The organism is Chthoniobacterales bacterium, from assembly GCA_036569045.1.
Taxonomy (GTDB): domain Bacteria; phylum Verrucomicrobiota; class Verrucomicrobiia; order Chthoniobacterales; family JAATET01; genus JAATET01.
The window spans coordinates 1-56,758 of the sequence record DATCRI010000087.1 but is presented as its reverse complement, the minus strand read 5'-3'; the positions used below and the strand labels follow the sequence as shown (position 1 = coordinate 56,758).

The window sequence follows — 56,758 nt, the reverse complement described above, 5'->3', positions numbered from 1 at the left end:
CCGAAGCGCGGATAGGGCTCGTCGAGATTCACGCGGACGAGGAGGAAGCGTTTGTCGTCGCGAAAGCTGACGTTGTATTTCGGCCGGAACTCCTTGATGAGCCGGCCTTCGTAGAGCACGGCCTCGGCCTCGCTTTTTACGACATGCCATTCGAAATCCCAGATGCTGTCGATGAGGGCGCGTGTCTTGGGATCCGCCGTCATCTTCTTCGACGGCATGAAGTAATTGCCCACGCGCTTGCGGAGGTCGCGGGCCTTCCCAACGTAGATCACTTTCTTCAGGCGATCCCGCATCACGTAGACGCCCGGCTTGTGCGGGACGTCGCGCAGCTTCACGGCAAAGTCGGTTCTCTCGGTGGGCATGAGCGAAAAATTTACCACAGAGGTCGCGGAGGGCACGGAGAGGATGACAGAAAAATTTGAGATTATCTCCGTGTCCTCCGCGGGCGGTGTGGTTGAAACGTATTTGTGTCGCCGTCCTATCCACGCGGAGCGTTCAACTCGCATTGGTTCAATCTGTTCAACGCCATCGCGTTCCAGGTGATGATGGGGGCGCCGATCGTGCTGTTCGGCAAATCGCTTGGCGCCTCGTCGACGGTGATCGGCATCATTGCCGCGTTTACGCCGCTGATGACGGTGATGCAGCTGCCGGCGGCGCGATTTCTGGATCGCTATTCGTATCGCCAGTTCGTGCTGAGTGGCTGGGGACTGCGAACGGTGTTCATTTATCTGGTGGCGGTGATTCCGCTGCTCGGCTTCCTCGACAATACCTCGAGGCTCGCGCTGCTCCTCGCCGCGCTCTTCATTTTCAACCTGCTGCGCGGGATTTCCTCGGCGGGCTGGATGCCGTGGATCGCGGCGATCATTCCCGAGCCGGTGCGAGGGCGCTTCCTCGCACGCGACCAGCTTTTTACCTACGCCGGCAGCCTGCTCTCGCTCGTGGCGTGCGCATGGGTGATGCGCGGGCGCGTCGATCCGTGGGAATTTTCCGTCGTGTTCCTCATCAGTGCGGTGGGCGGGTCGGCGAGCCTGTGGTTCATCAAACGCATCCCGGACGCGCCGACGGGCGAGGCGATGACGCGTTCCGCGCATCCGGTGCCGTGGTTGGCCATGCTGCGGCATTCGCCGTTCCTGCGGCTGCTGGGGTTCAACCTGCTGTTCATGCTTGTGATCGGGAGCCTGAGCGTCTTCACGGTCGAGTTCCTCCGGGAGTTCCAACACTTCGAGGCGGACATGATCCTGATGCTCTCGGGCGTGGCTTTCGTGGGGCCGATTCTCTCGCTGATGATCACGGCGCGCGTGATCGATGGCGTGGGGAGCAAGCCCGTGCTGCGCGTGGCGCTGGCGATCTTCGCCCTCGTGCTGATCGGCTGGCTGCTCATCGCGGGCGGCGTGTGGCCGTGCACGGTGCCGATCGTGACGGCGCTCAATTTCTTCACCGGCCTCGCGGCGGCGAATTTCAACGTGGCGAACACGCGCATCGCGATGGCGACGATGCCGGAAATGGGCCGGAACCATTTCTTTGCGCTGTTCACGGTGATCACCAGCCTCGGGCTGGGCGCGGCGCCGGTGATGTGGGGGGTGACGCTCGATGCGATCGGCGGCTACGAAATGGCGACGGGCTGGGGCGAATTCGCCTGGCGGCGGCACAGCATTTATTTCGCCGTGTTGCTGCTGGCGGACGTCGCGGCCTTCGCGGCGGTGACGTGGCTGGTGGAGGCCGCGAGCACGCCGCGGGGCGATGGCAACGTGATCGCGGGGCGCCTGCGGCGGCTGTCGCGGATCTGGATGCGGTAGTCAGCTCTGCCGCGGGATTATGCTGAGATCCTGGCGGAGTTTGGCGATGCTGTGATCCGGCAGGACGCCGCGCCATTGCGTGCCGGGGTAGATGATGCAGCTACGGCCGATAATCGAGCCGGGGCTAAGCACCGCGTTGCAGCCGATTTCGCTGCGGTCGCCGACCACGGCGCCGAATTTGCGCAGGCCGGTATCGATGGGGCCGTCGGGAGCGGCGACGGAGACCGACTGTCGGTCGAGGCGGACGTTCGAGAGAATCACCCCCGCGCCGAGGTGGGCCTTGTGCCCGAGGATGGAGTCGCCGACGTAGTTGTAGTGCGGGATCTCGGCGTCGTTGAAGACGAGGCAGTTCTTGAACTCGCTGGAGTTTCCGGCGACGACGCCATCGCCCAGGATGACGTTCTCGCGGATGTAAGCGCCATTGCGGATCTCGCAATTTTCGCCGATCCAGGCCGGACCTTTGATCATCGCTCCGTGTTCAATGATCGTGCCCTTGCCGATGTAGACTTTGTCGCTGATGAAGGGTTTGCCGACGACCTTGCCGAGGATGGCGGGCTTCAGCCGGAACTTCAGGTAGGCGGCGATCTTCGGAAGGGCCTGCCAGACGTGCTCGACGTCTTCGAACAGCAAGCCGTGTTCGGTTTCCGAGAGATCGAGGAATTTATCGGGCGCGAACATGATGAGAGACCACGGATAACACGGATGGCTCTGATGGTGGCATCAGGAAATGAGCCTGGGATTGAGAACTCGTTTCCACTCTAGGCGGGTTGTGCGGAAATTGAGCAGCAAGGCGAGATCGAGGCCGGTGATCGAAAGATAACCAAGCATCTGAGCGAGGTGTTCGTCGTGAAAAGCAGTTACGACCTTGGGATCGACGATGACGGCATCCTCTACGATCAGATCGGGGATGAGGGTTCCGATGAGCTGATTTCGGTAATGGACCGGAAACCGGCGCTGCTGGTCGGTTCGGAGGCCCTCGGCCTGGAGTTCGAGCCGGAGGGCATTTTCGTAGAGTTTTTCGTCGAGACCGGGCTTCAACTCGTTCAATACGCGCATTGCAGCGCCGATAATTTTTCGGCTCAAGTCGCCGTGAACGAGCGTCCCTTCATCCCTCATATCCGTGGAATCTGTGCGATCCGTGGTTTTTTTAGCTCTTTGACACCTTCTGGCCTTCTTTCGTGTCCTTCACCGTCCAGCCGAGGGCGGCGATGGCGTCGCGGAGGCGGTCGCTTTCGGCGAAATTCTTTGCGGTGCGGGCGGCGGCGCGCTCGGCGAGCAGGGCCTCGACCTCGGGCGGGATGGCGGCGACCTTGGGCTCGAGGGCGAGGACGGTCTGCACCTGGTCGCGCCAGTTTGCTAGCGTGCGAGCCTGGCCGGGGGTGAGCGTGCCGGCGTCAAGGCGCTTGTTCGTTTCGCGGATGATTTCGAAGACGGCGCCGAGGGCGGCGGAGATGTTCAGGTCGTCGTCAAGGGCGGTGCCGAAGGCCTCGAGGTCGAGGTCGACCGGCTCGGCGCTGGGACCGGCGGCCTCGTCGAGGCGGCGGCTCCATTCGTCGAGGCGCGCGAGGGCGCTGCGGGCGGCGTCGAGGCCTTCGAAGGTGAAGTTGAGCGGCTCGCGGTATTTGACGGAGAGCAGGGCGTAGCGGACCTCGCGCCCGGTGCGGCCTTTCTCGAGGAGGTCGCGGAGCGTGTAGAAATTGCCGGCGCTCTTGGACATCTTCTGATTGTCCACGAGGAGATGCTTGCAGTGCATCCAGAGGCGGACGAAAGGCTCGCCGGTGACGCATTCCGTCTGCGCGATCTCGGCCTCGTGGTGCGGGAAGATGTTGTCCTCTCCGCCGCAATGGATGTCGATCTGCGGGCCAAGGATGCCAGTGGCCATGGCGCTGCATTCGATGTGCCAGCCGGGCCGGCCGCGGCCCCATGGACTGTCCCAGGCGACGTCGCCGTCGGCTTCGTCCCAGGCCTTCCAGAGCGCGAAGTCGCCGATGTTCTCCTTCTCGTATTCGTCGGCGGCGACGCGAGCGCCGGGGCGGAGTTCGTCGAGATTGAGGTGCGCGAGCCGCCCGTAGGCGGGGAAGCTGGCGATGCGGAAATAGACGCTGCCGTCCTCGGCGCGGTAGGCGTGGCCGCGCTCGATGAGCGTGCCGATCATCGCGATCATGCGCGCGATGTGATTCGCAGCGGTGGCCTCGGGGAAGTGGTGGGCCTTCCTGATGCGCAGCGTTTCGAGGTCGGCGAAGAAGGCCTGCTTGAATGGCTGCGTGAACTCGGCGAGCGGGACGGCGGCGGCGCGGCAGCCGCGGATCGTCTTGTCGTCCACGTCGGTGAGGTTCATCACGCGGGTGACGGCATAGCCGCGGAACTCGAGGTGGCGCTGGAGGAGATCCTCGAAGGCGTAGGCGCGGAAATTCCCGATGTGGGCGTAGTTGTAGACGGTCGGGCCGCAGGTGTAGAGCGAGACGCGCCCTTCCTCGCGCGGGGCGAAGGGCTCGACCTGGCGGGTGAGCGTGTTGAAGAACTGCAGCGCCATTTACGGACGGTTGACGCTGGCCACGGCCATGGCGGCGATGCCCTCGCCGCGACCGAGGAAGCCCATGCCTTCGTTGGTGGTGGCCTTGATGCCGATGCGCTCGGGCGCGAGGAGGAGGGCCTCGGAGAGCGCGGCCTTCATGCCGGCGAGATGCGGGGCGATCTTGGGCTCCTCGGCGATGACGGTGGCGTCGATATTGATGATTTCGACGGATTTGCCGGCGAGGGTCTCGCGCACGCGGCGAAGGATTTCCAGGCTGCTGATGCCGCGGATGGATTCGTCGGTGTTCGGGAAAAAGTGACCGATGTCGAGCTCGCCGGCCGCGCCGAGGATGGCGTCGGCGATGGCGTGGGAGAGGACATCAGCGTCGGAATGGCCATCGAGTCCGCGATCGTGAGGGATCTCGATGCCGCCGAGGACGAGAGGGCGATATTCCGCGAAGCGATGGACGTCGTAGCCGATGCCAACAGTATTCATAGGTCTTATATGTCCTACAGGTCGCGGAGGACCTATCAAACTCCGAAGTCGATGCGGCCGCTGGTGGCGACGATCGCGTATTTCTCCGGCAACGTGGCGTGGGGCTTCAGGTCGACCTTGCCGCCCGCAGCCTCGACGAGGAGCAGGCCGGCGGCGATGTCCCAGAGGCTGATCTGGCCTTCGATGTAGGCATCGAGACGGCCGCAGGCGACGTAGGCGACGTCGAGCGAGGCGGAGCCCATCATGCGGCACTTTTTGGCCTCGCGGACCATGCGGGTGAAGATCGGGAGGCTGGCGTTCACGGACTCGAGCGTCTTGGAAACGCCGACGGAGACGATGGCTTCCCCGAGTGCGGTGCGGTCGCTGACGGCGATGGGCAGGCCGTTGAGCGTGGCGGGCTGTCCGGCTTCGACGGCCCAGAGTTCGTCGCGGATGGGATCGTAGATGACGCCGACGATGATCTTGCCGGCGTGGCGCAGGGCAATCGAGACGGCGAAGTGGGCGACGCCGTAGAAGAAGTTCACGGTGCCGTCGATGGGATCGATGATCCACTGGTATTCGCTGTCCTGGTCGCCGCGAATGCCTTCTTCGCCGTAGATGGCGTGGTCGGGATAGCGGGCGAGCAGGAGCGACTCGATGAGCGTCTGAGAACGCTTGTCGAGCTCGAGCTTGATGTCGTGGGCGAGGTTTTCGTCGACGGTGAGCTTGCGACCGAAGTTGGCGCGGAGCAGGCCGCCAGCGGCCTGGGCGGCTTCCACCGCGGAGTGAAGATAGTCGGACATGTGGCGAAAGGCTGGACGCTGGAGGCGAAAGGCTAAAGCAAAATGCGGTTACGGGGTCGTTGCCGGAGAGGGGGATGGAGATGGCGGGATGGTCGGCGAGGGCGACGCGCTCGGCGACGGGGTCGCGCTGGGTGAGGAGTCTGGAGACGGGCTGGCGGTCGGGCTCGGCGAGGGAGACGGCGTGGGTGTGGGAGTTGGCGTCGGGGTCGGCCAAGGCTGGATGAGGCTTTCCCAGGAGTGGATCTGACTCGGCTGGAGTCCGAGATCCTTGAAGAGCTCCTCGCAGCGGGCGCGCCATTTGGCGAGATCCGGGGGTCCGGCCGCGGCTTCCTTCGTGCCAGGGAAGACGAGGTAGGTGACTTTGAGGCTGCTTACCGGGCGCGAGTTGGCGGTGGAGCGGGGGTTGATCTGCTGGCAGAGCCGGATGGCGGCCTCGCCGAATTTGAAGGAGGGGCCGACATCGCCAAGAATGGCGGGGTAGACGATGCCGCCATGCACGACGGCAGCGTAGTCGCCGATGGCCGGGGCGAAGGGGCCGGTGGCATTGCGGACCATGAAGCCGGGGAGCACAATGTAGGGGTCGTTGCCCGCGATGAGGAAGCTGTAGCGCTGCAGCTCGTAGATGATGGCGGTGTCGCGCTCGATGGCGTCGCGGAGGACGGCGCGGCGGGCGGGGGCGGGATTTTTGGCGAGTTCGGCGCGGTTGATTGCGAGCCTTGCCTGGGTGGGAGCGAGAAAGGGGTTGGGCCGGTCGGTCTGGCGCTTCCAGCGGTAGCTGGTCTGGGGCTGGAAGAAAACGGAGCCGGGCTCGACGGGGAAATTGCGGTCGCCGTCGGAGCCATCGGTATTCACGTCCATGTCGCCCTGGAGGAAGAGCGCGCGGCGGCCGGTGGCGGGATTGCGGAGTTCGAGGATGGTCTCGCAATCGTAGAAGTTGTGGCGGTCGAGCAGGGTGTCGAGCCGCGAGAGGCGGGCTTTGAGATAGTCGAGCTTGAGGGCGTAGAGCTGCTCGAAGGCGGCGGAGGTTTTTGCGTCGGAGAGCAGGGCCGCGAGGCCGGGCAGGGCCGCGGGCAGCGTGGCGTCGTTGCGGGTGATCTGCTCGAGCGTGTGGCTGGGGGCGGGGACGTCGACCTTGAGGGTGAGGTGAAGGCCGTAGCTGCCGGGCTGGGTGCGGTCCTGCGAAGCGGTTTCCGGGCTGCGGACGGCGTCGATTTCGCTGACGACCTGGATGTCGTTGAACAGCTCGGAGACGCTCAGCCGCTTGCGGTCGATCACGGGAACCGGCGTCGCGGTGGGGGAGGGTCGCGGCGTCGCGGTGGGACGCGGAGTGACCGAGGGGGCGGGCGTCGGCGTCGGTGGGGGCGGCGGCACCGGCTTTTCGCAGCCGGCGAGGGCCAGCGATACGCCGGCGAGGCCGATGAGGAGGGCGCGATCGCGGGGGAATTTCCGCCGGGCCGTCATCGATCGATCAGGCGTGCACAATGAAGGCCGCATGGACATCGGGCGGGATGTCGAGCATGTGGTAATCGGTCGAGGAAACGAAGAGCAGACTTTGCTGGCCCTTGCCGAGAAGTTGCTCGTGCGAGTCGTAGATTTCGTGGGCGAGCGTGACGAACTTCCGGTTGAAGCCGGCGATCTTGATTTTCACCTTCACGGTCTCGAACTCGCGGGTCTCGCGGACGAACTTGTGCTCGAAGGACCGCGTGAGGATGTAGAACGGCGTGTCCTTGAGGTTGAACTTCGGCATGACCTTGTTGAAGAACAGCTCGCGCGTCTTGCCGACCCACATGGCATACATGCCGAAGTAGACGTTGCCGACGGAGTTGGTGTCCGCGTAGGTCGCGACGAACGAATGGACGAACCACTTGTCCTCGAAGTGTCCGGTGAGGTCGTGAATGCCGAGCGCGGCGGCGGCGGCGGCGACGGGATGTTGCACGGCAGAGGAGATCGCGGCGGGGAGGGACGTGGCCACGGGCGCGGCGGGAGCGGAGGCGGGAAGCACGGCGCCGGATTGCGAGGGAGACTCGAGCTCCTCGGTGTTCGACACAAATTCCTCGGCCGAGGTCGGTTTGATGAGGAGCCAGAAGACGTAGCCGAGCGGGAGCAGCGAGCCGATGATCTGGAGCCCGGGCAGCGACTGGAGATAGCCGAAGGCGAAGATGACGACGGCCACCGAGCCGATGCAGAACATCTTGATCTGTGGGATCGCGTTCGCCGGGCTGTAGACGTAGCAGCGGGCGACGCCGAGCACCTCGTAGCCGACGAGGAACGTTGCGAAGAAGATCATGAAATACTCGAGGTCGAGCCCGACGACGGTGCAGACGAGCGCGATGACGCCGCAGAGCAGGAGAGCGGGGATCGGCGAGGTGATGAGTTTCGCCGGAATGAGCGAGAGGATGGCGGCGTTGCTGGTGTTCACGTTCGACTGGAGGAACCAGCGGATGGCGATATAGCCGCTGTCGAGCGTGGTGAGGATGCAGATGGCGATGAAAACGCAGTAGGCCGAGAAGACGACGGGATGGACGTCGATGCTGGCATAGAAAAACTTGAGCAGCATGTCGTGGCCGTAGGTGAAGCCCTCGACGCCGGTGTGGAAGAGCTCCTTGCCGCCGAGCCCGAGCGCCCAGAGCGTGAGGCCGCCGTGCACGAGGAGGAGCGCGAAGAATTGCAGGCTGCCGAAGACGTAGCCCCAGCCGACCGAGACGCGCTCGCGGTGCATCTGGATGGCGCGCTGCCATTGCTGGAGATCGAGCCACGGGCCCACGAGGAAGCCGATGAAGATCGGCACGAAGTAGCCCCAGAAGCTCCAGCTGCCCGTGGGCTGCGGGGTCCATTCCACCGTGGAGACGGCGCCGAATTTTCCGAGTGAGCTGAAGATGATGCCAAGCGCGGCGAGGAGCACGAGGAAGAGCGCGCCGTGGCTGAACTTGATGCGTTTGATGTTGAACTCCTCACCGAAGAGGACGGCCGCGGCGAGGATGACGAGAAGGGCGAGCGGGAGGTAGAGGAACGCAAGCGGGAGCTGCAGCGGCATCACGACGTAGCGCATGATCGCGAAGATCGTGAGCGAGAGGGCGAGGATCTGGTAGAGGAAGAAAACCAGCCGGAACGGTCGCGACCAGGCGACGAAGAACTGCGCGAGAGCCTCGGATCCCTTGTTTTTCTGGCGGTTGGCGATTTGCTGGGTGACGAGGCCGAAGGCCATGAGGCCGATGAAGTTCGGAATCGCGAAGGCAAGGAGGCCGAAAAGGCCGAACTGCGTGGTGAACTGGACCGAGAAGAACAGTCCAAGGCCCCACATCCAGGAGAGAGCGACGGAATTTCCCCAGAGAATCGTGGAGAGCCAGCGGGGCAGGGGATTGGAAGAACCCATGAAAACGGTGATTGGTATCTGAAACTAGGAACGAAGGGATTCGGCCGTGGTGGCGTTCAAGAGTGCGTCTTTCGCGGTTTCTTCACAAGCCGCCAGTCACGACTTTCACGCGGGCGCCGACGCCGACGGTGTCGAACAGGGCGATGACGTCGCGCGAGCGCATGCGAATGCAGCCGAAGCTGGCCGGAATGCCGATGTTACGCTCCTCGGGAGTGCCGTGGATGTAGATGTGGCGGGAGTAGGCGTTTCGATTCCCGGGCTCGAGGCCGTCGAGCCAGAGGATGCGCGTGACGATGGGGTCGCGACCGGGCGCGTCGACGGCCACGATATCGCCGGTGGGTCGGCGGTCCTTGAACTTCATGCCCGACGGGGCGTCGGCGCCGATTTTTTTGCGAATCTTGAAGGTGCCGAGGGGGGTGCAGTTGCTGCCGGGGCGGTCGCCGACGCCGAATTTCGAGGTGGAGACCGGGTAGGTGGCGATGGGGCGGCCTTCGTCGAGCACGGTCATCTGCTGGGCAGGGACATTGATGATGATGACGTGGCGCTTGTCCTCCGCGCAGCCGCCGAGAAGGAGGAGGGCGGCGAGCAGAGGCAGGGCGATCCGAAAATTCATGGGGAGGAACGATAGCGCAGCGGTCCGGCGGCGCGAATCAATCAGTGAACTTTTTCGAAAATCTGGACGGAGCCGTTGCCGAAGCTGGCGACGGGCTGCCAGGCGGGATCTGCCTGCAGGGTGGCAAGGGGAAGGCCGGTGAGGTCGGCGTATTTCTCGTCCCAGAGGACGATTGTGCCGCCGGGGAGCTGCGGGGGCGGGGTGTTGTCGAGCTGCCGGCGAGCGGGCGTCTCGATCCAGTCTTCGCGCCAGGCGGCGTAGATGTGGTGGCAGACGACCGTGGCGTGGGGACGGTTCTGCTTTTGCCAGGTGAAGGCTTCATCGATGGCGTGAACGATCGGATCGCGGATAACGGTGAGGTGCGGCCGGCCGTCGCGCCAGAGATGAACGAGGAGCAGGCCCTGGACGACGGCGCCGACGAGAAGGCCGATTGCGACGCGGCGAGATTTTCGATCGGGGCGGTCGAGGAGGGCGTTTGCGCCGAAGAGAGCGCCGACGGCAAGGCCGGGCGCCATGGGCATGAGGAAGTGGTAGTAACCGCCGGATGCGAAGAGGCCCTGCCAGTAGATGAGGGTGTGGAGGCCGAAGTAGGCGGGGAAAAAGAGGAGCGTCCAGGTGGCGCGCCATTGGCGCAGAAGGGCGGGCGTTCCAACCGCGAGCAGGGCGAGGGTGAAGACGCCGGCGGGAAGGATGGAGATGGGGATGAAGTGCCAGAGGGGGCCGTGGCCGTAGATTTCGGTGGGCTTGGCGGAGAGAAGGAGGCGTGAGGGCAATTCGCCGAGGGCGAGCCAGGCGGCGAGATTGTAGGCGGCCATGGGCGCGGTCGAGAAGACGACGGCAGCGAGGGGGCGGAGGAAGGCGCGAGGCGAAACGAGCAGCGTGCGGCCGGCGACGAGGACGCCCCAGAGCGCGGTGAGGGCGATGCCTTCGTGACGGACGAGCGGAAGCGCCCCGAAACAGAGACCGGAGAGGATGAGGCGGTTCGCGGAAAGCCCGAGCACGCCGCCAATGAGCAGAAGCAGGAACGGGAGCTGGGTGAGGACGCCCCAAGAGAGCTCGACGAACCACGGCTGGAAACAGAGAAGGAGCGGGATGAGCCAGGTGCGGGGAGCCTCGAGCCGGGCGGCGAGCCGGGTGGTCAACAGGACCGAGAGTGCGGCGAAGGCGAGGGTCCAGAGACGCGTGGCGGTGAGGCCGAAGGGCGCGGGGAGAACATGGAAGAGGTTGCGGCCGATCCGCGTCCACGCATCGAAGATGAGGGCGGGATTTTCCCAGACGCTGCGGGAGCGCAGGTAGTGGGAGAGTTCGTCATCGAGGCTCCACCCGGCCGAGAGGAGCAGCGCGAAGACATTCCACGCGATCCCGGCCGCGAACAGTCCCCAGAAAAAGAGCCGCTCGCGCGGCGTCCAACGGGCGTCCACCTAGGCGGTGGCCGGGGTGGCGGAGGGCGGGGCGAACGAGGGCAGCCAGGCGATGGCGGATTTGCCAGCGACGTAGGAAAAGCCCACGAAGAAGAGGAGCAGGAACGGCACGGAGGTGAATTCCCCGGCGAGCAGGGCCTTCGAGGTGCAGTAGGCAAAATAGAGGGCGAAGAGCATCTCGATGATCGGAAGGAGGGATTTCATCGGAAGGTAGGCGCGGCGTTTCGTGGCGCGCGGGGTGACGGTGGAACCGTATTTCGGAGTGCGGGTGAAGCCGGTCTGGTGATTGATGAGGGCTTCGAGCACGGCCTTGGCGTTGTTCACCGACATGCCGATCGCGAGCGAGAGGAGCATCGGGAGGTAGAGCATGTCGCGCATCCAGCCCTTTGGATTCAGGTGCCGCTGGGCGCAGATGTAGAACGTGGCGATCGAGACGGTGGTGGCGAAGAAGATCGGCAGATCGATCAGCCAGGTGCGCCACATGCCGCTGCTGTGATGGTTCGACATCGTCTGCGGGAGCATGAGCACGCAGAGGAGCGCGAGGAGCAGGTAGCCGAAGTTCGACGTGAGGTGCATCGTGGCCTCGACCTTGAGGATGAACGGAATCTTTGCCGCCCAGATCGTGCTGAGCATCTTCTTGCAGGTCTGGATGGAGCCCTTCGTCCAGCGGTGCTGCTGGCTCTTGAAGCCGTTCATGTCCGGCGGCAACTCGGCCGGGATGATGATGTTCGGCAGGAATTCGAATTTCCAGCCGGCGAGCTGCGAGCGGTAGCTGAGATCGAGATCCTCGGTGAGCGTGTCGTGGTGCCAGCCGCCAGCGTCGTCGATGGCCTGGCGGCGCCAGATGCCGGCGGTGCCGTTGAAATTGAAGAAGCGGCCGCTGCGGCAGCGGGCGGTTTGCTCCAGAAGCAGGTGGCCGTCGAGGAACATGGCCTGGATGCGGGTGAGGAGCGAATCGTTGCGATTGATGTGGCCCCAGCGCATCTGCACCATGCCGATCTTCTCGTCGGTGAAGTAGTGGATGGACTGCTTGAGCACGTCCGGTTGCGGGACGAAATCCGCGTCGAGAATGAAAATGAAGTCGCCCTTGGCGGTGATGAGGCCGTTTTCGAGGGCGCCGGCCTTGAAACCGGTGCGGTCCGTCCGGTGGATGTGGACGATGTCGAGGCCGGTGGCGCGGAGACGATCGCACTCGGCTTCCGCGACAGCGCGGGTTTCGTCCGTCGAATCGTCAAGGACCTGAATCTGGAGCTTGTCGTGGGGGTAATCGAGCTTCGCCACGGCGTTGAGCAACCGCCGGATAACGTAATATTCGTTGTAGAGGGGGAGCTGGACGGTGACCGTCGGCAGATCGTCGAAATGCCCGGCGGGCTGCACGTCCTTGCGGATGTGCTTGAGGAATAGATGGATGATCGACCAGCGGTGAATTCCGTAAGCCGACAAACCGATCAACACCAGCAAATAGCTGACGCTCCAGACGTAGTTGTTAAAAACCGCTTCCATCGAACCGGTCAGAATTTCCCCTCATTCAAAACGCGGCGAAACAATCCAAAACCCCTGTTGAGGTCAAGCGCAAAACCCGACTGCGGAGCCTCCAACCCGCGCCGGTTCAGCGAGTTCCGGCAACTGGCCAGCAACTGTCGCCCGCTGGCTGGCATTCCCTTTGGCCACGTGATAGTTTTGGGCATGGGTCATCCGACATTGCAGGAATTGCGCCAAAAAGACCGCGACCATCACATTCACCCATTTACAAATCATGCGGATATGCATCGCGAGGGGACGCGGTGGATCAAGCGGGGGGACGGCTGTTATCTGGTCGATGAGGAGGACCGTCGGTTGCTCGATGGCCTTGCGGGACTGTGGTGCGTGAATGTCGGTTACAATTGCGCCGCGATCGTCCAGGCCGTGCATGCGCAAATGGAGGCGCTGCCCTATTACCCGTCGTTTTTCAATTCCACGACCGAGCCGCCCGTCCTCCTCGCCGAATGGCTGGCGAAACACGCGCCTGCGCGGCTGAACCGCGTGATTTATTCGAACTCGGGCTCCGAGTCGAACGAGACGGCGCTCAAGATCATCCGCGGGTATTGGAAGCTCCGGAGTAAGCCGACAAAACGCAAGATTCTCTCCCGCGAGTTCGCCTACCATGGCGTGACGCTGGCGGCGACGAGTCTGACCGGGCTGCCGAGCTGCGTGGATCCCTTCGATCTGCCGCTGGAGAATTTCGTGAAAATCCCGGCGCCGTATGGGTGGAACGACCGCGCGGAGGCCACGGAGGCGTATGGCGCGGACGTCGTGGCGCGCACGGCGGAGATTATCGACCGCGAGGGCGCGGACACGATCGCGGCGATGTTCGTCGAGCCGATCCAGGGCGCGGGCGGCGTGATCGTGCCGCCGCCGGGCTATCTCCAGGCGCTCCGGCAGCTTTGCCGCGAGCGGGACATTCTCTTCGTGGCGGACGAGGTGATCACGGCGTTTGGCCGGCTCGGATGCTGGTTTGCCAGCGAGCGCGAGGGACTCGAGCCCGATCTGCTGAACGTCGCGAAGGGCCTGACGAGCGGTTATCTTCCGCTCGGCGCGACGCTCGTGAGCGACGAGATTGCCGAGGTCATCAACACCGGCGGCTATTTCGCGCACGGCTACACCTACACCGGCCACCCGACCTGCGCGGCGGCGGGGCTCGCAAACGTGCGGGTGATCGAGGATCTCGGCCTGGTCGAACGGGTGCGCGATGATGTCGGCCCCTACTTCCAGCAAAAGCTCGCGGAGCTCGCGACGCATCCAGCTGTCGGCGAAGTGCGAGGCGACCACTTGATCGGCGCGGCGGAGCTTTTGCCCCGCGAGGGGCGCGAGGCGATCGGCGCCGGACTGGGATTGGGAATCAAGGCCGCGGACCTTGTTCGCGCCGAGGGGGCGATCGTTCGCGGCATCCGCGACCTCGTGGCTTTCGCGCCGCCGCTCATCATTACGCGGGCGGAGATTGACGAATTGTTCGATTGCACGCGCCGGGGGCTGGACAGGCTCTGGAATTAGGCTGTATTGCCAAGGCAACCCAAGGCGCGCGCCCATGAATGCCCTCAATGCCATGCTCGACCGTCCGGCGAGCCGCTCCATTCCCGCCGTGCGCGAGGAGGCGCCGCCGCGACGGAGTTACTTCCGGCTGACGGACGGGCGTCCCGTTGCCTGCAACGAAGGCGACGCGCAGATCATTGCCTACAATAATCCCGGCCCGGCCGAGGAGGCGGAGCTGCTCGAGCGGTTCAACATCGACAGCCACACGCTGCAATCTGCGCTCGATCCGGAGGAACTCTCCCGTCTGGAATTCGAGCCCGACCATGCGGCGGTGATCTTCAAGCGACCGAAAAGCTACTGCGCCGACGACAATTTTTTGCTGAAGGTCACGTCGACCGGCGCGTTCCTTTACGCGGACCTGCTGGTCGTCATCATGCCCGACGACGCCCCACTTTTCGAGGGGCGCGCGGCCTTCCCGGTGCATTCGCTGCAGGACGTCATCCTGCGCATGCTCTACCAGTCCATCTCTCATTTCGAAGGGCACCTGAAGGCGATCAACATGCTCTCCGACTCGCTCGAGAAGCGCCTCGCGAAGTCGATGGAGAACAAATACCTCCTCAACATGTTCGCGCTGGAGAAGAGCCTCGTTTACATCCTGAACTCGCTCAGCTCGAACAGCACGCTGTGCCAGAAGCTGCGGCTGAGCGCGTCGCGTCTCGGTTTCGACGGCGACCAGATCGGCGTGCTCGAAGACATCCTGATCGAGAACAAGCAATGTTTCCGCCGGGCGCAGATTTACTCGGAGGTGCTCGGCGGGCTGATGGATTCGCGCGCGTCGATCGTCAGCAACAATCTCAACCACCTCATCAAGAAGTTCACGATCATCACGATCGCGATCATGCTCGCGAACCTGATCGTGAGCATCTTCTCGATGAACGTGCACATTCCCGGTGAAAGCCTGGACGGCTATCTGCCGTTCCTGGGAATCAACCTGCTGGCGGCGGCGTGCGGCTTTGCCGTGCTGTGGCTCTGGCGGGTGCGGAAGTGGTGAACGGCTAGTTCAGGCTCGGGTCGTCGGGCATGTCGGCGAGCAGGTGGTAGATCGGGCCGAGCTGGTGCATGAGGTCGCGCCAGGCGGTGCCGGAGTTGCGCATTTCGATGAGTTGCCGCGACGGCGGCAGGACGAGCCACGATTTTTCGGCGATCTCGGCTTCGAGCTGGCCGCGGCTCCATCCCGAGTAGCCGAGAAAGGCGCGCAGGCCGGGGTGGAATTCCGGCGGGATGATGGGCTCCTCGCTGGCGTTGCCAAAACCGCGGAAGGCGATCGCGTTCGCCGGGGAGTCGTGCCACTGCATGCTGGCGAGCAGGATCTCCTCGGTGCCGACGGGGCCGCCGTAAAAGACGGGCACGCGGCCGAGGGCGGCGTCGTCGTGGGTGTGGCGAGGGAATTCGCCCATCGTTTTCTTGAGCGGCCGGTTGAGGACGAGGCCGATGGCGCCATCCTCGGCGTTGTGGTGTGAGAGAAAGAGGATGGTGCGGCGAAAATGAGGGTCGCGCAGATTCGGATGCGCCACGAGGAGCGATCCCGTCATGTTTCCGGCGGAGGGCTGGTCCCGCATGGCGCTACTTTACCGGCGCGGCGCAAGCCTTCAAGGCGCGTTCGCGGCCGGCGGGAAGTCGGCCGCCGCATTGGGTGGCCAGCGTCTGCTGGGGATCGTGGCGACCGGCGGCATCCTCGATGCCGAGGGCGCGAGTGAGTTCGGCTTCGAAATGGGTGATGGCGCGGGGCGTGGCTCGCTCCCGGCGCAGATAGCCAACGGCGCGGCGCAGGAGGTCGAAGACTTCCTCGGCCTGGCCGGCGGGCTCGGTGACGCGGTCGATGAGCTCCGCGAAGTAGGCGGCGACGGTGAGGTTCGCGTAATGAGGGCCTTTGCCGTCGAAGGGCTGGAGGAGGGCGACTTCGCGAAGGGAGTGGACGTCGCCGCTGCGGCTGCGGGCAAAGCCGATATCGGCCTCGTAGAAGAGATCGAGCTTGCCGGCGAAGGCGCCGCCGGGCCGCAGGGCGCCCCGGGCGGAGGTCTTGAGCTTCGCGTGGGTGCGGGTGAGCCAGACGCAGATGAGGCTGGTTTCGGAAAACCGGATGCGCCGGATCAGGATGGCGTGGGCTTTTTCCATGACGCCGGTTCGAGCAGAGAGGCGGTCCTCAATCCATCTGCTCGATCAGGCATTGCTGCATGAAGGCGTAGAGATTGATGCGAAAGGCGACGAGGCCGCGCTCGCTGGCGAGGTCGGGAGCTTCCGGGGAGCCGAGCAGCTTTTCGTCGAAGCCGATCTCCGCGGCGAGGGCGAGGCGGGCCTGGTTCAGGACATTCAGCCAGGCGTCGGCGTGCTTGGCCGGGATGGTGAGTTCGAAATTGTCCTTCTTCGCGGTGAGGCTTTTGAGATCGGCGGCGACGATATCGCGGGAGGACCGGAAGTGCTCCTGCAGACCGGGTTCGACGAAGGCTTTCCAGTCCGAGCGGAGATCGTCGAGATCCTCGCCCTGCGCGGGTTCCGGATAAAAGCGGTGGGCGGCGGCATCCGAAAGGGCGTCGGCGGCGATGATGTCGGGCAGGGTGCGGACGAGCTCGGCGAGCAGCGGATGAATGTGGCGAAAGCCGTATCGCGACTTCCCGGAAAGGTAGAACTCCATGGAATTACGAAATCAGAAAAACAGGAAACTTCACCCGAGGGCAACCCGGGAGAAAGCGGCCGGCCGGGACAAACCCCGGTGGGGCGTCAGTTTCCGGCGCGTTCGAGGGTGGCGAGCAGGAGGTAGCCGTGGAGCTGCTGGACGTAAAATTCCGCCTTCTCGCGCTCGCCGGTCCAGAGCACGGAGCGACCGCGCTCGTGAACTTCGAGCATGTGTTTCTGGGCACGCTCGGCGGGGAAGCCGAAGACGCGCCGGAAGACCATGGCGACGTAGCTCATGAGGTTCACGGGATCGTTGTGCACGATCACGTTCCAGGGTTGCGTGAGCGCGGTCTCGGATTCGGTCGAGGGATTCGCGGTGGTCTCCGTGGCCATGGGCGGGAATTCAGGCGGCGCGCAGTTCGAGGGAGGCGCCGAGGGGTTCGAGGCAGCGGGCGACGAAGTCGCAGACGTCGGCGACCGAGACGTGAGGAGCGCCGGCGCCCATTTCCTGAAAAAGGTAGGCGCCGATCGCGACACGGTCGGGCAGCGAGAATGCGCCGCAGCGGGCGGCAAAGACGGTCGCGAGATGGCCGGGGGCGGCGCCGTCGGCGACATTTGCGGCGAGGCGGGGAAGGAGGCGGTCGCCGCGAAGCGTGCTGCCGAGAGCGGCGAGCCGGTGGCCGGCCCGCGTGCTGGCGGTGAGGGTATTTTCCGGAAGCTGGGTGGACAGGCGTTGGTCGAGGGCAATGATCTCGCGAGCCTCCCCGCGGCGAGCGTGAGCAAGGGAGGCGCGCAGGGCGGGAAGAAGGACCGGGGCGAAGACCGCCTCGTGCCACGCGGACGACGAAATCGTGAAAACCGCGCCGCAGCGGAAGGTGACGGGACTGCAGAGCGCGAAGTCGGGATTGGCGACCCGGGTGGCGGCCCAGATGGGGCCGAGGCCGTGGCGGATTTCACCGGGGTTTTCGACTTCGGAAATGGAATTCATGCAGTTCTTGGGAATCTAGACGGTCTTGCGAGCGGCGTTCAAAATCTTTGCCTGTCGGGCTCGCATGTGCCGTGCCGCGCCGGCCTCCAAATCGTCGAATCCGTTGAGATGGAGCAATCCGTGAATGATGTAGAGGGCGACCTCGTCGTCAAGGGAGTTGCCGTAACGAGGGCAGTTTTCGGCGGCGATGGCGGCGCAAACGAGGATCTCGCCGTAGGGGAAGGTGATGACGTCTGTGGGGCCCTCGATGGCGAGAAAATCGACATGCACGCGGCTCATCGCGTCGGGACCGACAATGCTGATGGCGATCTCGGGCAGCTCGGCGAGGCGCTGGGGAAGCGGGCCCGCCTCCGCGAGGCACAGCGGCAGGGCGCGGGCGACGAGGCCGCGAATCCGGCGGAGGTCGAGGGGGAGCTTGCGCTGGCGGTTCGCGATGGCGACCGCGGGAAGGTTTTCCGCCGGGTCAGGCGGCGCTTTGCTCGGAGCGTTTCGCCGGGGCATCCTTGAGGGATCGGGTTTCTTTCTTGGGATCGCGGCGGGCGGCGGCCGGGTAGGCCACGCGGGAATGCATCATGCTCGAGAGCGTCGAGCGGAAGCTCTCGGCGATGCGGCGAATCTCGTCCAAGGTGAGCGGAGATTCGTCGAGCTGGTGATCGGCGATGCGGGTGTCGATGAGGTCGTTGACGAGATCCTCGATGCGCTGGGCGGTGGGGCGTTCGATCGAGCGGGAGGCGCTTTCGATCGTGTCGGCGAGGCTGACGATGGCGCTTTCCTTGGTCTGCGGCTTCGGGCCGGGGTAGCGGAAGCTTTCCTCGTGGACTTCGGGAATGTCGTCGTCGCGGAGGTTCATGATCTTGCCGCCGAGGCGGGCGTCCTGCTGCTGCTGGAGGGCGCGCTGGTAAAAGTAGCCGACGAGCGAGGTGCCGTGGTGCTGGTTGATGACGTCGACGAGCAGGGGATTGAGCTTGTTCTTGAGGGCGAGGTCCACGCCTTCCTTGACGTGCGCGATGATGATGAGCGCGCTCATCGTCGGCGTGAGCTCGTCGTGCGGGTTGTGGCCCGGCGGCATGTTTTCGGAGAAATACTCGGGCTTCACGAGTTTCCCGATGTCGTGGAAATACGCGCAGACGCGGCAGATGGTGGGGTTGGCATCCACGGCCTCGGCGGCTGCTTCGGCGAGATTCGCGACGGCGAGGCTGTGGTGGTAGGTGCCGGGCGCCTCCATCGAAAGGCGGCGGAGCAGCGGGTGATTCATGTCCGCCATTTCCAGCCAGGAGATGTCGGTCGTGATGTTGAAGGTGGTCTCGAAAGCGGGAAGGATGCCGCTGACGACGATGGCGGTGGCGAGGCCCATGCCGACCGCGAACAGGCTTTGCCAGCCGATCATGCGCCAGTCGGTGCCTTCGAGCTGAATGGGGCTGATGAGGCCGAAGGTGGCGGCGATCACCCAGGTCGCGATGCCGACGTAGAGGCCGGCGCGGATGAGACGGCTGCGACGACGAACCTGCAGGGTGACAAAGACGGCGATGAAGCCGGTGATGAGCGAGAGAACGATGAAGACGGGCTTGATCGTCGGGAGCAGGAACATGCCCCAGAGGCTGCAAAACAGGGCGGCGTAGAGGCCGTGGTGCCGTCCGATGAGCACCGAGAGCATCAGTGGCGCAAAGGCGTAGGGGAAGAGAAGCGGGGCGAAGTCGGGATTCACCGCATTCGCAAGGATGAGGCGCACGCCGACGAGCTGGAGGAAGCAGACGGAGAGAATCAGCAGCAGCCGGGTGTTGCTGGCGAAGCTCTTCGGGTAGTTGATCCACAGCGACGTCATTGCCGTGCCGAAGACGAGCAGGCAGATGATGAAGTGTTTGACGGGCTCGGTTTGCTCGCCGGAGAAGATGAGAATTCCGAGGCCGATATTGAAGAGCACCATGATGGCGATCTTCGCGGGCCATTGGCACTCGAGCGCCTCGAAGATCGGGTTCTCGACCTGTTTGCGCCGGGTTTTCCGGCTGCTAAGGCCCTGACTGATCAACCGGCGGCGTTGGAAAATCTTCCACATGCGCGTTGGGATTTGGCGGCTGATAGCTTACAGAAGCGAATCCTGCAAGCCGCGATGCTTCCGGTAGGCGCGGAGAATGCGCTGGACGAGGGGGTGGCGCACGACGTCGGACTCCTGAAAAACGTGGAAGCCGATGCCATCCACATGGCGAAGGGCCTCGACGGCCTCGATGAGGCCGCTGCGTTTGTTGCGCGGAAGATCGATCTGGGTGCGATCGCCGGTGACGACGCACTGGGAGTCGGCGCCGAGGCGGGTGAGGAACATGAACATCTGCTCGGTCGTCGTGTTCTGGGCTTCGTCAAGAATGATGAACGCGTTGCTGAGCGTGCGGCCGCGCATGTAGGCGAGCGGGGCGATTTCGATGACGCCGCGATCCATCAGGCGCTGGAGTTCCTCGACTTCGAGCATGTCGTGGAGGGCGTCGTAGAGCGGGCGCAGGTAGGGGAGGAGCTTCTCCTGAAGATCGCCGGGGAGGAAGCCGAGGGCCTCGCCAGCCTCGACCGCCGGGCGGGTGAGAATGATGCGGCTGACCTTTTCCTGCTTGAGCGCCGAGACGGCGAGCGCCATGGCGAGGTAGGTCTTGCCGGTGCCGGCGGGGCCGATGCCGAAGGTGATGTCGTGGGAACGAATCGTGGTGACGTATTCGCACTGTCCCTCGGTCTTGGGGACGATCGGCGGCTTCCGCGACGAGCAGAGGATTTTCTGGTCGAGCAGGCGGCTGAGATTTTTTTTCGGGGCGGCGTCCTTGTCGGCGCCGAGCACCGTGCGCAGGGCGTAGCGGAATTCGTGGCCGCGGATGGTGAGACCGCGCTGGCGGGCTTCCTCGAGTTCGGCGAAGAGCCGGCGCACGATGTCCACCTTGGCGGCATCGCCGTCGATGCGGAGGACGTTGTCGCGGGCGACGATGCGAATCCCGAGCTCGCTTTCGAGTTCCTTGAGGAGCTTTTCGTCGTTCGCGTAGAGCGACTGGAGAGCGCGGGCGTTTTCGAACTCGATCGTGGCGGCGTCAGCCGAGGAAATGGGCATAGGTCAACGGTAGCCGTAAACGAGCGCCCAGGTCGTGCGTTCCTGCGGCGATTTCTTGACTTCGACGATGGCGTAGAAGGTGCCCGTCTGTCTCGGGGTCACCATCACGCCGGCGAAGCGACCTTTTTGCCAGGCCTTGGTGCCGGCAATCTTGCCGTTGGAATCGTAGACATTCACGGTGACGGTCGCGCCGTCGGTGTCCGTGCCGAGGCAGAACCAATACTCGTTGCCTTTGAAAAGCTGGGCCGTGACGGCTTTCTGGTCGCCGAGGCCGAGGTCGCCACCCCATGCGTCCTCGCGGAAGGTGTAGCCTTCCTTGACGTAGGGAGTCGCGGCCTCGTAGGCGAACGACAGGGCGTCGTCGACGGTGGCGTGCAGGCTCGCGGGGAGGACCAGAAGGGCCAGGGCCGCTAGAAGGAGGCGGTTTTTCACAAGGATGTTCAGGCGTCGGACGAGGTGATCGTGACAACCATCTGGCTGGTCACGGAATGAATGCGCTCAACACTTTCAGGGCTGATTTTGCGGCCTTCGCCCTCGAGGATGAGCGGACGGATTTCCTTGAGCATGGTCTTGAGCTGGCTGACGAGCTCGCTCTTGCGGAGGCGAGGGCTCATGTCGTCGAGCCGGCGATCGAAGTAGTTGAGCAGCTCGGGCTGGTGGAGGAGCTCGGCGCGGGAGGGCTTGTAATCCTTCTGCACGATCGAGGTGAGCACCTCGGTGCCGCGGACCCATCCGCCCAGGCTGACGAGCTGGGCGAGGTCCTCGTCGTTGAGTTCCTGCATCGCCCCGCGAACGTCCTGAAGGGCGCCGTCGAGTTCCTGGCGGGCGCCGGCCCAGTCGCGGGCGTCGGCTTTGTCGACGATGGCCTTGCTGCGGGAGACGACGGCCTTTTCCACGCCGACGGCGCGGGAGAGATCGAGAACGTCGCGGCCGATCTGCTTCACCTTTTCGCTGTCCTCGGCCTCGACGGCGATGAAGCCCTCGGCGATGACCGTGCCGAGGAGCAGGGCGACCTGGGCCCGGTTGCCGGATTGCTTGCCGAGGGAATCGCGGAGCTCGCCCTTCCAGTTCGGGGAGCCGAGTTTGTCGAGGACGTTGAAGACTTCGCTCGGCACGGGGACGACGACGTCCTGCACGGCGGCGGCCGGAAATTTCGAAAGGTCGATTTGCTCGGGGGCGGATTCGGCCCGGCTGGTCGCCAGGGCGGCGATTTGAATCGCGACGGCAACCGTGGGGGCCGCGATCCCGAAAATGGAGATTCTCATGATGGACGAGTTCTATTTAGTGTCCGGCGGTCTCGAACCATTCGATCGCCTCCGGTATCCTTAATGAATCGCAACAGAATACACAATATCCTTAGCGCCGCATCCGCCAAGCGGATCCTGGTGATTGGGGACGTCATGCTCGATGAATTCGTATGGGGAAAGGTCTCCCGAATATCGCCCGAGGCGCCCGTTCCGGTCGTAGAAGTTTCCAAGGAATCGAGCTACCCCGGCGGCGCCGCCAACGTCGGCCGCAACCTCGCGGAATTTACGAAGGGCGTGCGCGTGCTCGGCGCGATCGGGCACGACGCTTTCGGCGGCCAGCTCCGCGGGCTGCTCGAGGAGCAGGGGATCCAGACGGATTGCCTCGTCGAGGTTCCGGATTTTCCGACGATCGTGAAGACGCGGATCATCGCCCGCCAGCAGCAGGTCGTGCGGGTGGATCGCGAGAAACGCGCCCCGCTTTCGCCCGAATCCTTCGCGGCGATCCTCGCGCAGGTCGAGCGGGTGCTGCCCGAGACGGACGCGATCATTTTCGAGGACTACGGCAAGGGCCTGATCGGCCAGGCGCTCAAGGACGCCGTCTGCGCGATGGTGGCGCCGCGGGACATCGTGGTGACGGTGGACCCGAATCCGTCGAACCCGCTGGACTGGTCCGGCACGACGGCGATCAAGCCGAACCGCTCCGAGGCCTTTGCCGCCGCCGGTGTGCCCAATGGCGAACCCGCCGACAATCCGCTCGAGGACGCCCCGCTGCTCGAGGTGGGCCGGCGTTTGCTCGAGCGCTGGCACGTGAAGCAGCTCCTCATCACGCTCAGCGAGCACGGCATGATTCTTTTCGATGAAGGGCAGCCGCCCTACCACACGCCGACGCGCGCGCAGGAGGTCTTCGACGTCTCGGGCGCCGGCGACACGGCGATCTCGCTCTACACGCTTGCCCTTGCGGCAGGAGCGTCGGCGCGGGAAGCGGCCGAAGTCGCGAACCACGCCTCGGGCATCGTCGTCGGCAAGCTCGGCACCGCGACCGTGAGCGCCGAGGAGCTCATCGCCAGCTTCCCCGAATAGAAATCCCCATGAAGACCCGGCTCGGCATCGCCTCGCTCCTCGGGCTGACCCTGCTGCTGGCCGGTTGCGGCGGCGGCGACTACCGCGGCTACAAGTGGCGGCCCTACACGGTGCGAGGGCAATATTACGTGCCGATCGCTCCGCGCGACGCGGTCGGCTACACCGAGGAGGGCATTGCCTCGCATTACAGCGAGGGCTGGTTCCTCTTCCCCGGAAAGACCGCGCTCGGCGAGAGCATGTATGGCTGGACGACCGGCGGCGCCCACAAGACGCTGCCGCTGCCGTGCCGCGTGCGCGTGACGAATCTCCGCAACGGCCGCAGCGCGGTCATTCGCCTGAACGATCGCGGGCCTTACGTCGAAGGCCGCATCCTCGACGTCACCGCCCCGGTCGCGAAGAAGCTTCGCTTTTACGAACGTGGCACCGCGCCCGTGCGCATCACCGTGCTGAGCGTCGGCGACGGGCGGTATCGGCTCCGCTGATCAGGCCTTCGGCAGGGCGGCGAGCATTTCCAACGCCGCGTCGATCTTCTCGCGCACGCCGGGCAGAAAGCCGCGCTCGCGATGCACGACGACCATGCGGTAATCGCCGCGATGGAGCAGCGAGATCGGGCCCGACTCCGCATAGAGCGTGAGCGTGGGCAGGAAGCGCAGGCCGTGGGCGTGGCCGGCCTTCGGCAGGAGATCGAGCGCCGTGTCGGCCAGCGCCGGCACGTCGATGCCGGCCGGGAAATTCTCGGAGCGCACGTGCTCCGCGCCGTGCGTGAGCGCGCAGCCCTGGATCGAGGGCAGGCTGCCGGCGAGATCGACGAGACGGGCGACGGGCAGGGCGTCCTCGGTGAGGAAGATGTGCTGCAGGCGCTTCTCCTCCTCCGCGGGGAACTTGCGCTCGCTCAGCGGAATGGGCTTTGGTGGCGGGACCGGGGCGAGTTCGGGCTTCGGGATCTTCTTCCAGCCCGGCCGGCGCTTCTCCTCGGCAGCGGGCTCGGGGGCAGGTTCCGGAGCGGGTTCTTCGCCCGGCTCCAGGATCTTTTCCCGTCGCGATTCGGGATGGTAGGCGAGCACGACGCGGTCGGCGGGCAGGGCGATCCAGTCCGGCGCGCCCTCGACGCGCAGGCAGCCGGGCAGGAGGTCGGCCAGGCGCGAGAGGCGAATGCGGGGAAAATTCTTCTCGAGAATCTCGGTGGTCGGGAGCGTGACCTCGCGCTTTTTGTCGGCCTCGGTGCCGATCCAGACGCCGTCGGGGAGCAGGGTGGTGAGGTCGTCGACGGTGAGGCGCACGGTCGCGGGCGGGACGGTGAAATGGCGATACCGGACGGGCGGCGGGGTATCGGTGGCGGGGACTTCGGCGCTCATGGACCGGCAATTTTCCACAACTTCGGAGATTTTCACAGTTTAGTTCCGCGGAAAACGGCGCAATCCGTGGATTGACTTCGGTCGGCTCCGGGCGGGATGGTGGCGCATGGAATTTGATTTCAAGTTTACGGCGGACGGCCTCATCCCCGCCATCGTGCAGGAGGCGGTGCCCGGTGCGGAGGCGCCGACCGGCAGGATCCTGATGTTCGCGTGGCTCAACCGCGAGTCGCTCGAGAAGACGCTGGAGACGGGGATGATGCACTATTGGAGCCGGTCCCGCGGCAAGCTCTGGCTGAAGGGCGAGACGAGCGGGCACACGCAGCGTGTGGTGCGGTGGTTCCAGGATTGCGACCGCGATGTGCTGCTTTTCGAGGTGGAACAGGCCGGCGGCGCGTGCCACACGGGCTACCGGAGCTGCTTTTTCCAGGAACTCGATCGCGAGGCGAAGGAGTTGCCGATCCGCGAGGAGAAATCCTTCGACGACGGCGCGGTGTATTCCGCCTGAGACGGTCGCTCGCTTTCGTAAGGCCGCAAAGCGACCCCCGGAGCGCCGTTTACAGAGAAACGTGGCGCGGAAAAGGGTCACAAAACGGTTTTGTCACCCGACAAAGCCGTTTCTTCAGTCAACAAAACGGCTTCTTCAGTCGACGAAGTGGCTTCGTCAGTCAGCAAAACAGCTTCGTCGGTCAACAAAGCGACTTTGTTGGGTGACAAAGGGGCTTTGTCAGCCGACAAAACGGCGTCGTAGGCCGGCAAAGGCGCTTCTTCAGCAGATAAAACGCGGCGGTTGCCTAGCGGAGCGGCTCGGCGACGAGATCGTAGACCTGGGTGCCGGTGACTTTGGCGTCCACGAACTGCCCGACGGGGGCGTCTTTCGTGAGGATGACCTTGCAGTCGACCTCGGGGGCGTCGTGCATGGTGCGGCCGACGCGAGGCTGCTCGACGAGCACGCGGAGGGTGCTGCCGACCTGGGCGGCGGCGAGCTCTCCGGCGATCTTTTGCTGGAGCTTCATGGCGCGGCGGTGGCGGCGGTTTTTGACGGCGGTGGGGATCTGGCCCTCCATCTTGGCGGCGCGGGAGCCTTCCTCGCGGGAGTAGGCGAAGACGCCGAGGCGCTCGAAGCGGACGCGCTCGATGAACTCGAGCAGGCTCTCGAATTGCTCGTCGGTCTCGCCGGGGAAGCCGACGATGAAGGTGGTGCGGATGGCGAGATTCGGAATGCCGGCGCGCAGGCGGAGGATGAGGTCCTCGATGTGCTGGCGGGTGGTCTGGCGCTTCATCGTGCCGAGCATGCCCTCGTGGATGTGCTGGAGGGGCATGTCGATGTAGGGGACGACGCGGGGATTCCGCGCGATGGCGGCGATGAGCTCGTCGCTCCAGTGGGCGGGGTGCGTGTAAAGCAGGCGGATCCAGAATTCGTCGCTGGGTTTGCCGAGCTGGCCGAGCTCGTCGAGCAGGGTGACGAGCGTGGGGCCGCGGGAGCTGTCGATCGGCTGGGTGGGGGAGGCCTTTTGCTCCCAGAGGTCCATGCCGTAGTAGGTGGTGTCCTGCGAGATGAGGTTGATCTCGCGCACGCCGGCGGCGAGGCGCTCGCGGGTCTCGCGGACGACGGAGTCGATGGTGCGGCTGCGGTGTTTGCCGCGCATCTGGGGGATGACGCAGAAGCTGCAGGGGTGGTTGCAGCCCTCGGCGATCTTGACGTAGGCGGTGTGCGCCGGGGTGAGCTGGAACTTCGGCGTGGTGTAGTCGGGAATGTAGCGGGAGCCGCGGGTGACGAGATTCACCGCGCTCTCGGCGTGGTCGTCGTCGAACAGGGAGTCGAAGATGGCGCCGGATTGCGCGACCTGGTCGAGGCCGATGAAGGCGTGGACCTCGGGGAGCTCGTTGCGGAGTTCGCCGGAGTAGCGCTGGGAGAGGCAGCCGCTCACGACGAGTTTCTGGCCCTCGCGGAGCTTCGCGCCGGCGTCGAGGATGGCGTCGATGGATTCCTGCTTGGCGGAGTCGATGAAGCCGCAGGTGTTCACGACGATCACGTCGGCGTCGTCGGCGTTTGCGGTGACTTCGTAGCCGCGGGTGGCGGCGTCGCCGAGCATCACCTCGGCATCGACGAGATTCTTGGCGCAGCCGAGGCTGATCATCCCCACCTTGCGGGGAGCGGCTTTATCGAGGACGGCGGACATGGAAACGAGACGGGCTGGCGGCGGCGCGGGGCCGCCGGGAATTTAGTCGACGGGAGCGTCGGCCGGCGAGGTGGCCGGCGAAGCGGTCGGCGCCGGGCTCGCGCTGGCGGCGGGCGGGGCGGACTCGGAGTTGAGAAGGAAGGCGCGGTCTTCCTCCGTCGCCGGGCTGGCGGTGGGGACGGAGGTCTGCAGGTCGGTGGCCGTGGCGGGCGGGTGATCGCTGATGACGACGATGGGGGTCGGCTTCGGCGGCGCGGCGATCTGCGCGGTCTCGGTGAAGACGGGCGGCGTGCTGGCCGCGGCGGGAGCGAGCGCGGGGTTGACCCGGGTGGGATCGATCGGGTCGATGGGTTTGGGCTCGGCCGGGGGCAGGTTGGTGATGTTCGGCTCGGTGATGACGATGGTCTTGGTGACCACCTCGGTGGCGGGCGACGAGGGGGCTCCTTCCGGCGCGGCGGCCTCCTTGGGGTCCGCCGAGGCCGTGAGTCGCGGAAGATTGATCACGATGATCGCTACGGCGATGACCGCGGCGACGACGAGGCTGAGAATCGAGACGACGAGAATGGTGGGCAGCCACGTGCGGCGTAGCGGGCGGGAGACGAGGTCGCGACGCAGGGAGGGCAGCTCGTCGGGCGTGGAGTTGATGTATTGGTAGCCTTCCGTGCCAGGCTCGCCGCGGTCGGGCAGATGCTCGTGGATCGTCTGCATCGGGATGTCCAGATACTTCGCGTAGGCGATGATGAACATCCGGGCGTAGCTGGGATTCGTGAAATGCGAGAGGTCGTCGGCCTCCATGTCGCGGATGCGCTGCGGGCGCATGCGCGTCTCCTTGGCGGCCTTCTCCACGGGGATGCCACGCTTTTCGCGCTCGGCTGCCAGAAGGGCGCCGATCGAGAGCATCAGCTGTTGCTGCGCGGGTTTCATGAAATGGAATTGAGGTCGATGAGGATTTCGCGGTCTTTGGCGCCGTCCTTCGGGCCCAGCACGCCACGCACTTCCAGAATGTCCACCACCCGGGCCGCGCGCGTGTATCCGAGGCGGAGTCGGCGCTGGAGCATCGAGGTCGATGCCTTGCCCTCCTGCTTAATGATTTCGAGGCACTTTTCAACCAGTTCCTCGTCTTCCTCACTGATTTCCTCCTCATCCTGCGACGGGCGGGAGAGTTTGCTGTGAATCGTGGGCTCGAACTGTGGGGGACCGTTGGCCGAGACGAACTCGACGACGCGGCGGATCTCGTCGTCGGTGACGAGCACGCCCTGCGAGCGGACGAGCTTCGAGGTGCCGGGCGGGAGGTAGAGCATGTCGCCCTGGCCGAGGAGCTTTTCGGCGCCGTTTTCGTCGAGGATGACGCGGGAGTCGATCTTGCTCGCGACCTGGAAGGCAATGCGGCTCGGGATGTTTGCCTTGATGATGCCGGTGACGACGTCGGCGCGGGGTGTCTGCGTGGCGACGATGAGGTGAATGCCGGCGGCGCGGGCCTTCTGCGCGATGCGGGCGATGGCGCTTTCCATGTCGGCCGGCGCGGTCTGCATGAGGTCCGCGAGCTCGTCGATGATGACGACGATGTAGGGCATGTGCTCGGGAATGATGAGCTCGTCCGCATCGCGGGGGACGCTGATCTTCGGGGGCTCGTTCACAGCCTCGTCGGGATCCATGTCCGGCGCGTCGGGATGCTCGTCCACGGGCGGCGGCTCGGCAATGAACTCCAATGGGCCGTCGTCCTCGGCGGCGGGGTTGGCCGCGGCCTTCTCGGCCGCTTCGGCGTCGAGCTCGGCCTGGGATTTCGGTTTCGGCCGGGCGTTGAAGGCGGCGATGTTGCGCACGCCGACCTTCGCGATGATGCGGTAGCGCAGCTCCATCTCGTCGACGACCCAGCGCAGCGCGAGGAGCACCTTTTTCGGGTCGGTCACGACGGGCGTCACGAGATGCGGCAGCGTGTTATACATCTGCATCTCGACGACCTTGGGATCGATCATGATGAAGCGCAGCTCCTCGGGCGTGAACCGGAAGAGGAGGCTGGCGATGATGGCGTTGATGCACACGCTCTTGCCCGAGCCGGTGGTGCCGGCGACGAGGCAATGCGGCATACCCGCGAGGTCCGCGATGATCGTGTTGCCATAGACATCCTTGCCCAGCGCGAGGGGCAGGCGGGCCTTGGAGTTCACCCATGCGTCGCTTTCGAACAGCTCGCGCAGCGTGACCTTCACCTTGTTCGCGTTGGCGATCTCGATGCCGACGGTATCCTTGCCGGGAATCGGCGCGAGAATGTTGATCCGCTCGGCGCGGGTGGCGCGGGCGATGTCGCGCTCGAGGGCGACGATGCGATCCACGCGCACTCCCTTTGCGGGATAGAGCTCGTAGCGGGTAATGGTCGGGCCCTTCGTGATGTCACCGGGGCTCGCCGAGATCGCGAACTGCGCGAGCGTGTCGAGAATGATGTTTTGCGTCGCCTGGAGCTCGGCGGGGTCGGTGGCGACGTGATCCGCGGCGTCGGGCTGGTCGATGAGGTCGAGCGACGGCAGGGAGTAGTTTTCGACGTGCACGCCCTTCAGGCCGGGAGGAAGCGCGTCGCTTTTCCTCGCCTTGCTGGCCTTGAGTTCCTCGAGGGTCGGCTTGCGCGCCGGGGGCGGGACGGAGGCGTCGATGATCTTCGGCGGCGGAAACGAGGGAGCGGGTTCCTCGACGGGTGCGGGAGGTTCCGGCTCCGCCGCGGGCGCGGGACGACGGCGCATTTTTTTCTCGAGCTGGCGGGCGCCCTTTTCGATTTCCCGCTGGTTCTCGGCAAAAAGCGCGTCCGCATCGAGCTTGGCGCGGCGGCGTTCGCGGCGCTCGGCAATGGTCGTCGTGATGTGCTTCGCGCAGAGCTGAACGAAGCGGATCGGATGGAAGCCGGTGACGAGAATGAGGCTGGCGATGTAGATGGCTAGCAGCACGATGGCCGAGCCGACGGTGCCCATCGTGGTCTCGAAAGCCTTCTCGCCGATCCATTTCCCGAACCAGCCGCCGGGGCCCTCCACGTGGAAGATCGCTTTCCAGCTCTGGAGGAACCACGGCTGGATGTGCAGCAGGCTCGCGCCGCAGAGCAGGAACAGAATGACCCACGGCGCGCGGCTGGCGAAGCGCACCTTCGGGAAGAACAGTTTTCCGGCGCCGAAGCCCAGCAGCACGACGGCGAGGAGATACGCGGCCGCACCGATGAGGAAATAGAGAAGGCCGGCCACCAGCACGCCCACGAGACCGATGAAATTCGTGATTTTCGGGTTTGGCGGGACGATGTGGCTGAAAAAGACCCAGGACGGCACGTCGGCCGGATCGTAGGAGACGAGAGCGAGGAGCAGGAGAATGCCCGCGCCGAGCAGGAGGACGCCGAGAGCCTCGCTGAGAGTGGTGTTGGCGGCTTTTGGCATTAGAAGGAAAGGCGGAAACCGGCCCGGATCTTCACGGACGCGGGAGTTCCTTGAAAGGATTGAAAACTTTGATTCCCGGGCGGCGGAAATGCCGATCGTTCCCGGTGACGACGGTGAGATTGTAGCGGCGGGCCGTGGCCGCAATGTAGCTGTCTTCGAGCGGCATGGGTTGGCCGGCGGTTTCGAGCGTGATCTGTTGGTCCGCCCAGGCATGGGCGACCGAGACGTTGAAACCATGAATTCGGCCGCGCATGGCATCGACCAAAGTGGTGAGCCAGGCTTGAAGCGCCGTGCGTTGAGCGCCATCCTTGCTGCGCACCCAATAGGCGAGCTGGGCGATGACGATGGAACTGGTGAAGCAATCGTCCTTGTTCTCCCGCAGCCACGCGACGACGGCGGGATCGCCGTGCTTGCGCGCGGGCTGGCTCAAAACATCCGTATCCAGCAACCAGCTCAAAGCTTCGATTGGAAATATTCTTCGCGGCGGGTCGGGAGATCGTCCATGGGCTCGGGGCACGCCGCCACCACGTCGAGCCAATCCGGTTCCGTGGCGATCCGGCGATAGACGATGGCATCCTCCTCCGCGTCGAAATCCACCTGAAAATGCTCGCCCGGAACGGTTTGCGCAAGGGCGGCTGGCACCGTGAGGCGGCGCTTCGAATCGAGGGTGACGATCACGGTGGGATTGTCCCACGTCGCCGGAAAGGAGTCAATCCCGGCGCGGCCTACCGCCCGCTCGACTTCGTGTTTTGGCGCAGAGCCTGATTTATGGAGACTCCGCTTTTTGCTTCGCGAGGGCGGCGAGCAGGGAAAGCGCCTTCGCCTTCGCGCCTTCCCAATCTCCGGCACCGATGAACTCGATCTTCCCGTCGGGGTCGATCACCACATAGGTGGGGACGCCCTCGATGGGATAGCGATTAGAGGTCGGGCATCCTTCTTTTTCAATCGCGATGGGGAAGCGAACGTTTGGCCGTGCGGCGAGAAATTCGCGAATCTCCTGTTCGTTCCAGGCGGGGTGGAGAGCAATCATTTCCAGCCCTTCGCGCCGGTGCGCTTCCCAGAATTCCTGCTGCCTGGGCAGGTTCGCAATGCAGGGGCCGCAGAAGATGTTCCAGAAATCGAGGATGCGCACCGTGCCTTGATTCTGCGGCGGAAGTGGCGCGGAGGTGAGCCACACGGCAACCTCGGCCGCCGGGGCCGGGTCTCCGACGCCGACGAGCCTGGCGGGTGGCGTGGGTGGATTTGCCGTCGCAGCGATCGGAGGCGCGGGCAGCACGAGGAGACTTTCCTCGCTGCCAGCCTTGCCGCGGAGGGCGATGGCGGTTTTGGAATGCCTGTCGGGCATGACTTTTACGGTCAACCATCCCGGGAAGACGCCGGGCAGTCGGAACGTCCCATCCTTCGCGGTGATGGCTGAGATGTCGCCGGGCTGGTCGTGATCGTTTGTCACGACCATCGCGCCGGCGATGGGTTGCTTTGCGGAGTTTACAAGCCGGCCGTGCAAGGTGGCGTCCGCGCGCTTGATGGTCAGCTTGATTTGTCGGTCGCCAGCTTCGGCCTTGGCGCGGGCGACATCCACATAGCGTTCCCCGAATTTCTGCCGGGCACGCAGAAAGATTTTTCCTTCGAGGAGTCCCGAGACCAGAAAATGGCCCTCCGAGTCGCTCTTGGCCGAAACCATCGGTTGATCGCTGCCGCCTGATACACTTAACAAGACGGAAGCGGGCTTTCCGTCTGGATCAACGACAACGCCTTCCAATACCCGATCGGCCTTCTTGAGCACGAGATTCCCGAGGTCGAGTTTTTTGCCTCGGGTCGTGGTCACTTTTTTGTGGGCATACCCGAAGCCTTCGGCCTCGCCATACACGTTGAATGCGACATCGCTCCAGATATCCGCCAGCTCGAATCTGCCCGTGGCATCGGTGGAGAGCGCGTGCTGCCAGTCCACGGCATCATCCGCGAGCTGGAAATGGACGGTGGCGCCGGGGATCGGCTTGCCCTGTTCATCGACGACGCAGCCGCGGATCGAGGTGAGATCCTTGTCGCCCAGTTGGAGGGTGATCGGCTTGCCCACAGCGACCTTTTGGATCGGTGATCGCCTCGGGCCGTCCGTCGCAAAGATCGGGATCGCCTCCTTGATATTCCTCGGAATCTCGATGGAGAAATTCCCGGTCGAATCCACCGTGTCGGATGATGACTCGTAGCCATTCGTGAGGAAGACGTGCACGGCGGCTCCCGCGGCGGGTTTGCCGTCAGTTCCGATCACGCGGCCCGTGACTTGGAACGGCTTGCCTTTCGGCTTGAGCGCGAAATCCACGGTGACTTCCTCGCCGTCCCTGGCGTTGACGCGCGTTGGTTCTTCCTCACCGCGCTCGAAGCCTTTGGCCGAACTGGCGAAATAGACGCGATGCGGGACCGCAGGTATCCGTGTGCGGTAGCGCCCCTCGGAGGTTTCGGCCCAAAGCTGGCCGAGGGGCGATGTCTCGTCTGCAGGGACGAGCCCGATGGTCAGCGCCTGGTCGGCAATAAGCTTGCCCGTCTCGGAGTTCGTGATTTTGCCGGTGACCAGCACGCCCTTGGTCAGCCGGATGTCCTGATTCGCGGCGTTCTCCGCAAGGCGCAGTCTGACGCCCGGACGAACCGCCGCCGCCCACTCCTCGGCTTGCTTGGGAGTAAGCCTTGCCATGACGTCGTAAGTTGCCGGGCGTAGACCTCCGATGGTAAAGCGCCCCTCCGCATCCGTGCGGGTCTTGCCACTGCCGCCGCCAGCGTCTTCATAATGATACTGCTCTAGGACCTCCACGGGCACGTCCCTGACGGGTGTCCCATCAGGGAACGTGACCTGGCCTGAAATGCTGCCGGCCGGGATCAATTTTACGGACTGCGGCCTGCCCGCAGCGAGCCATTGGGGGGTGGAATTGTGGCCCATCAACTGCGCGTAGCGCGCGTCATCCATTTCCAGATAAAACCGGTAGTGGACCGGCAGGCCGTGCAGGATCAATTGGCCGTTGGAATCCGTCGTGGCATCCCAGGTGCCTGTCGGGAGACGCGGCACGTCCAAAAGGAATTCATCTGTGGTGTCGTAAACCTGCGTCACGCGGCCGTGCAGCCCGCTGGCAGGCTTGCCATCGGGAGTCGTGAAGGTCACGACGAGATCCGCCCACGGCCCCCAGGCTTTCAGCACGACAGGCTCCGCCTTGTTGATCTGAAGATTTGCCGCAAAATGTCCGTTCCCCGGAATCTCAGCGAAGAAAAAAGGCGGGGAGAATTTTTCGACATCGCTCTGTTCAACCGGGTAGGAGAACTCGCCGTTCTTTCCGGTTTTTCCGGACGCGAGTTCGACACAATCCGATGCCTTCCGGGAATATGTGAAAACGTGAAACGGCGCATCCGCCACGGGAGAGCCATCGGCGGATTGCAGGACGCCTGTCTTGCGGGCCGGTTCCTCGGCCCGGCAGGGAAAGCCGAGCATGGCGACGAGCAGGATTCCCCAGCGCAATGTCAGACCACGCGATTTGCCCAACGTCGTGTTGGCTTTCTTCATCGGCTGCCTGACTTCATGCAACAGGCGGCGTAGCTCTACAAGCCTCTACCAGCGCTCGACTTCGCGCTTCTCGATGAAGATCGGCAGGCCTTCGCGGGAGAAATCGTTCATCAGCGCCTCGGGGTCGAGATGCTCGGGCATCATCACGCCGCGCTCGGGGATCTTGCCCGTGGCGAGCAGTCGCGCGGTGAGCGCGGGGGGGATGCCGGTCTGCACGAGCGTGAGCGAGTAGCCGTATTTCTCGTAGGTGTCGCGGTGGCTATCCATCGAGTAGACGAAATATTCGACGCGCTTGCGGTCCTTCGTGCCGCGCACCTCGGTGCCGACGCAGGAATAGCCGTCCACCGTGGCGCCGAGTTGAGCGGGCTTCGGCAGGCTGGCGCTCGCCACGCGCACGGGCGCGACCTCCACGCCGTCGACGCGAATCTTTTTCCACGAGTCGAGATTGAGGAGCGCGAGCGACTTCGAGATGTTCACGACCTTCTCGGGGATGGAGTATTTGAAGACGGAATAGCGCACGCCTTTTTCGACGAATGGCGGATAGATGCCGAGGCTCACGCCCTCCTCGTGAGCGACGGCGTAGGTCTTTTGCAGGCCGATGGGATCGGGAAAGCGCACCCATTCGACCTCCGTCTCGAGGGGCTTCCCGCTGGTGACGCGGCCGTCCTTCACGAAATACGGCACGGCGCCGAGCTCCTCGAAGAACGTCTCCGGCGAGAACAGGACGGCGAAGCGGTAGCCGCGCACCTCGGCATTGTCAGCGTCCAGCACGCGGATGGAACTGGCGGTGTCCAGGCGATCCATGGCCCATCGGGCGAAGATGTTCACGGCGCCGGGGTCCATGCCCATGCAGAGGATGCCGGCGAGGTCTGCGTCGAGGAAACGCTGGTTGAACTTCTCGATCTCGGCCTCGAAGGAATTCTTGCCGGGGCGCTTCACGCCGGGCGGGGAATAGATATCCGCGGCCATGTCGATGTAATGCGAGCCCGAGCGCACGCAGGCCTCGAGCACGGAGTGATTCGTCTGGCAGGTGCAGGCGTTGCAGGTGACCTTCACCTCGGATTCCTTCATCAGCGCCGCGAGGCGCTCGGTCTGCATGGCATTGGCCTGCACGACGACGAAGCGATTCCGCGGCGTGCGGGCCGCGAGCTGATTCGCAAACGTCGTGTCCATGTCCGCGAGCACGATGCGGTCGAAGCAGTCGTATTCGTGCAGCCGCTGTCCGATCACGGAGCCCACTCCGCCGATCCCGATTACCATTGCGTTTGCCATAAAAACCATTCGCCGGGCCCGACCCGGCACTCCTCGAGGGGAAGGTAGCCCAGCCTTCCCGCCCCGGCAAGGCGCCCCGCCCCGGGGGAGATTCCTCTTTGCGTTGGACGCAAGGGCGCGGCATTGTGCCGCCCTCGACCTCGTGAAAAAGCCGTTCAGCCTGTTCCTTGCCCTGCGCTACCTGAAACCGAAGCGCACGTTCGTGTCCGTCATTACGATCATCTCGATCCTCGGCGTCACGCTCGGCATCACGGTGCTGATCCTCGTGATTTCGGTGATGAGCGGCTTCGAGCTCGAGCTTCAGAAGAAGGTGATCGGGTTCGACGCGCACATCACCGTCCAGAGCGACGGCATCGTCGAGAACTGGAAGGAAATTGCGAGGGAAGTGCAGGCCGTGCCGGGCGTCGTGCCAGATGGGGTCGCGCCCTACACCATGGGTCGCGTGATGGCCGAGGCGGACCACCGCTGGCTTGCGCCGATCGTCCGCGGCATCGACCCCGTGAAGGAGGCGCACATCACCGACATCGGCAAATACCTCATCGCGTCCTCGAAGATGGACGCCGATGGCCGCCCGCAGCTCGATCTCGACGGCGAAAAATGCGTCGTCGGCGCCGATTTTGCCCGCCAGCTCGGGCTGAGCATCGGCAGCACGCTCAACGTCACTTCGCCCAAGAATGCCCAGGAAATCATGGTGCAAATCGACAAGGCGCAGAAGGAAGGGAACAAGGATCCGCAGGTCTTCGAGAACATCAAGTCGCTCGTCCTGCCGACGGCGCTCACCGTCACCGGCATCTTCGAGAGCGGGCGCTACCTCTACGACAGCGATTTTGTGCTCGTGCCGCTTTTCATCGGCCAGGAGATGTATGAGCTCGATCCCGACAGCGTGCACGGGCTTTCGGTCAAGACGACGGATCCCTTCACATCGGGCGTCACGCGAGACGGCATCATGCAGCGCATCGGGCCGCCGAATATCGCCCGCACGTGGGTCGAGCAGAACAAGGAACTCTTCGACGCGATTCGCATGGAGCGCGGGGTGATGTTCTTCCTGCTGATGTTCATCGTGCTCGTGGCGGCATTCGGCATCATGAACACGCTCATCACCGTCACGGTGCAGAAGACGCGCGAGATCGGCATTCTCAAGGCGCTCGGCGCCCGCACGGGGCAGATCGTCGGCATTTTTGTCGCGCAGGGCATGGTCGTCGGGTTCTTCGGCACGCTCACCGGCCTCGGGCTCGGCATGACGCTTATCCGCTTCCGCAACGAAACCCGCGACTTCCTCGCCGACGTGCTGGGCATCTCCGTCTTCCCGCAGTCGGTCTACCAGTTCAGTGAAATTCCCGCGAAGGTCGTGCCCTCCGACGTCGCGATCATTTGCGTGAGCGCGTTCGTGATCTGCTCGGTCGCGGCGCTCATTCCGGCCTACTTCGCGGCCCGCCTCGATCCGGTCAAGGCGCTGCGCTACGAGTAACGGCAAGCATCTCGTCCGCCGTGCGCGAGCAGCCGCGGGGCAGGGCGGCGGGGTCGCGGCCGATGAGTTCGAAATTCTCGCCGCGGCGGATCGCGAGATCCCGCGTCTGCACGGCGCAGACGGACCAGAGATTCGCCGCGTCGAAGAGCCGCAACACGCCGGTTTCTCCCTCGGCCACCTCGGCGCCGGTGCCGGGATCGACCACGAGGCCGCGCGCCCACGGCGGCGCGATGTGCGGGGTGCCGACGCCGCGGGCGTAGAACTGCGAGGACAGCTCCGTCATGCCGTATTCGTTGACGACGCTCGGACCAGCCAGGCCAAGCCGGGCGGTGAATTGCGCGTAGAGGTCCGCTTTCGGCAACTCGCGGCGGGTGCCCTTGTAGCCACCGGTTTCCACCGCCAGACTGCGGGGCGGCAGGGCGATCGTCTGGTCGCCGAGCGTCTCGAACCAGTCGAGGAAGGCGAGGGCGGTGCCGAAAAGGACGACGGATTCCTCGGTCGCCGTCAGATTTGCGGAAAGTTCCTCCCATTTGCCGCGACCGTTGCGCATGAAAAATGCTTTTTCGTCCGGACACAGCCACGAAGCCATCTGACTCAGCGAGGAATGGGGGGCATCGGCGGATGGCGGCAGCAGGGCCAGCACCCGGCGACCGTCCAGCCCCGCGCGACTCCACCCGTGGGTCGCCGCCGCTTCGTAAAGACGTAGAGACCGAAAATGATGTTCCCCGTAGCCTTCGCCTGTTGTTCCGCTCGTGCGAAACGTGCGGCTGGTTTCTGCCGAGGGGAAGGAGCGCAGCGCCGTTTCCTTGAAAAGCCGCTGCGGGAGGGCCGGAATGTCCTGCCAGCGACGCGGCGCGGGAAACTGCGCGCAATATGCCCCGTAGGCGGAGTTTGCCGTCCGCTGAAAGGCGTGGACCTCGAGCAGGACGTCGCCGAGGGCGGCGCTTTCCGGGCATTCGATCCAGGCGAGCAGGCGGGATTCCAGCGATTCGGAATTCATCCCTTCCAAGATGCGGGCTGTGGCAAAATTGTCACCGGTGTTTTGCGCGCGAAAGAGGTAGCACGGAGCGGAAGATGAGAGCCGGTTTCTGGATTCGGGTCGGCGGCACGCTGGCGGCCGCCTGGATGGCGACCGCCGCCTGGGCGGCCCCGGGGGCCGGCGACATGACGGCCGAGGAGCGCTATCTCGCGGCGATCAACGCCTACAACGCCGGCAAATTCGCGGAAGCCGTGGTGGGCTTCCAGCGCTTCGAGCAGGATTTCAGCAAGACCGAGGCCGGGCAGAAGGCGATGGCGAACCTGCGTTACCCCTACGCCATGAGCCTCCTGCATACGCAGAAATTTCCGGCCGCGCTCGAGGTGATTCAGGCCACGCTGGCCGCCACCCCGCCACCGATTGCCGAGCAGCGGGAGGACCTCGTTTTTTACAAGGGCGTCTGCGAGATGCAGGACCAGGAATACGCGGCTGCGCGGAAGTCCTTCGACACGTTCGTGAAGGAGTTTCCGCGCTCGAAGCAGGCTGCCGAAGCGATGCTGCTCTACGGCACGACGTGGGTGCTCGAGGAGAAGTGGGCCGAAGCGGCGAAGCAGTTCGCCGCGATCCGGCCGCTGGTGGATCCCGTCGATCGCGGGCGCGCGACGGTGCTCGAGCTCTATGCGCTGATGCAGGAGGAAAAATTCGACGACGCGCTCGCGCTGGTCGTCGAGGAATTCCCCCGGTTGAACCAGATGCTGCAGATCGCGACCTTCCAGACGCTGGCATTGCAGCTCGGCTCCGAGTTCCTCGACAAGGGAGAGAATCGCAAGGCCATCACCGCGCTCCAGCGCGTGTGGAATCGCGATCGCCTGCTGAAATACCAGGCCCAGCGCCTGGGGGAACTCGAGGACGCCGTCGCCGCTGCCGAGGCCCAGCCGAAGAGTGACCCGTATCGCACGTTCCGCCTCAGGCAGATGATCGCCAAGGTCAAGCGCGAGGTCGCGAACATCGAAAAGATTGCGAACTTCGACTCGGCCCTGCGTCTGCGCCTCGCCACCGCCTACCTCGCGATGGAGCGCTACCGCGAGGCGGCGCTCATCATGGAGGACATGCTGGTCACGATGCCGCCGGATGCCGTCGTCGAGTCCGCGTCGCTGAACCTGATTCAGTGTTGGTCTGCGATCGAGCGCTGGCCGAAGGCGGTCGAGGCCGCGCAGACCTTCGCGAAGAAATTTCCGGAGTCGAAGCAGCTCCCGATGGCGCTGTATCTGGAAGGGATCGCGCAGCAGCGGATGAACGACCAGCCGGCGGCCATTGCGACGTTCGAGGGGATTCGCCGGCAGTTCCCGCAGTCCGACTTCGCCGCGCGGGCGCTGTTCATGAAGGGCTTCAGCCAGCTGCTCTCCGACCAGAACAAGCCCGCCATCGCGACCTTCGAGGAATTCGCGAAGACGGATCCGAAGAGCGATCTCGCGGAGTCGGCCGCCTACTGGCGCGGCATGGGATTCTCTTTCGACAAGCAATTCCCGCAAACGCGAGAGGTGATGGATGAATACCTCGGCCAATACAAGGACGGCGCCTTCCGCGGCGCGGCGACTTTCCAGAAGGCCTACGCTGCCCAGTCGATGCACGCCACCGCCACCGCCATTCGCGAGCTGCGGGCCTATTTGAAGGCGTATCCCGGCCACGAGTCGAACTCCGAGGCGCTCGTGCTGCTCGGCGATGCCCTGATGGAGCAGGGCGACATCGAGGAGGGCATCGCGGCGTTGAAGCAGATCCCTTCCAACGACTCGAAATTCTTCGAAGAGGGCTGGTTCAAGATCGGCAAGGCCTACCGGCTGCTCGAGGAGCCGAAGAAATTGCGCCCGCATTTCGAGCAGTTCGTAAAGGAGCATCCTCGCAGCCCGCGCGTGGCCGAGGCAATCTACTGGATCGGATGGACATATCTGCAGGAGGGCGATCCCTCCAGGGCGCGCGAGGCGTATTGGCAGGCGATCAATCGATACGGCAACGACGCAACCATCCGATCGGTGGAGGATCTCTTCCCCGCGCTGCAAAAACTCTACGCGTCCGGCGACGACTCCGCGAGTTACCTTGCGCGTCTGCGTGAGCTGCACGCGGGGGCCGACACCGACAAGAAGACGATTCTCGCAATGCGCGCGCTCTGGGCCGAGGCGCTTGTCTATCGGAAGAAGGATCCCGATCGCTCCCGCAATCTCCTGCTCGACGCGGCCACGCGCGTGAATCCCTCGACGACGAACCCGCTCATCATGGCCGATTGCTCCGTCGCTCTGGAACAGGCCGGCCGCGCCGACGACGCCGAGCGCATGTGGCGCGATCTGGTGAAATGGAATCCGCGCGCCCCGCAGAAGGACGATGCCTTTGCCGCGCTAGGGATGATCGAAGCCAAACGGGGGAATCGGGCCGCCGCCGTCGCGTATTTCGATCGTTTCGAGAAGGAGACGCTCGGCTCGATGCTGTTCGGCAAGGTGATGATCGAGAAGTCGCAGCTGCTCGCCGAGGACGGAAATTCCGAGGGCGCGCGCAAGGCGCTCGAGGCCCTGCTCGCGAACAACGCGTCGCGCGGACCGGAGAAGGCCGAGGCGCTCTACCGTATCGGCGACCTCTATATGAAGGAGAAGAAATACGCGCTGGCCGTGCCGTATTTCCAACGCATCTACATCATGCACGGCCGCTGGCACGACTGGGTCGCCAAGGCCTATCTCAGCAGTGGCGAGGCCTTCGAGGAACTCGACGACAAGACCGCCGCGCGAAAGACCTACGAGGAAATGACGAAGATCGAGGACCTTCAGGGAATGCCGGAATCGACCGAGGCGAAGAAGCGCCTCCAGGCTTTGGGAGGGCCGACGCAATCATGAACGCACTGCGCCTTGGCGTCGTGTGTCTCGCGATCTGCGGCGGCCTGTCCGCGCAGGCCGAGGTGGTCGACACCTTGTTCATGAACGATGCCGCCAATTCGCGCCGGGTCGGCCGGGTGGTCGGAATCGACGCGACTTCGTTCAAGGTGGAGGTTCCGCTGGCTGTCGGCGGAGCTGCAGGAGCGAAGGCCACCGTGAACGTGCCCCGGGCCCGGGTGAGTCGCGTGGAGTTCGCGCCGAACGAGAATCGCGACAAGCTGATCGCCAATCCCATTTCCGCCAACCTGACGGCGCTGAACGTCGAGTGGCTGCGCTGGCAGGCCTTCCTTGGCGTGCCGAAGTCGCCGGCTGCCGCGCTGGGCAATGCCTACGGAGTCGCCCTCGTCGTTTCGAACGATCCGAAGCGCGCGGCCGAGGCGCTTCAGGTCTTCAATCGCATCGAAAAGGAAGCGTGGAATCCGGCGGATCGGCAGACGGCGAAGCAGGGCCGCCTGCGCGCCATGGTGGCGAGCGGAAACGCCGCGCAGGCCGTGGTCGAAGCCGGCGAGCTCGCCAGGAATTCCGACGACCCGACGGTGCTCATCGAGGCGAAATTCCTGCTCGCCGAGGCGGCTGCTGCCAGTCTCCGCAAGCTCGTGGAGGATAATCCTCGCTGGCAGGAGGACGTGCTGGTGCGGCCCGAATATGATCGACTCTACAACGAGTCGCTCGATCTCTACCTGCATCCCTACCTGTTTCTCGGCTCGGAGACCGAAGCGGCCTCCCGCGGTCTCTGGGGCGCGGTAAAAATCTATCAGTTCGGCGGAGACAAGAAAAATGCGGCCGAGTCGGCCCGCGATCTGGTCACGCTTTATCCCACCACGAGGTTTGCGACCCTCGCGAAGGAATACCTCGCCCGGAATCCGGTCGAATCGCCGAAACCGGCCACCACCGCGACCCCTTGACGCCATGACCACCGGCTCCCAGCTCCAACCTGCCGACCGCAAAGCCCGCCTCCGGAAACTCATCTGGATGGTCGTGATCGGCGTCGTGCTCCTGCACATCGTGGCCGGTCTCGTGGCCGGCGCGCTCGTTGTCGCCCGCTATTTTCTGCAGCCGAAGGCCACGTTCGTTGCACCGAAGGAACTGCGCATGCCCGCCAAGGAGCGTGAGCACAAGATGAACATGGCGGAGTTCGACTCGCTCGCGCCGAAGCCGAGCTTCAACGACAAGCTCCAGGCGCTCAAGCCCACGGCGTTTTCGCTGCCCGAGCTGCCCAAGGTGCCGATGGACCAGATGCTGCCGCTCGATCCGAGCGCGATCGTTTCCGACCAGGTTTCGAGCATGATCGGCGCGGCCGGCGCCGGGGCGGGAACCGGCCAGGGAGGCGCCGGAGGCGGCGGCACGGGCACCGGGTTCACCTTCCTTGGGATCCAGACGACCGCGAAGCGCGTGCTGATCATTTACGACATCGCCGCGTCCGTGGTCACCGCCACGCAGCGCGCCGGGTATCCGATGGACAAGATTCGCGAGGAAACAAAGAAGTTGCTCGCCGCGCTCGGCATCAATACGCGCTTCGGTCTCGGGCAGTTTGCCCGCAACTACGCCTTCTTCGAGACGGAGATGCTGCCGGCGACGGACGACAATCGCGCGAAGGCGAATGCGTGGCTCGACGAATGGTTTGCCGGCAACGATGGCTCGATGAAGCTGTCCACGCCGAACATGGTGCGCGGTTCACCCGGCTTCATCGAAGTGATGCGCGCGGCTTTCAAGATGCAGCCCGACGTGATTTTCGTGATCTCGGACGCCAGCTTCGAGCGCGGCACCGGCACGGAGAATGCGCGGATTCCCTTTCCCGAGTTGAACGCCGCGTTGAAGGATCTTCAAAAAGGCATGCCCGAGGCGGTGAAGATCAACTTCATCGGCGTAGGCATGCGGCCCGAAAACGAGCGCGACATGCGCCGCGTCATCGCCACGCAGGGGGGCGGCGGAAAGTTCCGCGAGCTCAAATAGCGCAAAAATATGAGCCGGAGGTCCCGAGAGACGTGAAATTTCCCCCAAAGGCAACTACGTCTTGCACTGAGCGGCTCGTCGTTTAAGCGTTCAGCATACCCCAACCCCGAGGCCACATGCACAACACCACTGACCTTCTCATCGCCAACCGCTTCGAAGCTGGGCAGACGGACATCGACGGGCTGATTGCCCCGCTGGCGGATCTCGCGCAGGATTCCGCCTCGCTGATCGTCGGCTACGCCCCGACCGCGTCGCGTCAACGACAGGATGCGATTCCCTATTTTCACGTGTGCGGTTCCTACGCGGAGCACCCGCCCGTGAGGGCGCTGATCGTTGGAGGATGGTTTGGCAACGAGGTGCGCAGTCCCTACGCGATCGCCCGATTGATCGCGACGATGGAGAAGCGCGCGAGCCTCGCGGCGGGTCTCGAAGTCACGGCATTTCCGGTGGCGAACCTCGAGGCGCATCGCGCGAAGACCTACCTCACCGACGATCAGTTTGCCGCCGGCGCGAGCTGCTGGGAGGAGTCTCCGTCCCCTCACGTTCAGGTGATCGAGAAGGAATTGCTCCGCTATCCCTACGACATCGTGATTTTCCTGCGGGAGAATCCCCGCGCGGTCGAGACCGACGCCGAGGCGTGGCTCGTGGAGGAAAGTCACAAGCGGGTGCTCAGCGAGGCTCTCGAAAAATATGCAGCCGACACGCCGCATTTTCGCTGGAAGACCAACCCTTCCGCGCCGGTCTATCGTCGCAGTTTTACGCCCGTGCCCGGAGTGAATCGCCAGCCGTCGGAGGTCATCATCGGCCTGTCCGCGGCCCGCACTCCGGCCGAGCAGACGAACGACGTCGCGGGCATCGTCTTTGCGCTGCTTCACTCCGTGCGGCAGGCCCGGCAGGAGGGACGGCTGTAACCGCCATCCTCCCATCGGAATCAGGGGCGGCAGCCGCCGCCTACGCCGCGAGGTAGTCGGGATTCAGCTTCTTCAGCGACGGGACGACAAACAGGCCGTCCTTGCGGATGAGCTTGCCGTCGAACCAGATCTCGCCGCCGCCGTAGTCGGGGCGCTGGATGTTCACCATGTCCCAGTGGATGCGGCTCTTGTTGCCGTTGCCGCCGACCGAATAGGCCTGGCCCGGCGTGAAGTGGAAGGAGCCGGCGATCTTCTCGTCGAAGAGAATATCGCGCATCGGATGGAGGATGTGAGGATTGAAGCCGATCGCGAATTCGCCGATGAAACGCGCGCCGGCGTCGCTGTCGAGGATGCGGATGAGCGCCTCGGTGTTGCTGCCGGTCGCGTCCACCACCTTGCCCCTGGCGAAGGCAAGGCGGATGTTTTCGAAGGCGATGCCCTGGTAAATCGTCGGCGCATTGAAGGTGATCTCGCCTTCGACGCTGTCGCGAACCGGTGCGGTGAAGACCTCGCCATCGGGAATGTTGCGATCGCCGCCGCAGGAGACCGCGCCGATGCCCTTGATGCTGAATCGCAGATCGGTGCCGGGTCCCTTGAGGTGCACGCGGTCGGTTTTGTCCATGAGCGCCTTGAGGGCTTTCATGCCGGGCGCCATGCGGCCGTAGTCGAGCGTGCAGACTTTGAAGTAAAATTCCTCGAACGCCTCGGTGCTCTTCTGGGCCTGCTGGGCCATCGCGGGCGTCGGCCAGCGCAGGACCACCCATTTCGTCCTGTTGATGCGCCAGTCGAGCACGGGACGCATCTTGCCCATGATCATCTGCTGGCGGTCGTCGGGCACGTCGGACATCTCGGTGATGTTGTGGCTGCCGCGGACCGCGATGTAGGCGTCCATTTTCTTCATGCGCGCCAGCTCGAGGGCGCTCGCGAGCTCGAATTGCGCTTCGGTGGCCGCCAGGGCCAGCTCGCGACTGATGCGGGCGCGGTGCACCTGCACGAATGGGATGGCGCTGGCGGAACGCACCGCGCGCACGAGCGCGATCACGAATTCGTCGGGGATGTCGAAGGCGTCGATGAGCACCTTTTCGCCGGGCTGCAGCGCGGTGGAGTGGCGGGTGAGAACGTGGGCGAGCTTGTCGTGGCGGACGTCGTGCATGGGAAAGATAAGACAGAATTTACAGAATCTATGGAATTGCTCTCCGAAAAATTCCTGAAATTCCGTTAATTCTGTCCACTTGTGCTGGTGTCGTCGTCTGTTTGCACGGGCTCGGGGTCCTTTTTCAGGTGCACGCGCAGCACGCGGCGGGCATCGGCATCCACGACGGTGGCCTGCCAGTCGCCGATGCGCGCGGTCTCTCCCTTCACGGGCAGATGACCAAGCTCGGTCGTGATGAAGCCGCCGATTGTGGTGACGTCGGTATTCTCGAATTTGTGGTCGAGCTTTTCCTCGAGCTCGTAAAGCGCGTGGGTGCCCTCCACCTCGAATTCCGTCTCGTTGATGTGGCGGTATTCTTCCTCGGCGGTGTCGAATTCGTCCTGAATCGAGCCGACGAGTTCCTCGATGACGTTGTCGAGAGTGACGATGCCGACGGCGCCGCCGTATTCGTCCACGGCGACGGCGAGGTGGCCGTGCTTGGTGAGGAAGAAGCGCAGCAGCTTCTCGAGCGGCATCATTTCCGAGACGTGCAGAAGTTCGCGACGGATCGACTCGACGTCGCGGTTGCCGGAATGGACGAGGGTGAGCAGGTCCTTGATGTGGACGAGGCCGATGGCGTCGTCGAGATGCTCGCGGCAGAGCGGGAAGCGGGTATGGCGAGATTCGATGGCCGTGGCGACCTGGCGGTCGAAGGGCTCGCCCACGTCGAGGTAAATGACATCGCCGCGGGGCGTCATGATGTCGCGCACGACGCGGCGCTTGAGGTCGAGAGCGTTGATGAGGATCTCCTTGCCGAGGGTGGAAACCTCGTCGGCCTTCTCGCTTTCCGCGAGAATGAGGCGGAGTTCCTCTTCGCTGTGGGAAAGCTCCGATTCGCCGACCGGCTCGACCTTCAGGACGCGTTTGAGAAATTCGTTGGCGAAGCCGTTGAGCAGCCAGATGAAGGGGCGGAAGAGACTGTAGAAAAGGCCAAGCGGCGCGGCGACGGCGAGACTGACGCCGGCGGATTTGCGGATGGCCAGGGACTTCGGAGCGAGTTCACCGAACACGATGTGAAGGATCGTGATGATCGAGAACGCGATGGCGAACGAGATCGTGTGGATGAGCGTCGGCGACGAGAGGCCGAGCTTCAGGAAGAACGGCTCGAGCATCGCGGCGAGGAAGGGCTCGCCGAGCCAGCCGAGACCGAGGCTGGCGAGGGTGATGCCGAGCTGCGTCGCGGAGAGGTAGGCGTCGAGATGCTGGGCGGCATGGCGGGCGGCCCTGGCGCCACGGGCACCCTGGTCGACGAGGGCTTCGAGCTGACTGGCCCGCACCTTCACGAGCGCGAACTCGGAGGCAACGAAAAAGCCATTCAACAGCACGAGCAGGACGATCGCGCCCAGCTTGAGCACAATGATATCGGGCGAATCCCAGTGGGTCGCGATCTCGGCGCTTTCCGCAGAGGCGGAGGCCAGTATGGGAGTCAGTCCAAACATTTCCTGCGCGGATCCGGTGCGGGAGCAGCCGGGATTGTGGCCCTAGAGTTTCTCATACGTTCCCTTGTCACGGCGTTTGAGCACTTGGAATCCGGCGCTTTTCGCGTCGGAGACCGACAGGGGTTTAGCAACCCGGGGGGAATTGACGAGCGAAACAACCTTGCGGACGGGCTTTTTACAAAGCGGGCAGGCCTTCAAAGGCTCGCGATCGACCGGGCGGCGCAGCTCGAAGCGGCCGCCACAGCGTTTGCAGTCCCCGTCCTCGGGTTCGTATTCGTAAATCGGCATGAGCGCATTCCCGTGCCGATGGAAGCCAGAGACGCCCAGCGGAGCGGATCTGGCGATCGGAAACCTACCAGCTCGACTTCGTGACGCCGGGGATGAGACCGTTGGTCGCGAGTTCGCGGAAGGTGAGACGGGACATTTTAAAGCGACGGATGTAAGCGTGCCGACGTCCGGAAATTTTGCAGCGGTTGACGAGCCGGGTAGGGCTGGCGTCGCGGGGAAGCTGGGAGAGACCGATGTAGTCGCCGGCGGCCTTCAACTCCGCGCGCTTTTCCGCGTATTTCTCGACGGTTTTGCGCTTGCGCTTGTCGCGCTCAAGCCATGATGTTTTTGCCATAAGGAACCGGAAATAGTGCACGGTTTCTCCTGCCGGGCAAGGAAATTCTGTCGAGAACTACGGTTCGGCGGGCAGGGAATCCTCGTTCGCGGGCGGTGCGGGGCGAAGTTCCGTGTGCATGATCGGGCCGCCGGCCTGGGCGATCCAGCCGCCGATTCCGACGCAGCCGACGGTGGCGATGAGGACAATCACGGCGAGCGGCGTGCCAGCGCGGGGCCACTTCACGGGAAGAACGAGTGCAACGAGGGTGAGGCCGGCGAGTGCGTAGAAGGCGCGGATGCCCTCGTCGGCGCGGTCCATGTGGGCGTCGAGCCAGTCCACTCCGGTGTCGTCCGCGATGCGACGGATCGATTTGTAGGCCTGCTCACCACTTTCGTAGACCGGAAGGGCGGAGGCGGACATGACGAGGACGAGGAGCAGCGCGGGAACCTGCGCGGCTCGACTGCGCAGGAAGAATGCGAAGAAGAGCGCGAGCGCCCCGGCGGCGAGGCCGAGGATGGGCAGGTGATTGAGCAGGAGGTGGCGGTAGGCCGGATTGCCGAGCTCGTTGAGAAAGTCCGCCATGGGGGCGCCTCAGGCCTTGGGCTGCTGCTGGGTGAGGCAATGGAAGGCGCCCAGCCCCCAGATGAGCTCACGGCAGTCGATGGGAACGATTTTGCGCTTCGGGAAGATTTCCTTGAACACGGCTTCGGCCCAGGCGTCCTTCGTCTCGCCAAAGACCGGAAGGAGGACGACCTCGTTCGCGATGTAGAAATTCGCGTAGCTGGCGGGCAGGCGCTGGCCGTCGCGCACGATCTTCGACGGCATGGGAAGCTCGCGAATTTCCAGCGGCTCGTCCTTCTTGAGCTCGATGGCCTTCAACCGCTCGAGGTTCGCGTGGAGGGCGTCGTGATTGGGATCGTTCTCGTCGTCTTCCACGACGGTCACGACATTGTTGGGGCCGACGAAGCGCGTGATGTCGTCGATGTGGCCGTCGGTGTCGTCACCCTCGATCCCGTCGCCGAGCCAGATGATTTTTTTGACGCCGAGGTAATCCTCGAGGCGCTTCTCGATCTCGTCCTGTGTGAGGTCGGGGTTGCGGTTCGGATTGAGCAGGCAGCTCTCCGTGGTAAGGAGGACGCCTTCGCCGTTCACGTCGATGGAACCGCCTTCGAGAATGAAGTCGCTTGCGTCGAAGATCTCGAGACCGAGCTTCTCGCCGATGCGGACCGGCACCTCGTCGTCGTCATCGAAGGGCATGTGTTTCCAGCCCCAGGCGTTGTAGCCGAAGTTGATCGCAGCCACGCGCGGCTCCTTCCGGCGCTTCACGAAGATCGGGCCGTGGTCGCGGCACCAGGGCTCGTTGGTGGCGATGTGATGGAACTCGATGCGCTCGGGCGGCGCGGCGGCCAGCAGGCGCTTCACGTCGGCTTCCTGCGCGGCGTCCCTGACGTTGATGCGAACGGTTTCCGACTCGGCGAGGGCGCACGCCATCTTGACGAAGGTCGGGATGACGCGGTTGTAGGCGTCTGGAAAACTGATGCCTTCGCGATGGGGCCACGACAGCCAGGTGGCTTCGTGCGGTTCCCATTCCGCGGGCATGGCGTAGCCGAGTTCGGCTGGTGTGGAGGTGGCCATTGGGGGGAAGTCTTTTGCCGCGCGGAGGTCGAAAACAAGCGGTTTTTTCCGACATGGATGACCGCTGGAGTTCGCGCGCCGGGCGGTGTAGGGTCCTCGCTTCCCTACGCTCCGCATGCCCGCTGTTTACATCAAGACCTATGGCTGCCAGATGAACGAGCGCGACTCCGACCAGGTCGCGCAAATGCTGGCTGCGCGCGGGTATCGCCTCACCCGCGACGAGACCGATGCGGACGTGATTTTGCTGAACACGTGCAGCGTGCGCGACATGGCGGAGCAGAAGGCGATCGGGAAAATGGGCATGATGCGCAAGCTGCGCGAGCGCCGGCCGCACCTCGTCTTCGGCTATCTTGGCTGCATGGCGCAGAGCCGCGGCGCGGAACTTACGGCTGGTTCGGTGCCGGTCGATCTCGTCGTCGGCACGCAAAAATTTCATCGCGTCGCGGATTACGTCGACGACCTGCTGCGCGCGAAACTCGAGGCGCGCATCGACGACGAGCGGCTCGCCATCGTCGATACCGACGAGGAACCCGGTTCGCAGAACACGATTCGCGAGCACACGCTGAAGGACGGCCAGGCCACGGCGTTCGTCTCGATCATGCAGGGCTGCAACATGCGCTGCACGTTCTGCATCGTGCCGTCGACGCGCGGCAGCGAGCGCTCCCGGCCGATCGCGGAGATCGTCGACGAAGTCCGCGGGCTCGTTGATCGCGGCGTGAAGGAGGTCACCCTGCTCGGGCAGATCGTGAATCTCTACGGCCGGCACGAATTCGAGAAGGTCGGCGGCATCAGTCCGTTCGTGCAGCTGCTCGAGGCCGTGCACGACGTTCCCGGCCTCGAACGCCTTCGATTTACCTCTCCGCACCCGATCGGCTATCGCGACGACTTGATCCAGGCTTTCACGCGCCTGCCGAACCTCATGGAGCACGTGCATTTGCCGCTGCAATCCGGCTCGAACGCCCTGCTCAAGAGGATGCACCGCGCCTACACGCGCGAACAATTCTTGCGAATCGTCGAAAAGATGCGCGCCGCACGACCGGGCATCGCGATCACGACGGACATCATCGTCGGCTTCCCCGGCGAGGCGGACGAGGACTTTGCGGCTTCGAAGGCGATGGTGACGGAGGCCGATTTCGACAACGCGTTTGTCTTCCGCTACTCGCCGCGTCGCGACACTCCGGCCGCGACGATGGACGGACAGCTGCCCGAGGCCGTGAAGGAGGCGCGCAATCAGGAACTCCTCGATGTCGTGAACGCGAATGTCGCGCGCAAGCTCGAAGCCTGCGTCGGCACGCATCAGCAGATTCTTTGCGAGGGCGCGAGCCGGCACAATGCGGACCGTCTTTTCGGCCGCACGCGCACGAACAAGATTGTCGTGTTCGAGGGCGATGCGCGGCACGTCGGCGAGGTGTTCGACCTGCGCATCACGCGGGCGTCGAGCTCCACGCTCTACGGCGATCCGGCGATTCTCTGAGTGCCGGCGAGTCGTTTGACAATTCGGGAAAAACATTGCTCCTTTTCACGAAATCATGAAGGAGCCCATCCCGCGGAAGACGGTCTATCGGCTGTCGCTCTACAAGCGATGCCTCGAGCGGCTGACGAACGGGGAAAGCCTCACGGTGTCCTCCGAGGCGCTGGCGAAAGTGGTCGGGGTGAAGCCGACGCAGCTCCGCAAGGACCTGGGCTACTGCGGCCAGTTTGGAAAACGCGGGCTCGGCTACGACGTGCGGACGCTGCACCAGCGGCTGTCCGACGTGCTCGGACGCACCAGCCTGCAGCCGGTTGTTCTTGTGGGTGCGGGTAATCTCGGGTCGGCGCTATTGCGTTACGAGGAAGGGTTTGCCCGGGAGGGCTTCGAGATCGCGGCCGCGTTCGACGCGACGCCATCGAAGCGCACGAAGGAGGTGAAGACGCGGGTGTTTCCGCTCACCGGCATGGGGAAATTCGTTTCCGAGCACGGGGTGAAGATGGCAATCCTCTGCGTGCCGGGCATTGCGGCCCAGGAAATCTGCAACAGGCTCGTGCGGTCGGGCATCCAGGCGATCCTGAATTTTGCGCCGGTCGTGCTCGATGTGCCGAAGAACGTGATGGTCAACAACGTGAACCTCGCAATCGAACTCGAGAACCTGAGTTACTTTATTCGATGAGCGTGATCGCGGCGCCGGAGTTCGATCTCCGGATGACGCTGGAAAGCGGGCAGGTCTTTCATTGGCAGCGTGAGGACGACGCGTGGTGCGGCGTGATCGGGGCGACGGCGGTGCGCGTCGCGCAGCGTGGCGACATGCTCGAGGTGACGGACGGCTGCGAGGCTCTCGTGGCGCGTTATTTCGCGCTGGATCATCCGTTGCCCGAGATCCGGGCGACGTTTCCGGAGGACGCCTTCTCGCGCGCGGCGCTGGCCTCGTGCCGGGGGCTGCGCGTGATGCGCCAGCCGCGGTGGGAATGCCTCGCGACCTTCCTGACGAGCGCGATGAAGCAGGTGAGCCACATTCGCGGAATGTCGCTTGCGCTGCGGGCTCGGTTTGGCGAACCGGTGGCGGGCTCCGCGGTGAATGCCTATCCGGCCCCGGCCGCCCTGGCCGCCGCGAGCGAGGCGGAGCTGCGCGGCTGTGGCCTCGGCTTTCGCGCGCCGAATCTGCGGGCCACCGCACGGCGGATTGCCGATGGCGAGGTCGATCTCGAGGTGCTGGCCGGATTGCCGACGGCGGAATTGCTGACGGAGCTCTGTGCGCTGCCGGGGGTGGGGCGAAAGATCGCGAACTGCGCGCTGCTCTTTGCGTATGAACGGCTCGAGTCCGTGCCGGTGGACGTGTGGATTGCCCGGGTGACGCGCGCCATGGCGCCGCGGGGCGGGGATGCGTCGCTCGCCGAGCTCGAGGCGTTTTCGCGAGAGCGGTTCGGACGCTACGCCGGCTACGTGCAGCAATATCTCTTCCACCACGCGCGGGTTTCGAAGACGCTGCCGACTTCCTGAATGATCGAGACGGTCCGGACCGAGCGCCAGAAACAGCGCAAGCGCACCCTTGTTGCGCTGCTGCTGTCGTTGCTCATTCATCTGCTGATCGTCCTCGTGGCGTTCGTGCTGCTCTCGCTGAAGCCGGAATGGCTGCCGAAAGTGTCGCCGCCGCCGCAGCCGCAGCCGGCCGAGTTCACCCTGATCCCCGCGCCATCGCCGACCCCGCCATCGAAGAATAACCAGCGCGATTTCGTCGATAGCTCGCAGGCAACGGTGAGCGAACAGGCGCCCGACAAGGCCGCCTTCGAGTCGGATCAAAACACCGTCGCCGCGAGCGAATTGCCGGCGCAGTCGAACGCGCCCGTGCCGACGCTGAACGGCGAGGAGGGGCCGGGGCTCACGCTGCAGAGCCAGGATCTCAGTCTCGGGCCGAATCGCCAGCCGGTGGCGCCGAGTCCGGCCTCGCCATCGAGGCCTGCCCAGGCGAAGCCCGCGGAAAAGTCGCGCGAGGAGAAAAAGACCGAGAAAGAACCGCCGAAGGAAGCCACGCCGACCCCGACGCCCAAGGCCACCCCCAGGCCGAAGCCGACGCCGAATCCCGAGGATGACGCCCTCGCATTGCTGAAACCCGAAGCGCCAACGCCGAAGCCGCCGGAAGCAAAGCCCGAGGTCAGACAGCCCGAGAAGCCGGCGCAGCCATCGAAGCCGCAACCTCCCGGCTTCCAGCCCCAGCGCCGCGTGACCCGGCTCACCGGCGGGATTTCCAACCGCGGGCGCTCGTCGGTCGATGCGGTGGCCACGCCGCTGGGGCGCTACAAGAAGATGCTCTCCGACGCGATCGGCTCGCGCTGGTATTACTACGTGAACGACATGCTCGATCTCGTCGGGATCGGCACGGTCGAGCTGCGCTTCGTGGTGGGAGCCGACGGAACGGTCGAGCGCGTGCAGGTGTTGCGGAACTCGTCGAACGAGAGCCTGGCGAGCTGCAGCGTGCGCGCGATCATGGAGGCGGAGATTCCGCCGATCCCGAGGGACGTGTCGGAGTTGCTCGAGGGCGGTAAACTCGAGGTCGACTACTCGTTCACGATCCAGGGGCGCTGAGGAGGTTCAACCACGGCGTCGCGAAGCTGACCGCAAGGGGATGTTGGGCCAGATCAGGCGCCTCAGTTTTCCCAGATGCGCACGCGGAAGAATTGTCGGGGATGCTCGACTCCGCCCGTGATCGTAATCGGGACGCCGGGGACGGGCAGGCCGCCATTGCCGGGCGCATTCCACGGCGTCCAAGCGGTCAGGTCCGTCGAGCTTTCGATCTGGAACGAGCGCAGCGCGGGTAACGTGAAGCTGATCGTCGCGCCGCTGCTGCCCGGCGTGAGGGAATAGGTGAACGCGCTGCCGCCATTCAGCGGGTCGGTGCCGGTGAGGTATTCGCCCTCGTTGGCCATGGCGTCGGAGTCGGGATTTTGCTGCGGCTCGCCTTCGGGCGAACTCGGCGAGCCGAATTTCTGGTGGCGCCAGGTCGTGTAGTCCTGCCGGTTCGGGAGTTGCGTGGCGATCCAGTCCTGAAGCAATGCGATGCTCGTCTGGTCGAGTTCGTTCGAGCCGAGGGGAGGCATGCGGGTGAAGCCGTTGGCGGCGGCGACACGGTTGTAAACGATCGAATGCGGCACGTCGCCGGAGACGACGAGCTTGTTGGCCGGATCGCCACCGTTGTTTGCCGCGCTGCCATTGATGAGGCCGGTCTGCGCGAGGGTGAGGTGCGGGCGGCCATCCCATTGCGTGGGCGCCGTGCCGCCGGCCATGTGGCAATAGGCGCAGTTCACCGCGAGGTAGGAACGCACGCGGGCCTCGGCGGGATACGCGGTTTCGTCAGGTCGGAGGTGACGAGGGAGTGTGTTTGGCGCGGGGACGGCATTCGCGAAATACTCGCCCTGGGCGAGGAGATCGAGCTGGTTGCCAATGAAGCCGTTCATCGTGAAAGGCTGGTTGAGCTGGCGTGTGGTGAACGACAGCGCGGAGCCGGCCTGCGGCGTGTGACAGGTCAGGCAGCTCGTGCGGCTAGGGATCTGCCACCGCTGCGTGCGCGATGATCCGTTTTCCACGACCGACACGTCGAAGGACACACCCTCATCGGGCACGAGCGTGGCATCGGTGCCGGCGTCGTTCCAACGGTAGCTCACGCCGTAGGCGCTCGTGGCGGTCTTTACGAGCACGCGTGTCTCGATGCGCTTTTTCGTGGCGGGGTTGCCGCGGGTCGTATCGAGGTCGAAATGCTTCACCCAGATCGAGCCGGTCGGGAACGTCCACATACCGTCCTTCGACCACGTCATGCGGGTTGCTGTGTCGGGAATGGCGAACCAGCGGCGCTTGATCGCATGGTCGCTCCAGAATGCGAGATTCGGCTCGTAGGGGAGCAGGCCGGGGTTCGGCGAGAGATCGGCGAGATCGGCGAAAAGGCCGGTAGCGCCGAGAGTCGGGGGGTAGCCGTCGTTGGCCGGGCCGGTGACGATGCGGAGAATGCGACTGCCGTCGATGTCCGCGATGAGGATGTCCGCATTCGAAGGGTCGGAACCGAACGCGACGATGCCGCCCTCGCCGGTGATGCGCTCCACGGTCGCGGTGGCTCCATTCTTCGTCAGCGCCCAGATGTTGCCGGAGACGTAGTCGCCGAAGATGTATTTGCCGAAGAGGCTGGAGATGCGCGTGCCGCGATAGACGAGGCCGCCGGTGACCGAGTTGCCCTGCAGCGCGCCGGAGCCGTGGGTGTATTCGTAGATGGGATCGATCGAGGTGAAGCCCCCCGGGGCCGTCTTCGGGCCGTTGTGGGCGCCCTCGCGATAGGCCCAGCCGTAGTTGCCGCCCTTCGTGACGATGTCGATCTCTTCGTAAACGTTCTGGCCGACGTCGGCGACCCACAGCTCACCCGTCTGCATGTCGAACGAGAATCGCCAGGGATTGCGCAGGCCGACCGCCCAGAGCTCAGTGCGGACGTTCGCAGGCGTGACGGCGGCGCCGTTGAAGCTGGTGGCGCCAACGAACGGATTGTCCGGCGGAATGGCGTAGCGCGCGACGCCGCCGTCGCGCGGAACCGCAGCATGGGCGTTCGGATCGAGGCTGCCGGGTTTCCTGTCCACGTCGATGCGGGCGATGGCCGCGAAGAAATCCCGGTCGATGCGCTGGCCGTTGTTGTATTGGTCGTTCTGCCCGCCCTCGTCGCCGAGCGAGATGTAAAGGTAGCCATCGGGACCGAAGGCGAGGCCGCCGCCGTTGTGATTCGACGCCTCGTCGCGCTGCTCGATGAGCACGAACTCGGACGCGGTGTCGGCGGCATTCGGATTGCCCGTCTGCGCGGTGAAGCGTGACACGCGCTCGTAAACGAGATTGTCCGCCTTTCGCACCGAGTAGAAGACGTAGAAAAAGCGATTCGTCGCGTAAGCGGGATGGAACGCGAGCCCAAGCAGCCCCTGCTCGCCATCGGTGACGAAGGTCTCGCCGCGGCTGCCCAGCAGCGTGGGCAGATTCAGAAAGCTGGCCTGCGTCGGCGATGCGAGCGTGACGTCGGGGACGACCTTTACGATGCCGGTTTTCTCGCAGATGAAGAGCCGCGCCGCGTCGCCGGGCGGGCTGGCGAGGGCGAGCGGCTGGGAGAAGGTGAGGCCGGGGAGCGCGTTGACGAGCTGGATGGCCGTCGCCGGCGGCGTGCCGGGGACGTTGAGTGTCGGGCTCGGGAGGCGAAGCTGGGAGGAAAGCGACACCGTGACCGTCGCCGGAGGGGAAAAGCCGCCCGCGCCGGAAACGCGATAGGTGAATGTGTCGATCGTGCCGCCGGTGGAGGTGTAGAGAATGCGTCCGGAGCTGTCCGGCGTGGCCGTGCCGTGCTGCGGAGGCTGCGCAATCTGGACGCTTGCGGGGTTGATGCTCCCGGAGTCGTTCGCGAGCACGGGAATGAGCGCCTTCTGCCCCGCGTGCATGGTGATCGCGTCGGGCTGCACCGCGGGTGGCGGGAACGTGGCGTTCGCTCCCGCCGTGCGGCTGGAGGCCACTTCGGCTGCCGACATCGCGTGATCGTAAATGCGAACTTCGTCGTAGGCGGCGTTCGAGGTGCTATCCCCGCTGAATTGGGAGCGACCGAGCCAGTTGTTCACGTCCTCGATCTGGCTCAGGGCGTAAGGCACGTCGATCGAGCCGGCGGAGGCGCCGTCGGCATACCAGGTGATGCGGCCGCCGGCGGGAAACACGCCGACGCCGCTCTGGCAGGTGATCACGTAGTGGCGCTGCGTGCCCGCGGTCGTGGCGATGGCGGTGTCGAGTCTCGTCGCCGAGCCGTCGAGCATCGCCTCGAAACGCTGCTGGCTGAGATTCGTGCCTCGCTGAATGGAGAGCATGAAGTTGTCCGATGCGCTCGTCGTGCCCGGCGCGGTGGCGCCCGTCCACTCGCCTGGCGCGCCGAGTCCGTCGCCCGCCTGTGTCGTGCGGCCGAAATCCACGAGGCGCTGCCAGTTCTTCGAGGAAATCGGCGTGGCCCAGATCTCGATCGTCACGTTTGTCTTCGAGGAGAGGATGCCGTTCGGCAAATCGACGTAGGCGGAGATGTTCGCCGCCGAGGCATTCCCAGTGGTCGTGCCGGGGAGCGCGAGCGCGGCGCCATTGAGAGTCGCGCCATTCCCGCGCAACGTCGCGGTCGCGCCACTCGCGGAGTCCGTGAACACCGTGCCATTCGCCACGCTGCCGGCCGGGTTGTTGAAAGACCAGCGGTTTACCAGCTCCGCGTCACTCTCCGAAGGAACCAGAGCGGAGAGCAGGGAAATCACGGGCGCAAGAAATGTGCGGCGCATGGGCAGGAAGGGGGGCTGCCAGCAAATGACCCAAAAATTCGGCATTGCCAAGCCCGGAACTGACCGCTGTCGCGTTTGAAGGGGGCGACACCTGCCAGGACCGCGGCCCGAGTATCGGAGAGAGAGCCGATCTTGGCATGAGGGCGATCTTCGCGGCCTTGAGGATCTGGAGGTGATGGATTTCTCGAAAGGCCTTAAAGCCGTGGGGCGATGCGGCGCTTGGCTTCCTCGAGCGCGGCGTAGCCGAAGTGCCCCTGCACGACCTCGACGTAGGTGGCGCCGTGCCAGACGTCGGCGAGGGCGCGCAGGCCGGCGGGCGGCGCGACCGTGTCGTAGCGGCCGCCGACGAGAGTGATGCGATCGCCGGGCGTGAGGGGTTCGCCATGCAGCGGCGAGGTGAGGTGCGCGTGGCGATGCGTCTGGCCGGCGGTGATGCCGCGCTGGCGGAGAATGCGGCGAATCGAAGCCGCGGCAGGGTTCTCCCAGATGGCGTGCTCCAGATCGATGATCGGCTGGATGAGCGTGAGGAAGCGGAAGTCCGCCTCGACAAAACTGAGCAGCGAGGCCGTCCAGCCGCCGTAGCTCGTGCCCAGCAGGCCAAATTCGGTGACGCCCTGCGCGCGGAGAAAGGCGAGAAGCTGGCGCTGCTCGGCGACGCCCTGGCGCAGGCCCTCGGCGTTTCGCGGCAGGTGGGCGGTAATGGCGAGGGCGCCGTTCCGATGGCCGCGTGGCGTGCGCGAGTAGTGAAACGGAAGGTGGGGGAAGAGCATGTTCCAGCCGCGATCGTGGAACCAGCCGGCGAGCCGGCGGTAGCCGATGTCGCTTGCGGACATCAGGGCGTGAAGCACGATGGCGGTCGGCGCCGAGGGGCCGCCGGGGCCGACGAACCACAGTGCGCGAGCGGTGTCGTTCCCGGGGAAGCCGCTGTTCACCGGCGATGGCCACGCGATGGTCATTGGATATTGGTCATTGGTCATTGGTTGAATGACCGTGGCGGGGATGGCGAAATATTCGTCGGGCGAGAGCGATTCGCCCGCGTCGAGAT

Annotated in this window: 53 protein-coding genes (1 of these 53 cut by a window edge); 15 read left to right on the top strand and 38 right to left on the bottom strand. The window is 64.6% G+C overall.

Translation table 11 applies throughout. From position 1 onward, the window contains the following. A protein-coding gene (locus tag VIM61_15590; protein ID HEY8901835.1) for an excinuclease ABC subunit UvrC crosses the window boundary here: on the bottom strand, positions 1-362 show its 5' end (the start). 1,210 nt of this gene lie to the left of the window's left edge; only the first 362 of its 1,572 coding nucleotides appear in the window; the start codon lies at positions 360-362; the stop codon falls past the left edge of the window. Positions 363-467: 105 nt separating this feature from the next. Between VIM61_15590 and VIM61_15585 the strand changes: the two genes are divergently transcribed. Then, complete coding sequence (locus VIM61_15585; protein ID HEY8901834.1) at positions 468-1,796, top strand: MFS transporter; 1,329 nt, start codon at positions 468-470, stop codon at positions 1,794-1,796. On the opposite strand, the gene VIM61_15580 is transcribed toward VIM61_15585, so the two are convergent. From VIM61_15580 to VIM61_15535, 10 genes are all read right to left on the bottom strand, one after another. Then, entirely contained in the window at positions 1,797-2,474 is a 678-nt protein-coding gene (locus VIM61_15580; protein ID HEY8901833.1) for a UDP-N-acetylglucosamine diphosphorylase, read from the bottom strand. Between the two features lie 42 nt (positions 2,475-2,516). Continuing rightward, entirely contained in the window at positions 2,517-2,912 is a 396-nt protein-coding gene (locus VIM61_15575) for a GxxExxY protein (protein HEY8901832.1), read from the bottom strand. Positions 2,913-2,943: 31 nt separating this feature from the next. After that, entirely contained in the window at positions 2,944-4,329 is a 1,386-nt protein-coding gene (gene cysS, locus VIM61_15570; protein HEY8901831.1) for a cysteine--tRNA ligase, read from the bottom strand. After that, entirely contained in the window at positions 4,330-4,806 is a 477-nt protein-coding gene (ispF, locus tag VIM61_15565; GenBank protein ID HEY8901830.1) for a 2-C-methyl-D-erythritol 2,4-cyclodiphosphate synthase, read from the bottom strand. Positions 4,807-4,841: 35 nt separating this feature from the next. Then, entirely contained in the window at positions 4,842-5,588 is a 747-nt protein-coding gene (locus VIM61_15560) for an inositol monophosphatase family protein (protein HEY8901829.1), read from the bottom strand. A gap of 48 nt (positions 5,589-5,636) precedes the next feature. Further along, complete coding sequence (locus tag VIM61_15555; GenBank protein HEY8901828.1) at positions 5,637-7,049, bottom strand: glycoside hydrolase family 75 protein; 1,413 nt, start codon at positions 7,047-7,049, stop codon at positions 5,637-5,639. Between the two features lie 7 nt (positions 7,050-7,056). Beyond that, complete coding sequence (locus tag VIM61_15550) at positions 7,057-8,961, bottom strand: acyl-CoA thioesterase (protein ID HEY8901827.1); 1,905 nt, start codon at positions 8,959-8,961, stop codon at positions 7,057-7,059. Between the two features lie 82 nt (positions 8,962-9,043). Next, complete coding sequence (locus tag VIM61_15545) at positions 9,044-9,574, bottom strand: L,D-transpeptidase (GenBank protein HEY8901826.1); 531 nt, start codon at positions 9,572-9,574, stop codon at positions 9,044-9,046. A 41-nt stretch (positions 9,575-9,615) separates the two neighbouring features. Further along, a complete protein-coding gene (locus tag VIM61_15540) occupies positions 9,616-10,995 on the bottom strand; it encodes a hypothetical protein (protein HEY8901825.1) in 1,380 nt (459 codons plus the stop codon). Next, complete coding sequence (locus VIM61_15535; GenBank protein HEY8901824.1) at positions 10,996-12,498, bottom strand: cellulose synthase family protein; 1,503 nt, start codon at positions 12,496-12,498, stop codon at positions 10,996-10,998. It lies immediately after the preceding gene. Between VIM61_15535 and VIM61_15530 the strand changes: the two genes are divergently transcribed. Both VIM61_15530 and VIM61_15525 read left to right on the top strand, forming a co-directional pair. Next, complete coding sequence (locus VIM61_15530) at positions 12,400-14,025, top strand: aminotransferase (GenBank protein ID HEY8901823.1); 1,626 nt, start codon at positions 12,400-12,402, stop codon at positions 14,023-14,025. The two genes, VIM61_15535 and VIM61_15530, sit on opposite strands and share 99 nt — an antisense overlap. 34 nt (positions 14,026-14,059) lie before the next feature. Next, complete coding sequence (locus VIM61_15525; GenBank protein ID HEY8901822.1) at positions 14,060-15,055, top strand: magnesium transporter CorA family protein; 996 nt, start codon at positions 14,060-14,062, stop codon at positions 15,053-15,055. 4 nt (positions 15,056-15,059) lie between these two features. On the opposite strand, the gene VIM61_15520 is transcribed toward VIM61_15525, so the two are convergent. The 10 genes from VIM61_15520 to VIM61_15475 all read right to left on the bottom strand — a co-directional run bounded on the left by VIM61_15520 (position 15,060) and on the right by VIM61_15475 (position 22,009). Beyond that, positions 15,060-15,596, bottom strand: coding sequence for a YqgE/AlgH family protein (locus VIM61_15520; GenBank protein HEY8901821.1), 537 nt, complete (start codon positions 15,594-15,596; stop codon positions 15,060-15,062). A 31-nt stretch (positions 15,597-15,627) separates the two neighbouring features. Beyond that, complete coding sequence (locus VIM61_15515; GenBank protein ID HEY8901820.1) at positions 15,628-16,179, bottom strand: recombination protein O N-terminal domain-containing protein; 552 nt, start codon at positions 16,177-16,179, stop codon at positions 15,628-15,630. Positions 16,180-16,207: 28 nt separating this feature from the next. Next, positions 16,208-16,696 carry a DUF2017 family protein gene (locus VIM61_15510; protein ID HEY8901819.1) on the bottom strand — a complete coding sequence of 163 codons (489 nt, stop codon included), beginning with the start codon at positions 16,694-16,696 and terminating at the stop codon, positions 16,208-16,210. Positions 16,697-16,782: 86 nt separating this feature from the next. Further along, positions 16,783-17,070, bottom strand: a complete 288-nt coding sequence (gene clpS / locus VIM61_15505; GenBank protein ID HEY8901818.1) for an ATP-dependent Clp protease adapter ClpS — start codon at positions 17,068-17,070, stop codon at positions 16,783-16,785. A 10-nt stretch (positions 17,071-17,080) separates the two neighbouring features. Further along, positions 17,081-17,665: an urease accessory UreF family protein gene (locus tag VIM61_15500; protein ID HEY8901817.1), complete on the bottom strand. Its 585-nt coding sequence runs from the start codon at positions 17,663-17,665 to the stop codon at positions 17,081-17,083. Between the two features lie 15 nt (positions 17,666-17,680). Next, positions 17,681-18,166 carry an rRNA maturation RNase YbeY gene (gene ybeY / locus VIM61_15495; GenBank protein HEY8901816.1) on the bottom strand — a complete coding sequence of 162 codons (486 nt, stop codon included), beginning with the start codon at positions 18,164-18,166 and terminating at the stop codon, positions 17,681-17,683. Continuing rightward, positions 18,129-19,718 carry an HDIG domain-containing metalloprotein gene (locus VIM61_15490; protein ID HEY8901815.1) on the bottom strand — a complete coding sequence of 530 codons (1,590 nt, stop codon included), beginning with the start codon at positions 19,716-19,718 and terminating at the stop codon, positions 18,129-18,131. Before VIM61_15490 ends, ybeY begins: the two co-directional genes overlap by 38 nt. Before the next feature lie 27 nt (positions 19,719-19,745). After that, positions 19,746-20,744 carry a PhoH family protein gene (locus tag VIM61_15485; GenBank protein ID HEY8901814.1) on the bottom strand — a complete coding sequence of 333 codons (999 nt, stop codon included), beginning with the start codon at positions 20,742-20,744 and terminating at the stop codon, positions 19,746-19,748. A 3-nt stretch (positions 20,745-20,747) separates the two neighbouring features. Beyond that, entirely contained in the window at positions 20,748-21,176 is a 429-nt protein-coding gene (locus VIM61_15480) for a hypothetical protein (protein HEY8901813.1), read from the bottom strand. Between the two features lie 8 nt (positions 21,177-21,184). Next, complete coding sequence (locus VIM61_15475; GenBank protein ID HEY8901812.1) at positions 21,185-22,009, bottom strand: hypothetical protein; 825 nt, start codon at positions 22,007-22,009, stop codon at positions 21,185-21,187. A gap of 63 nt (positions 22,010-22,072) precedes the next feature. Here VIM61_15475 and VIM61_15470 point away from each other — a divergent pair, with 63 nt between their 5' ends. Next, complete coding sequence (locus VIM61_15470) at positions 22,073-23,071, top strand: PfkB family carbohydrate kinase (GenBank protein HEY8901811.1); 999 nt, start codon at positions 22,073-22,075, stop codon at positions 23,069-23,071. An 8-nt stretch (positions 23,072-23,079) separates the two neighbouring features. Further along, positions 23,080-23,553 carry a septal ring lytic transglycosylase RlpA family protein gene (locus VIM61_15465; GenBank protein ID HEY8901810.1) on the top strand — a complete coding sequence of 158 codons (474 nt, stop codon included), beginning with the start codon at positions 23,080-23,082 and terminating at the stop codon, positions 23,551-23,553. Here VIM61_15465 and VIM61_15460 read toward each other — a convergent pair whose 3' ends face one another. Further along, entirely contained in the window at positions 23,554-24,426 is an 873-nt protein-coding gene (locus tag VIM61_15460) for a hypothetical protein (GenBank protein ID HEY8901809.1), read from the bottom strand. A gap of 106 nt (positions 24,427-24,532) precedes the next feature. On the opposite strand from VIM61_15460, the gene hisI reads away from it, so the two are divergent. After that, a complete protein-coding gene (hisI, locus tag VIM61_15455; protein HEY8901808.1) occupies positions 24,533-24,931 on the top strand; it encodes a phosphoribosyl-AMP cyclohydrolase in 399 nt (132 codons plus the stop codon). Between the two features lie 286 nt (positions 24,932-25,217). Here hisI and rimO read toward each other — a convergent pair whose 3' ends face one another. The 7 genes from rimO to VIM61_15420 form a co-directional block, all read right to left on the bottom strand. Continuing rightward, positions 25,218-26,606 (bottom strand): 30S ribosomal protein S12 methylthiotransferase RimO, encoded by a 1,389-nt coding sequence (gene rimO, locus VIM61_15450; protein ID HEY8901807.1) that lies wholly within the window; start codon positions 26,604-26,606, stop codon positions 25,218-25,220. 42 nt (positions 26,607-26,648) lie between these two features. Continuing rightward, positions 26,649-27,530: a helix-turn-helix domain-containing protein gene (locus VIM61_15445; protein HEY8901806.1), complete on the bottom strand. Its 882-nt coding sequence runs from the start codon at positions 27,528-27,530 to the stop codon at positions 26,649-26,651. Beyond that, positions 27,527-30,013, bottom strand: a complete 2,487-nt coding sequence (locus VIM61_15440; GenBank protein HEY8901805.1) for a DNA translocase FtsK — start codon at positions 30,011-30,013, stop codon at positions 27,527-27,529. The genes VIM61_15445 and VIM61_15440 overlap by 4 nt, the downstream gene beginning before the upstream one ends. Positions 30,014-30,044: 31 nt before the next feature. After that, the gene (locus VIM61_15435) at positions 30,045-30,470 is read right to left on the bottom strand and encodes a type II toxin-antitoxin system VapC family toxin (protein HEY8901804.1); all 426 of its coding nucleotides are present in this window, start codon (positions 30,468-30,470) and stop codon (positions 30,045-30,047) included. Further along, positions 30,467-30,691 (bottom strand): hypothetical protein, encoded by a 225-nt coding sequence (locus VIM61_15430; GenBank protein HEY8901803.1) that lies wholly within the window; start codon positions 30,689-30,691, stop codon positions 30,467-30,469. The genes VIM61_15435 and VIM61_15430 overlap by 4 nt, the downstream gene beginning before the upstream one ends. Before the next feature lie 88 nt (positions 30,692-30,779). Continuing rightward, on the bottom strand, positions 30,780-33,557 hold the full coding sequence (locus tag VIM61_15425) for a carboxypeptidase regulatory-like domain-containing protein (protein ID HEY8901802.1): 2,778 nt from the start codon (positions 33,555-33,557) through the stop codon (positions 30,780-30,782). Positions 33,558-33,602: 45 nt separating this feature from the next. Further along, entirely contained in the window at positions 33,603-34,817 is a 1,215-nt protein-coding gene (locus tag VIM61_15420; protein HEY8901801.1) for a saccharopine dehydrogenase C-terminal domain-containing protein, read from the bottom strand. A 154-nt stretch (positions 34,818-34,971) separates the two neighbouring features. Here VIM61_15420 and VIM61_15415 point away from each other — a divergent pair, with 154 nt between their 5' ends. Next, complete coding sequence (locus VIM61_15415; GenBank protein ID HEY8901800.1) at positions 34,972-36,297, top strand: FtsX-like permease family protein; 1,326 nt, start codon at positions 34,972-34,974, stop codon at positions 36,295-36,297. Here VIM61_15415 and VIM61_15410 read toward each other — a convergent pair. After that, a complete protein-coding gene (locus VIM61_15410; protein ID HEY8901799.1) occupies positions 36,275-37,297 on the bottom strand; it encodes a hypothetical protein in 1,023 nt (340 codons plus the stop codon). The genes VIM61_15415 and VIM61_15410 overlap by 23 nt on opposite strands. 74 nt (positions 37,298-37,371) lie before the next feature. Here VIM61_15410 and VIM61_15405 point away from each other — a divergent pair, with 74 nt between their 5' ends. The 4 genes from VIM61_15405 (at position 37,372) to VIM61_15390 (ending at position 43,055) form a co-directional block, all read left to right on the top strand. After that, positions 37,372-40,152 carry a tetratricopeptide repeat protein gene (locus VIM61_15405; GenBank protein ID HEY8901798.1) on the top strand — a complete coding sequence of 927 codons (2,781 nt, stop codon included), beginning with the start codon at positions 37,372-37,374 and terminating at the stop codon, positions 40,150-40,152. Beyond that, positions 40,149-41,096: a hypothetical protein gene (locus VIM61_15400; protein HEY8901797.1), complete on the top strand. Its 948-nt coding sequence runs from the start codon at positions 40,149-40,151 to the stop codon at positions 41,094-41,096. The genes VIM61_15405 and VIM61_15400 overlap by 4 nt, the downstream gene beginning before the upstream one ends. A gap of 4 nt (positions 41,097-41,100) precedes the next feature. Then, complete coding sequence (locus VIM61_15395) at positions 41,101-42,144, top strand: hypothetical protein (protein HEY8901796.1); 1,044 nt, start codon at positions 41,101-41,103, stop codon at positions 42,142-42,144. Positions 42,145-42,260: 116 nt separating this feature from the next. Then, complete coding sequence (locus tag VIM61_15390; protein ID HEY8901795.1) at positions 42,261-43,055, top strand: hypothetical protein; 795 nt, start codon at positions 42,261-42,263, stop codon at positions 43,053-43,055. Positions 43,056-43,095: 40 nt separating this feature from the next. Here VIM61_15390 and VIM61_15385 read toward each other — a convergent pair whose 3' ends face one another. From VIM61_15385 to VIM61_15360, 6 genes are all read right to left on the bottom strand, one after another. Then, the gene (locus VIM61_15385; GenBank protein ID HEY8901794.1) at positions 43,096-44,208 is read right to left on the bottom strand and encodes an aminopeptidase; all 1,113 of its coding nucleotides are present in this window, start codon (positions 44,206-44,208) and stop codon (positions 43,096-43,098) included. Between the two features lie 65 nt (positions 44,209-44,273). After that, positions 44,274-45,686, bottom strand: a complete 1,413-nt coding sequence (locus tag VIM61_15380; protein ID HEY8901793.1) for a hemolysin family protein — start codon at positions 45,684-45,686, stop codon at positions 44,274-44,276. 42 nt (positions 45,687-45,728) lie between these two features. Beyond that, positions 45,729-45,974: a zinc ribbon domain-containing protein gene (locus VIM61_15375; GenBank protein ID HEY8901792.1), complete on the bottom strand. Its 246-nt coding sequence runs from the start codon at positions 45,972-45,974 to the stop codon at positions 45,729-45,731. Between the two features lie 64 nt (positions 45,975-46,038). Further along, positions 46,039-46,308, bottom strand: coding sequence for a 30S ribosomal protein S14 (gene rpsN, locus VIM61_15370; GenBank protein ID HEY8901791.1), 270 nt, complete (start codon positions 46,306-46,308; stop codon positions 46,039-46,041). 57 nt (positions 46,309-46,365) lie between these two features. Beyond that, on the bottom strand, positions 46,366-46,872 hold the full coding sequence (locus VIM61_15365; protein ID HEY8901790.1) for a hypothetical protein: 507 nt from the start codon (positions 46,870-46,872) through the stop codon (positions 46,366-46,368). A 9-nt stretch (positions 46,873-46,881) separates the two neighbouring features. Beyond that, positions 46,882-47,925: an agmatine deiminase family protein gene (locus tag VIM61_15360; GenBank protein HEY8901789.1), complete on the bottom strand. Its 1,044-nt coding sequence runs from the start codon at positions 47,923-47,925 to the stop codon at positions 46,882-46,884. 115 nt (positions 47,926-48,040) lie between these two features. Here VIM61_15360 and miaB point away from each other — a divergent pair, with 115 nt between their 5' ends. The 4 genes from miaB to VIM61_15340 are packed head-to-tail and all read left to right on the top strand — an operon-like array spanning position 48,041 to position 51,982. Then, entirely contained in the window at positions 48,041-49,399 is a 1,359-nt protein-coding gene (miaB, locus tag VIM61_15355) for a tRNA (N6-isopentenyl adenosine(37)-C2)-methylthiotransferase MiaB (GenBank protein HEY8901788.1), read from the top strand. 55 nt (positions 49,400-49,454) lie between these two features. Further along, complete coding sequence (locus VIM61_15350; protein HEY8901787.1) at positions 49,455-50,072, top strand: redox-sensing transcriptional repressor Rex; 618 nt, start codon at positions 49,455-49,457, stop codon at positions 50,070-50,072. Continuing rightward, positions 50,069-50,899, top strand: a complete 831-nt coding sequence (locus VIM61_15345; GenBank protein ID HEY8901786.1) for a DNA glycosylase — start codon at positions 50,069-50,071, stop codon at positions 50,897-50,899. Before VIM61_15350 ends, VIM61_15345 begins: the two co-directional genes overlap by 4 nt. Continuing rightward, positions 50,900-51,982 (top strand): energy transducer TonB, encoded by a 1,083-nt coding sequence (locus VIM61_15340; GenBank protein HEY8901785.1) that lies wholly within the window; start codon positions 50,900-50,902, stop codon positions 51,980-51,982. A 62-nt stretch (positions 51,983-52,044) separates the two neighbouring features. Here VIM61_15340 and VIM61_15335 read toward each other — a convergent pair whose 3' ends face one another. Together VIM61_15335 and VIM61_15330 are read right to left on the bottom strand one after the other, a co-directional pair. After that, on the bottom strand, positions 52,045-55,713 hold the full coding sequence (locus VIM61_15335) for a PQQ-dependent sugar dehydrogenase (protein HEY8901784.1): 3,669 nt from the start codon (positions 55,711-55,713) through the stop codon (positions 52,045-52,047). A gap of 194 nt (positions 55,714-55,907) precedes the next feature. Beyond that, on the bottom strand, positions 55,908-56,758 hold an 851-nt coding region (locus VIM61_15330), incomplete at its 5' end, for a hypothetical protein (GenBank protein HEY8901783.1).

Excerpts from the sequence above, each read along its gene's own strand:
- VIM61_15580 (HEY8901833.1), bottom strand. The coding sequence starts at position 2,474 with ATGTTCGCGCCCGATAAATTCCTCGATCTCTCGGAAACCGAACACGGC.
- VIM61_15575 (HEY8901832.1), bottom strand. The coding sequence starts at position 2,912 with ATGAGGGATGAAGGGACGCTCGTTCACGGCGACTTGAGCCGAAAAATT.
- cysS (HEY8901831.1), bottom strand. The coding sequence starts at position 4,329 with ATGGCGCTGCAGTTCTTCAACACGCTCACCCGCCAGGTCGAGCCCTTC.
- ispF (HEY8901830.1), bottom strand. The coding sequence starts at position 4,806 with ATGAATACTGTTGGCATCGGCTACGACGTCCATCGCTTCGCGGAATAT.
- VIM61_15560 (HEY8901829.1), bottom strand. The coding sequence starts at position 5,588 with ATGTCCGACTATCTTCACTCCGCGGTGGAAGCCGCCCAGGCCGCTGGC.
- VIM61_15555 (HEY8901828.1), bottom strand. The coding sequence starts at position 7,049 with ATGACGGCCCGGCGGAAATTCCCCCGCGATCGCGCCCTCCTCATCGGC.
- VIM61_15550 (HEY8901827.1), bottom strand. The coding sequence starts at position 8,961 with ATGGGTTCTTCCAATCCCCTGCCCCGCTGGCTCTCCACGATTCTCTGG.
- VIM61_15545 (HEY8901826.1), bottom strand. The coding sequence starts at position 9,574 with ATGAATTTTCGGATCGCCCTGCCTCTGCTCGCCGCCCTCCTCCTTCTC.
- VIM61_15530 (HEY8901823.1), top strand. The coding sequence starts at position 12,400 with ATGGATGATCGACCAGCGGTGAATTCCGTAAGCCGACAAACCGATCAA.
- VIM61_15535 (HEY8901824.1), bottom strand. The coding sequence starts at position 12,498 with ATGGAAGCGGTTTTTAACAACTACGTCTGGAGCGTCAGCTATTTGCTG.
- VIM61_15525 (HEY8901822.1), top strand. The coding sequence starts at position 14,060 with ATGAATGCCCTCAATGCCATGCTCGACCGTCCGGCGAGCCGCTCCATT.
- VIM61_15520 (HEY8901821.1), bottom strand. The coding sequence starts at position 15,596 with ATGACGGGATCGCTCCTCGTGGCGCATCCGAATCTGCGCGACCCTCAT.
- VIM61_15515 (HEY8901820.1), bottom strand. The coding sequence starts at position 16,179 with ATGGAAAAAGCCCACGCCATCCTGATCCGGCGCATCCGGTTTTCCGAA.
- VIM61_15510 (HEY8901819.1), bottom strand. The coding sequence starts at position 16,696 with ATGGAGTTCTACCTTTCCGGGAAGTCGCGATACGGCTTTCGCCACATT.
- clpS (HEY8901818.1), bottom strand. The coding sequence starts at position 17,070 with ATGGCCACGGAGACCACCGCGAATCCCTCGACCGAATCCGAGACCGCG.
- VIM61_15500 (HEY8901817.1), bottom strand. The coding sequence starts at position 17,665 with ATGAATTCCATTTCCGAAGTCGAAAACCCCGGTGAAATCCGCCACGGC.
- ybeY (HEY8901816.1), bottom strand. The coding sequence starts at position 18,166 with ATGCCCCGGCGAAACGCTCCGAGCAAAGCGCCGCCTGACCCGGCGGAA.
- VIM61_15490 (HEY8901815.1), bottom strand. The coding sequence starts at position 19,718 with ATGTGGAAGATTTTCCAACGCCGCCGGTTGATCAGTCAGGGCCTTAGC.
- VIM61_15485 (HEY8901814.1), bottom strand. The coding sequence starts at position 20,744 with ATGCCCATTTCCTCGGCTGACGCCGCCACGATCGAGTTCGAAAACGCC.
- VIM61_15475 (HEY8901812.1), bottom strand. The coding sequence starts at position 22,009 with ATGAGAATCTCCATTTTCGGGATCGCGGCCCCCACGGTTGCCGTCGCG.
- VIM61_15470 (HEY8901811.1), top strand. The coding sequence starts at position 22,073 with ATGAATCGCAACAGAATACACAATATCCTTAGCGCCGCATCCGCCAAG.
- VIM61_15465 (HEY8901810.1), top strand. The coding sequence starts at position 23,080 with ATGAAGACCCGGCTCGGCATCGCCTCGCTCCTCGGGCTGACCCTGCTG.
- VIM61_15460 (HEY8901809.1), bottom strand. The coding sequence starts at position 24,426 with ATGAGCGCCGAAGTCCCCGCCACCGATACCCCGCCGCCCGTCCGGTAT.
- hisI (HEY8901808.1), top strand. The coding sequence starts at position 24,533 with ATGGAATTTGATTTCAAGTTTACGGCGGACGGCCTCATCCCCGCCATC.
- rimO (HEY8901807.1), bottom strand. The coding sequence starts at position 26,606 with ATGTCCGCCGTCCTCGATAAAGCCGCTCCCCGCAAGGTGGGGATGATC.
- VIM61_15445 (HEY8901806.1), bottom strand. The coding sequence starts at position 27,530 with ATGAAACCCGCGCAGCAACAGCTGATGCTCTCGATCGGCGCCCTTCTG.
- VIM61_15440 (HEY8901805.1), bottom strand. The coding sequence starts at position 30,013 with ATGCCAAAAGCCGCCAACACCACTCTCAGCGAGGCTCTCGGCGTCCTC.
- VIM61_15425 (HEY8901802.1), bottom strand. The coding sequence starts at position 33,557 with ATGAAGAAAGCCAACACGACGTTGGGCAAATCGCGTGGTCTGACATTG.
- VIM61_15420 (HEY8901801.1), bottom strand. The coding sequence starts at position 34,817 with ATGGTAATCGGGATCGGCGGAGTGGGCTCCGTGATCGGACAGCGGCTG.
- VIM61_15410 (HEY8901799.1), bottom strand. The coding sequence starts at position 37,297 with ATGAATTCCGAATCGCTGGAATCCCGCCTGCTCGCCTGGATCGAATGC.
- VIM61_15405 (HEY8901798.1), top strand. The coding sequence starts at position 37,372 with ATGAGAGCCGGTTTCTGGATTCGGGTCGGCGGCACGCTGGCGGCCGCC.
- VIM61_15400 (HEY8901797.1), top strand. The coding sequence starts at position 40,149 with ATGAACGCACTGCGCCTTGGCGTCGTGTGTCTCGCGATCTGCGGCGGC.
- VIM61_15395 (HEY8901796.1), top strand. The coding sequence starts at position 41,101 with ATGACCACCGGCTCCCAGCTCCAACCTGCCGACCGCAAAGCCCGCCTC.
- VIM61_15390 (HEY8901795.1), top strand. The coding sequence starts at position 42,261 with ATGCACAACACCACTGACCTTCTCATCGCCAACCGCTTCGAAGCTGGG.
- VIM61_15385 (HEY8901794.1), bottom strand. The coding sequence starts at position 44,208 with ATGCACGACGTCCGCCACGACAAGCTCGCCCACGTTCTCACCCGCCAC.
- VIM61_15380 (HEY8901793.1), bottom strand. The coding sequence starts at position 45,686 with ATGTTTGGACTGACTCCCATACTGGCCTCCGCCTCTGCGGAAAGCGCC.
- VIM61_15375 (HEY8901792.1), bottom strand. The coding sequence starts at position 45,974 with ATGCCGATTTACGAATACGAACCCGAGGACGGGGACTGCAAACGCTGT.
- rpsN (HEY8901791.1), bottom strand. The coding sequence starts at position 46,308 with ATGGCAAAAACATCATGGCTTGAGCGCGACAAGCGCAAGCGCAAAACC.
- VIM61_15365 (HEY8901790.1), bottom strand. The coding sequence starts at position 46,872 with ATGGCGGACTTTCTCAACGAGCTCGGCAATCCGGCCTACCGCCACCTC.
- VIM61_15360 (HEY8901789.1), bottom strand. The coding sequence starts at position 47,925 with ATGGCCACCTCCACACCAGCCGAACTCGGCTACGCCATGCCCGCGGAA.
- miaB (HEY8901788.1), top strand. The coding sequence starts at position 48,041 with ATGCCCGCTGTTTACATCAAGACCTATGGCTGCCAGATGAACGAGCGC.
- VIM61_15350 (HEY8901787.1), top strand. The coding sequence starts at position 49,455 with ATGAAGGAGCCCATCCCGCGGAAGACGGTCTATCGGCTGTCGCTCTAC.
- VIM61_15345 (HEY8901786.1), top strand. The coding sequence starts at position 50,069 with ATGAGCGTGATCGCGGCGCCGGAGTTCGATCTCCGGATGACGCTGGAA.
- VIM61_15340 (HEY8901785.1), top strand. The coding sequence starts at position 50,900 with ATGATCGAGACGGTCCGGACCGAGCGCCAGAAACAGCGCAAGCGCACC.
- VIM61_15335 (HEY8901784.1), bottom strand. The coding sequence starts at position 55,713 with ATGCGCCGCACATTTCTTGCGCCCGTGATTTCCCTGCTCTCCGCTCTG.